50 protein-coding genes and 1 pseudogene (2 of these 51 only partly in view) are annotated in these 56,974 nt (G+C 66.0%); 31 read left to right on the top strand and 20 right to left on the bottom strand.

Translation table 11 applies throughout. The annotated features are described in order from the left end of the window. On the bottom strand, positions 1–1,755 hold the 5' portion of the coding sequence (locus H5V43_RS16620) for an elongation factor G (RefSeq protein ID WP_052816678.1). Its footprint begins 216 nt before the window's first position; the window shows 1,755 of its 1,971 coding nt (coding positions 1–1,755); the start codon lies at positions 1,753–1,755; its stop codon lies beyond the left edge, outside the window. 145 nt (positions 1,756–1,900) lie between these two features. Between H5V43_RS16620 and H5V43_RS16625 the strand changes: the two genes are divergently transcribed. The 3 genes from H5V43_RS16625 (at position 1,901) to H5V43_RS16635 (ending at position 5,631) form a co-directional block, all read left to right on the top strand. Further along, complete coding sequence (locus H5V43_RS16625) at positions 1,901–2,296, top strand: hypothetical protein (protein WP_025548474.1); 396 nt, start codon at positions 1,901–1,903, stop codon at positions 2,294–2,296. Positions 2,297–2,398: 102 nt separating this feature from the next. Further along, positions 2,399–4,549 (top strand): TonB-dependent receptor, encoded by a 2,151-nt coding sequence (locus tag H5V43_RS16630; protein ID WP_025548475.1) that lies wholly within the window; start codon positions 2,399–2,401, stop codon positions 4,547–4,549. Next, positions 4,549–5,631 (top strand): PepSY-associated TM helix domain-containing protein, encoded by a 1,083-nt coding sequence (locus tag H5V43_RS16635; RefSeq protein WP_193666843.1) that lies wholly within the window; start codon positions 4,549–4,551, stop codon positions 5,629–5,631. The genes H5V43_RS16630 and H5V43_RS16635 overlap by 1 nt, the downstream gene beginning before the upstream one ends. On the opposite strand, the gene H5V43_RS16640 is transcribed toward H5V43_RS16635, so the two are convergent. From H5V43_RS16640 to H5V43_RS16650, 3 genes are read right to left on the bottom strand one after another with little or no spacing between them, the layout of a single operon-like run. Continuing rightward, positions 5,610–6,353, bottom strand: coding sequence for a metallophosphoesterase family protein (locus H5V43_RS16640; protein ID WP_025548476.1), 744 nt, complete (start codon positions 6,351–6,353; stop codon positions 5,610–5,612). The genes H5V43_RS16635 and H5V43_RS16640 overlap by 22 nt on opposite strands. After that, a complete protein-coding gene (locus H5V43_RS16645) occupies positions 6,337–7,110 on the bottom strand; it encodes a nucleotidyltransferase family protein (RefSeq protein WP_025548477.1) in 774 nt (257 codons plus the stop codon). Before H5V43_RS16645 ends, H5V43_RS16640 begins: the two co-directional genes overlap by 17 nt. Before the next feature lie 52 nt (positions 7,111–7,162). Continuing rightward, on the bottom strand, positions 7,163–8,662 hold the full coding sequence (locus H5V43_RS16650) for a CoA-acylating methylmalonate-semialdehyde dehydrogenase (protein WP_025548478.1): 1,500 nt from the start codon (positions 8,660–8,662) through the stop codon (positions 7,163–7,165). A 100-nt stretch (positions 8,663–8,762) separates the two neighbouring features. Here H5V43_RS16650 and H5V43_RS16655 point away from each other — a divergent pair, with 100 nt between their 5' ends. Beyond that, positions 8,763–9,659 (top strand): LysR family transcriptional regulator, encoded by an 897-nt coding sequence (locus tag H5V43_RS16655; protein WP_193666844.1) that lies wholly within the window; start codon positions 8,763–8,765, stop codon positions 9,657–9,659. A gap of 48 nt (positions 9,660–9,707) precedes the next feature. Here H5V43_RS16655 and H5V43_RS16660 read toward each other — a convergent pair whose 3' ends face one another. Further along, positions 9,708–10,928 carry an NAD(P)/FAD-dependent oxidoreductase gene (locus tag H5V43_RS16660; RefSeq protein ID WP_025548480.1) on the bottom strand — a complete coding sequence of 407 codons (1,221 nt, stop codon included), beginning with the start codon at positions 10,926–10,928 and terminating at the stop codon, positions 9,708–9,710. A gap of 528 nt (positions 10,929–11,456) precedes the next feature. On the opposite strand from H5V43_RS16660, the gene H5V43_RS16665 reads away from it, so the two are divergent. After that, positions 11,457–12,485, top strand: coding sequence for an AraC family transcriptional regulator (locus tag H5V43_RS16665; RefSeq protein ID WP_037482097.1), 1,029 nt, complete (start codon positions 11,457–11,459; stop codon positions 12,483–12,485). Positions 12,486–12,654: 169 nt separating this feature from the next. Here H5V43_RS16665 and H5V43_RS16670 read toward each other — a convergent pair whose 3' ends face one another. The 4 genes from H5V43_RS16670 to H5V43_RS16685 are packed head-to-tail and all read right to left on the bottom strand — an operon-like array spanning position 12,655 to position 15,020. Beyond that, positions 12,655–12,957 carry a non-heme iron oxygenase ferredoxin subunit gene (locus H5V43_RS16670; RefSeq protein ID WP_044660979.1) on the bottom strand — a complete coding sequence of 101 codons (303 nt, stop codon included), beginning with the start codon at positions 12,955–12,957 and terminating at the stop codon, positions 12,655–12,657. Continuing rightward, complete coding sequence (locus tag H5V43_RS16675; protein WP_025548485.1) at positions 12,954–13,472, bottom strand: nuclear transport factor 2 family protein; 519 nt, start codon at positions 13,470–13,472, stop codon at positions 12,954–12,956. The genes H5V43_RS16670 and H5V43_RS16675 overlap by 4 nt, the downstream gene beginning before the upstream one ends. Beyond that, positions 13,442–13,810, bottom strand: a complete 369-nt coding sequence (locus H5V43_RS16680; RefSeq protein ID WP_025548487.1) for a hypothetical protein — start codon at positions 13,808–13,810, stop codon at positions 13,442–13,444. The genes H5V43_RS16675 and H5V43_RS16680 overlap by 31 nt, the downstream gene beginning before the upstream one ends. 13 nt (positions 13,811–13,823) lie before the next feature. Next, on the bottom strand, positions 13,824–15,020 hold the full coding sequence (locus tag H5V43_RS16685; protein ID WP_226870203.1) for an aromatic ring-hydroxylating oxygenase subunit alpha: 1,197 nt from the start codon (positions 15,018–15,020) through the stop codon (positions 13,824–13,826). A gap of 292 nt (positions 15,021–15,312) precedes the next feature. On the opposite strand from H5V43_RS16685, the gene H5V43_RS16690 reads away from it, so the two are divergent. The 13 genes from H5V43_RS16690 (at position 15,313) to pcaD (ending at position 27,396) form a co-directional block, all read left to right on the top strand. Next, positions 15,313–17,718 carry a TonB-dependent receptor gene (locus H5V43_RS16690; protein WP_193666845.1) on the top strand — a complete coding sequence of 802 codons (2,406 nt, stop codon included), beginning with the start codon at positions 15,313–15,315 and terminating at the stop codon, positions 17,716–17,718. Beyond that, the gene (locus tag H5V43_RS16695) at positions 17,688–18,251 is read left to right on the top strand and encodes a nuclear transport factor 2 family protein (protein WP_025548490.1); all 564 of its coding nucleotides are present in this window, start codon (positions 17,688–17,690) and stop codon (positions 18,249–18,251) included. The genes H5V43_RS16690 and H5V43_RS16695 overlap by 31 nt, the downstream gene beginning before the upstream one ends. Before the next feature lie 134 nt (positions 18,252–18,385). Further along, positions 18,386–19,621, top strand: coding sequence for an aromatic ring-hydroxylating oxygenase subunit alpha (locus H5V43_RS16700; protein ID WP_025548492.1), 1,236 nt, complete (start codon positions 18,386–18,388; stop codon positions 19,619–19,621). 10 nt (positions 19,622–19,631) lie between these two features. Next, positions 19,632–19,976: a hypothetical protein gene (locus H5V43_RS16705; protein ID WP_025548494.1), complete on the top strand. Its 345-nt coding sequence runs from the start codon at positions 19,632–19,634 to the stop codon at positions 19,974–19,976. Positions 19,977–20,006: 30 nt separating this feature from the next. Further along, positions 20,007–21,314 carry an acetamidase/formamidase family protein gene (locus H5V43_RS16710; protein WP_025548495.1) on the top strand — a complete coding sequence of 436 codons (1,308 nt, stop codon included), beginning with the start codon at positions 20,007–20,009 and terminating at the stop codon, positions 21,312–21,314. A gap of 5 nt (positions 21,315–21,319) precedes the next feature. Continuing rightward, positions 21,320–21,535: a hypothetical protein gene (locus H5V43_RS16715; protein WP_025548496.1), complete on the top strand. Its 216-nt coding sequence runs from the start codon at positions 21,320–21,322 to the stop codon at positions 21,533–21,535. Between the two features lie 87 nt (positions 21,536–21,622). After that, complete coding sequence (locus H5V43_RS16720) at positions 21,623–22,792, top strand: muconate/chloromuconate family cycloisomerase (RefSeq protein ID WP_025548498.1); 1,170 nt, start codon at positions 21,623–21,625, stop codon at positions 22,790–22,792. Positions 22,793–22,796: 4 nt separating this feature from the next. Then, positions 22,797–23,087, top strand: a complete 291-nt coding sequence (catC, locus tag H5V43_RS16725; protein WP_025548499.1) for a muconolactone Delta-isomerase — start codon at positions 22,797–22,799, stop codon at positions 23,085–23,087. 25 nt (positions 23,088–23,112) lie between these two features. Beyond that, complete coding sequence (locus H5V43_RS16730) at positions 23,113–24,003, top strand: dioxygenase family protein (protein WP_025548501.1); 891 nt, start codon at positions 23,113–23,115, stop codon at positions 24,001–24,003. A 15-nt stretch (positions 24,004–24,018) separates the two neighbouring features. Continuing rightward, on the top strand, positions 24,019–24,756 hold the full coding sequence (locus H5V43_RS16735) for a CoA transferase subunit A (protein WP_025548502.1): 738 nt from the start codon (positions 24,019–24,021) through the stop codon (positions 24,754–24,756). Further along, positions 24,756–25,412 carry a 3-oxoacid CoA-transferase subunit B gene (locus H5V43_RS16740; protein WP_025548504.1) on the top strand — a complete coding sequence of 219 codons (657 nt, stop codon included), beginning with the start codon at positions 24,756–24,758 and terminating at the stop codon, positions 25,410–25,412. Before H5V43_RS16735 ends, H5V43_RS16740 begins: the two co-directional genes overlap by 1 nt. Continuing rightward, positions 25,409–26,611, top strand: coding sequence for a 3-oxoadipyl-CoA thiolase (pcaF, locus tag H5V43_RS16745; RefSeq protein WP_044660975.1), 1,203 nt, complete (start codon positions 25,409–25,411; stop codon positions 26,609–26,611). The genes H5V43_RS16740 and pcaF overlap by 4 nt, the downstream gene beginning before the upstream one ends. Continuing rightward, complete coding sequence (gene pcaD, locus H5V43_RS16750) at positions 26,611–27,396, top strand: 3-oxoadipate enol-lactonase (RefSeq protein ID WP_193666846.1); 786 nt, start codon at positions 26,611–26,613, stop codon at positions 27,394–27,396. Before pcaF ends, pcaD begins: the two co-directional genes overlap by 1 nt. Before the next feature lie 51 nt (positions 27,397–27,447). Here pcaD and H5V43_RS16755 read toward each other — a convergent pair whose 3' ends face one another. Next, on the bottom strand, positions 27,448–27,747 hold the full coding sequence (locus H5V43_RS16755; protein WP_157009792.1) for a hypothetical protein: 300 nt from the start codon (positions 27,745–27,747) through the stop codon (positions 27,448–27,450). Positions 27,748–27,957: 210 nt separating this feature from the next. Between H5V43_RS16755 and H5V43_RS16760 the strand changes: the two genes are divergently transcribed. Next, positions 27,958–28,590 carry a class I SAM-dependent methyltransferase gene (locus H5V43_RS16760; RefSeq protein ID WP_025548508.1) on the top strand — a complete coding sequence of 211 codons (633 nt, stop codon included), beginning with the start codon at positions 27,958–27,960 and terminating at the stop codon, positions 28,588–28,590. 76 nt (positions 28,591–28,666) lie between these two features. Here H5V43_RS16760 and H5V43_RS16765 read toward each other — a convergent pair whose 3' ends face one another. The 3 genes from H5V43_RS16765 to cysD all read right to left on the bottom strand — a co-directional run bounded on the left by H5V43_RS16765 (position 28,667) and on the right by cysD (position 32,347). Beyond that, positions 28,667–29,416, bottom strand: coding sequence for a 3'(2'),5'-bisphosphate nucleotidase CysQ (locus H5V43_RS16765; protein ID WP_044660974.1), 750 nt, complete (start codon positions 29,414–29,416; stop codon positions 28,667–28,669). Between the two features lie 2 nt (positions 29,417–29,418). After that, positions 29,419–31,332 (bottom strand): sulfate adenylyltransferase subunit CysN, encoded by a 1,914-nt coding sequence (gene cysN, locus H5V43_RS16770; protein WP_193666847.1) that lies wholly within the window; start codon positions 31,330–31,332, stop codon positions 29,419–29,421. A 103-nt stretch (positions 31,333–31,435) separates the two neighbouring features. Next, positions 31,436–32,347 (bottom strand): sulfate adenylyltransferase subunit CysD, encoded by a 912-nt coding sequence (gene cysD, locus H5V43_RS16775; RefSeq protein ID WP_025548510.1) that lies wholly within the window; start codon positions 32,345–32,347, stop codon positions 31,436–31,438. Positions 32,348–32,431: 84 nt separating this feature from the next. Here cysD and H5V43_RS16780 point away from each other — a divergent pair, with 84 nt between their 5' ends. Then, positions 32,432–33,520: a helix-turn-helix transcriptional regulator gene (locus H5V43_RS16780; protein ID WP_025548512.1), complete on the top strand. Its 1,089-nt coding sequence runs from the start codon at positions 32,432–32,434 to the stop codon at positions 33,518–33,520. Between the two features lie 74 nt (positions 33,521–33,594). Here the strand turns inward: H5V43_RS16780 and H5V43_RS16785 are convergent, their stop codons facing one another. The 3 genes from H5V43_RS16785 to H5V43_RS16795 form a co-directional block, all read right to left on the bottom strand. Beyond that, on the bottom strand, positions 33,595–33,807 hold the full coding sequence (locus tag H5V43_RS16785; protein ID WP_025548513.1) for a hypothetical protein: 213 nt from the start codon (positions 33,805–33,807) through the stop codon (positions 33,595–33,597). Next, positions 33,797–35,104 (bottom strand): oxygen-independent coproporphyrinogen III oxidase, encoded by a 1,308-nt coding sequence (hemN, locus tag H5V43_RS16790; RefSeq protein WP_025548514.1) that lies wholly within the window; start codon positions 35,102–35,104, stop codon positions 33,797–33,799. The genes H5V43_RS16785 and hemN overlap by 11 nt, the downstream gene beginning before the upstream one ends. Before the next feature lie 476 nt (positions 35,105–35,580). Further along, a complete protein-coding gene (locus H5V43_RS16795) occupies positions 35,581–38,307 on the bottom strand; it encodes a TonB-dependent receptor (RefSeq protein WP_025548516.1) in 2,727 nt (908 codons plus the stop codon). 290 nt (positions 38,308–38,597) lie between these two features. On the opposite strand from H5V43_RS16795, the gene H5V43_RS16800 reads away from it, so the two are divergent. Genes H5V43_RS16800 through H5V43_RS16820 form a run of 5 tightly spaced genes read left to right on the top strand, consistent with a single transcriptional unit; the run spans position 38,598 to position 44,691 of the window. Continuing rightward, positions 38,598–40,328: an IlvD/Edd family dehydratase gene (locus H5V43_RS16800; protein ID WP_244309862.1), complete on the top strand. Its 1,731-nt coding sequence runs from the start codon at positions 38,598–38,600 to the stop codon at positions 40,326–40,328. After that, complete coding sequence (locus H5V43_RS16805; RefSeq protein WP_025550076.1) at positions 40,328–41,179, top strand: SMP-30/gluconolactonase/LRE family protein; 852 nt, start codon at positions 40,328–40,330, stop codon at positions 41,177–41,179. The genes H5V43_RS16800 and H5V43_RS16805 overlap by 1 nt, the downstream gene beginning before the upstream one ends. Before the next feature lie 19 nt (positions 41,180–41,198). Further along, entirely contained in the window at positions 41,199–42,335 is a 1,137-nt protein-coding gene (locus H5V43_RS16810) for an aldose epimerase family protein (protein WP_025550077.1), read from the top strand. Between the two features lie 13 nt (positions 42,336–42,348). Further along, positions 42,349–43,482, top strand: coding sequence for a cellulase family glycosylhydrolase (locus tag H5V43_RS16815; RefSeq protein WP_025550078.1), 1,134 nt, complete (start codon positions 42,349–42,351; stop codon positions 43,480–43,482). A 30-nt stretch (positions 43,483–43,512) separates the two neighbouring features. Next, on the top strand, positions 43,513–44,691 hold the full coding sequence (locus tag H5V43_RS16820) for an SGNH/GDSL hydrolase family protein (protein ID WP_025550079.1): 1,179 nt from the start codon (positions 43,513–43,515) through the stop codon (positions 44,689–44,691). 25 nt (positions 44,692–44,716) lie between these two features. Here the strand turns inward: H5V43_RS16820 and H5V43_RS16825 are convergent, their stop codons facing one another. From H5V43_RS16825 to H5V43_RS16840, 4 genes are read right to left on the bottom strand one after another with little or no spacing between them, the layout of a single operon-like run. Then, positions 44,717–45,754 carry a glycoside hydrolase family 43 protein gene (locus tag H5V43_RS16825; protein ID WP_025550080.1) on the bottom strand — a complete coding sequence of 346 codons (1,038 nt, stop codon included), beginning with the start codon at positions 45,752–45,754 and terminating at the stop codon, positions 44,717–44,719. Next, positions 45,751–46,386 carry a 2-dehydro-3-deoxy-6-phosphogalactonate aldolase gene (locus tag H5V43_RS16830; RefSeq protein WP_025550081.1) on the bottom strand — a complete coding sequence of 212 codons (636 nt, stop codon included), beginning with the start codon at positions 46,384–46,386 and terminating at the stop codon, positions 45,751–45,753. Before H5V43_RS16830 ends, H5V43_RS16825 begins: the two co-directional genes overlap by 4 nt. After that, positions 46,383–47,255, bottom strand: coding sequence for a 2-dehydro-3-deoxygalactonokinase (locus H5V43_RS16835; protein ID WP_025550082.1), 873 nt, complete (start codon positions 47,253–47,255; stop codon positions 46,383–46,385). Before H5V43_RS16835 ends, H5V43_RS16830 begins: the two co-directional genes overlap by 4 nt. Then, positions 47,252–48,832: a sodium:solute symporter family transporter gene (locus H5V43_RS16840; RefSeq protein WP_025550083.1), complete on the bottom strand. Its 1,581-nt coding sequence runs from the start codon at positions 48,830–48,832 to the stop codon at positions 47,252–47,254. The genes H5V43_RS16835 and H5V43_RS16840 overlap by 4 nt, the downstream gene beginning before the upstream one ends. 231 nt (positions 48,833–49,063) lie before the next feature. Between H5V43_RS16840 and H5V43_RS16845 the strand changes: the two genes are divergently transcribed. The 6 genes and pseudogenes from H5V43_RS16845 to H5V43_RS16870 all read left to right on the top strand — a co-directional run. Beyond that, complete coding sequence (locus tag H5V43_RS16845) at positions 49,064–50,071, top strand: family 43 glycosylhydrolase (RefSeq protein ID WP_052816733.1); 1,008 nt, start codon at positions 49,064–49,066, stop codon at positions 50,069–50,071. Between the two features lie 191 nt (positions 50,072–50,262). Continuing rightward, complete coding sequence (locus H5V43_RS16850) at positions 50,263–50,991, top strand: FadR/GntR family transcriptional regulator (protein WP_226870331.1); 729 nt, start codon at positions 50,263–50,265, stop codon at positions 50,989–50,991. 10 nt (positions 50,992–51,001) lie between these two features. Next, complete coding sequence (locus H5V43_RS16855) at positions 51,002–51,973, top strand: Gfo/Idh/MocA family protein (RefSeq protein WP_193666893.1); 972 nt, start codon at positions 51,002–51,004, stop codon at positions 51,971–51,973. Between the two features lie 255 nt (positions 51,974–52,228). Continuing rightward, a complete protein-coding gene (locus tag H5V43_RS16860; protein ID WP_025550086.1) occupies positions 52,229–53,299 on the top strand; it encodes a PLP-dependent cysteine synthase family protein in 1,071 nt (356 codons plus the stop codon). A gap of 101 nt (positions 53,300–53,400) precedes the next feature. Beyond that, positions 53,401–56,951: pseudogene (locus H5V43_RS16865) on the top strand (hydantoinase B/oxoprolinase family protein). Beyond that, positions 56,948–56,974: the start of a DUF2891 domain-containing protein gene (locus H5V43_RS16870; RefSeq protein WP_037483246.1), read on the top strand. Its footprint extends 972 nt past the window's final position; the window shows 27 of its 999 coding nt (coding positions 1–27); its start codon is at positions 56,948–56,950; its stop codon lies off the right edge, out of view. Before H5V43_RS16865 ends, H5V43_RS16870 begins: the two are co-directional and overlap by 4 nt.

Here is a 56,974-nt window from a genome sequence, read left to right on the forward strand (position 1 = left end):
CGTCACATGGGCGACCGGTTCCAGCAGATAGGGTGACGCCGCCGCCAGGGCGTCGGCCATGGCGATGCGCCCGGCGGTGCGGAAGGCGAGTTCGGAACTGTCGACGCTGTGGAACGATCCATCCACCAGCACCGCGCAGACATCCACGACGGGAAAGCCGAGCGGCCCCCTTGCGACGGCGTCGATCACGCCCTTCTCGACCGCCGGAATATATTGCCGGGGCACCGCGCCGCCAGTGATCCGTTCCTCGAAACGCACGCCTTCGCCCCGTTCGAGAGGACGGACTTCCAGCACGACGTCCCCGAACTGGCCATGGCCGCCGGATTGCTTCTTGTGGCGGCCACGCTGGGTCACGGCCTTGCGGATCGATTCGCGATAGGCAATCGTCGGCGCCTGAACGGACACGGCGACGCCGTAACGCCGCTTCAGCCGGTCGATTGCGACGGCGAGATGGTCCTCGCTCATGCCGTGCAGCAGGGTCTCCCGCGAACCTTCATCCTGGTCCCAGTGCAGCCCGGCATCCTCTTCGGCCAGCCGGTTGAGGGCGGTGGAAAGCCGCACCTCGTCCTTATGGTCCTTCGCCGCGATCGCCAGCGCGCAGTTCGCCGCCCTCTTCTCCACCGGCAGGCCGGGCTGCGGGGCCGTGCCGGCCATGCCGATCAGCTCGCCTGCCTGAACGGCCTCGACCTTGGCGATGCCGACGATGGAGCCGGCTTCGGCCGCCGGGATCTTCGCCGTCGCCATGCCCTGGATCGCGAACAATCCGCCGGGCCTTAATGGCCGCCCCTTGCCGTCGGCCATCTCCGCCCCGTCGGCAAGTGCGCCGCCGAAGATGCGGGCCAGCGCCAGCCGGCCGACCGTCGCCGCGTGGGAGATTTTGAAGATCTGCGCCGCTTCGCCCCTGATCGCCAGTCGCTCCGCCGTCCGGGCGGGCGCGGGCGTGTCATGGCGCAGCATCTTCAACAGCCGTCGGATGCCGAAACCGTTGGAGGCGGAACCGAACAGCACCGGGACGATCAGGCCGCTGGCGGTCTCCCGCGCCAGATCGGCAAAGACGGTTTCCAGGCTGGGCTGTTCGTCGGACAGCAATTGTTCGAGCAACAGGTCGTCATGGTCGGCCAATTGTTCCAGCATGTGGAAACGCGCCGCGCTTTCATCGTCCTTCACATGCGGGGCGAGCGCGACCTGCTGCGATTTCCTGCCCGTCTCATAATGATAGGCGCGCTCCAGCGCGAGGTCGACGAAGCCCGCGACTCGTTCCCCGGCGCGGATCGGGATCTGGCGCGCCACCAGGGCGGCGGCGCTCATCGGCGCGAGCGCCGTCAACAGGTCCTCTATGCTGCCCCGCGCCTGATCGATCTTGTTGACGAACAAGGCGTGCGGGATGCCCGCGCCCTCCAGCCTGCGCAGCACCGGCTGGGCCAGCGCGGCGCGCTCGGGATCGGGATCGATCACCACGACGGCAAGGTCGGCCATGTCGAGCGCAGATGCCCCATCCGCGGCGAAGCCCGGCGCGCCGGGCACGTCGATCAGCGCGAACCGGTCGCCCATCCATTCGAAATGCATCAGGTTGAGTTCGGTGGAACTGCCCCGTTCGCGCGCCTCCGGGCTGGCGTCGCCCGTGCTGTTTCCCGCCTGAACCGATCCCTGGCGCGGGATCGCGCCAGCTATGAACAGCATCGCTTCGGCAAGGCTGGTCTTGCCCGCCCCGGCGGGTCCGACGAGCGCGATGGCCCGGGTGTAACAGCCGCTCATCCTGGCTCTCCTCCAATCCATCCGTCTCTCTTGATGAAGCCGGTCGCTTGGAAGCAGGGATGTTCGTCCCATATCGGCCGGAACGCAAGGGCGAGATCGTCCATCCCATGCTATGGCCCCGCGCAACGATTCATTGGAGAGCGACATGCTGCCCGCCCGAACCTTCAGCATCACCATCGCCCGCGATTGGCGCGCACTTTACGAAATCATCTGGCGGCCGGAATATTTCCCGCGCTGGGCGTCGGGCCTTGCCGAATCCGGCTTGCGGCAGGAAGGCGCGCACTGGCTGGCCGATGGCCCCGAAGGTCCGATCCGCATCCGCTTCACGCCGCATAATGTCTATGGCGTGATGGATCATCATGTCGACCTGGGCAACGGCGAGGAGGTGTTTGTCCCGCTGCGCGTCGTGCAGAATGGCGAAGGGGCGGAAGTCATGCTGACGCTGTTCCGCCAACCCGACATGGACGATGACCGATTCGCCGCCGACATCCGCTGGATCAACCGCGACCTAAAGGCCCTGAAAGCATTGATCGAAAGCTAGGGTGCACGCAGGCCGACCCGCAAAACACCCTTCTTATACTGCTAATGACTTGCAACATCCTGCTCATTTGGCTAGCGGACGAGCAGCCTTATGGGGGAAAGAATGCATATCCGCTCGTCTGTCCTGTTCGCCACCAGCGCGCTTGCGCTGTTGAGCCAGCCTGCGCTGGCCCAGTCCGAACCTGCAGCCGAGGATGCCGGCCCGATCATCGTGACCGCGGCGCGCACGATCCTGCCCGCCAACGCCCTGCCGATGACCATCGACGTCATCGATCAGGAAACGCTCAACCAGCAGGTCGCAATCGGCGGGTCCATTGTCGATGCGGTGTCCGCGCTGACCCCCTCCTTCTCGCCCACGCGGCAGAAGCTGTCCGGCGCGGGGGAGACGCTGCGCGGCCGCTCGCCGCTCTATGCGATCAACGGCATTCCGCAGACCGCTCCGCTGCGCGACGGAGCGAGGGATGGCTTCACCATCGATCCTTTCTTCATCGACCGGGTGGAGCTGATCTACGGCTCCAATGCGCTGCAGGGGATCGGCGGCACGGGCGGCATCGTCAACCAGGTGACCGTTGCGCCTCCCCAGGCGGATGGACTGACCGGCCGGATGCTGGCGCAGGGCAATGCCGACACCGGCTTTCGCAGCGACGGCATCGGGGGCAAGGTGGCGGGGCTGATCGGCTGGCGTTCCGGGCGGTGGGATGCGACGGTGGGCGCAGCCTATGAGAAGCGCGGCGCCTTTTACGACGGCCATGGCAATCGCGTCGGCACCGACCTGACCCAGGGCGAGACGCAGGATAGCCGGAGTTGGTCGTTGTTCGGCCGCTTCGGCTATGCGCTCAGCGACAGCGCGCGGCTGGACCTGACCATGAGCCGCTTCCAGTTGAAGGGAGAGGGCGATTATGTCGCAGCGGACGGTGACTATCGCGTCGACCGGCCGACCACCTCTGTGCGCGGCACGCCGCCGGGCGTTCCCGCCACCAACCGTACCGAAAGCGCGGCGGTGACACTGACCGACAGCGATTTGTGGGGCGGCAATTTCATCGCCCAGCTCTTCTTCAACCGCTCGCGCGACACCTATGGCGGGGAGGTGGCGCCGATCGCCAGCTTCCAGGACCCGCGCATCGCGCCCAGGGATACGCTGTTCGACCAGTCGCAGAACCGCAGCCGCAAATATGGCGGCAAGATCAGCTATGAACGCGCGATGCCGGGGTTCGAGGCGCTGACCGCCACCATTGGCTTTGACGCGCTCTATGACCTGACCGAACAGCGGCTGATCGCGACCGGTCGGACCTGGGTGCCGCCGACCGACTATCGCAGCCTTGCGCCCTTCGCCCAGTTCAATCTGGCGTTGTTCGACAAGAAGCTGCGCGTGGCGGGCGGATTGCGTCATGAGGATGTGCGCATCAGCATCGACGACTATCACACCCTCTGGACCTATGGCGGCGGCGTCGACGTCGCGGGCGGCAGGCCGACTTTCAGCGATACGCTGCTCAATGGTGGCGTGATCCTGGAACCCTGGGCCGGCATCCGCGCCTATGCCAGCTATGCCGAGGGCTATACCGTGCCCGATGTCGGCCGGATCGCCCGCGCAGTCGCCACGCCCGGCGTCGACATTGACGATTATGTGAATATCAGCCCGATCGTCTCCAACAACCGGGAGATCGGATTCGAAGTGAAGCGAGGCCCGATCGACGCCAGCGCGGCCTATTTCTGGTCCACCAGCAAGAACGGATCGCTGCTGGTGCAGAGCGGCGGGGTGTTCGAGGTCCAGCGTCAGCGGGTGGAAATACAGGGGCTGGAACTGAACCTGTCAGCCAAGATGCCGCTGCCGGGGCTGACCCTCTCGACCGGCTATGCCCATCTGATCGGTCGCTCCGACGGATCGGACAATGGCATCGACAAGGTGGATCGCGATCTGGACGGCGCCAATATCTCGCCAGACCGTCTGAACCTGGCCGCCAGCTATGTGCACGGTCCGGTTTCAGCGCGCATCCAGACGCAATTCTTCCTGTCCCGGCAGTTCGAACGGACGCCGGGCGCCTATCCGCCGCTCTACCGGTTCGACGGTTATGACGTGACCGATCTGTCGCTGCGCTATCAGACCCGGTTCGGGGCATTGACGCTCGCGGCGCAGAATATCTTCGACACATTCTACATCGATTATTACAGCCAGACCGTCCGGCCCAATGACAACGCCCATTATTTCGCGGGACGCGGCCGCAATTTCACCCTCTCATGGGACTATAGGTTCTAGTGAAGCTGATCGACACCCTCCATCGCTGGACCGGCGGGCTGATCGGGCTGCTGCTCGCCCTTCTGGGCCTTAGCGGCGCGTTGCTGGTGCATAAAAATGCCTGGACCCTGGCGCCCCATGCCGGCGACCCGCGCGTGGAGGATGTCCGCCAACTGGCCGAGACGACGCAGCGCATCATGGCCGATCAGGCGGGACGGCCCCAGTCGATCAGCTATGCGTCCGATGATTTCGGGTTGCTGAAGCTGCTGTTCGAGAATGGCGGCGGCGCCTATGCAGACCAGCGGGGTGCCATGGTGACGCGGTGGAGCAGCCAGTGGGAGCGGCCCGAACTCTGGCTGTTCGACTTCCACCATCATCTCTTTTCCGGCGAGACGGGCGATTGGGTGATCGGCATCGCCGCCCTTTGCGGCCTGTTCTTCGTGTTCACCGGCCTCATCCTCTGGTGGCGCACGCGGCGGACTTTCGAATGGCGCCTATGGCCGGCGCGGATGAGCCGCCCTGCGATCGTGCGGCATCACCGCGATCTGGGCGTCGTCGTCGCGCCGCTGCTGCTGCTGTCGCTGGTCACAGGGGCCGTGCTGGTGTTCCGGCCGATGGCGGCGCTGCTGTTCGGGCCGGGGGCGCCAGCGCAGATCGACAGGGCGCTCGCTCCACCGCCGCCGCGCGACGCCAAACTCGGCGAAGGGCTCGATTGGGGGGCCATGGTCTTGACGGCCAAGGCGCGCTTTCCCGATGCGGAGTTGCGCAGCCTCAGCCTGCCGCGCAAGAATAATGGGTTGATCACACTCCGCATGCGGCGGCCGCAGGAATGGCTGCCCAATGGCCGCACCACCCTCTGGTTCGCGGCGGACAGCGGCGCGCTGGTCGCGGCGCGCGATGCCGCGACGCTGCCGATGGCGGCGAAGGGCTATAATCTGCTCTACCCGCTCCACGCGGCGAAGGTCGGCGGTCTGGCGTTCAGGCTGGTCATGACCCTGTCGGGCCTGGCGATGACGCTGCTCGGCACGCTGACGGTCTGGACCTTCTGGTTCAGGCGTCCTGTGAAGCCGGCGCGTGCTCGTCAAATGGCGATCAGCGCGTAGGGACGGTCGAACCGCTCCGACAGCACGAACTGCGCGCAATTATAGACCGGAACGCCGCCGGGCGTTTTCCCCTCAAAGGCGCCGCGATGAGCGTGGCCGTGGACGGCGAAGCGGACATTGTCGAACCTGTCGATCGCTTCGGCCAGCCGTGAGGAACCGAGAAAGGGGAAAATCTCCTGCGGCTCCCCCTGCACCGTGTCCACCACCGGCGCATAGTGCAGCACGGCCACGGTCCGTTCCGTCCGCAGGGATCGCAGCGCATTTTCCAGTTTGCGCGCCTCGTTGATCGATTCCTCGACGAAGCCCTTGATCGCGCTTTCCCCGAAAGCGCCAAGCTCCCCCCGGCCGAAACCGCCGACAAAGCCCTTTACCCCGGCAAAGCCGATGCCCTTTATCTCGACCGCCTGATCGTCCAGCACGGTCACACCCGCGCCGCGCAATATCTGCGCCACGACCTCAGGCTGGCCGCATTCATGGTCGTGATTGCCCAGTACCGCGACCGTCGGAATGGTGCAGCTTCGCAGGTCTTCGGCCAGTATCTCGGCCTCCCGCGTCTTGCCGAAATTGGTGAGGTCGCCGCATAGCGCCAATATGTCCGCCTGAGCCGAAATCTCCTCGAACATGGCGCGGTAGCGATGTTCGGACGCATCGGTGACATGCAGGTCCCCGACAGCGGCGAGGACAAGGCTGTCCTTAGGCCGCGGCTCACTGGTTGCGATCATGGCTCTCCTCCAGCCCCTTGCCGACCACGTCGGCAAAGCCCCATTCGGTGATGTCGACCAGATAGTCGCGCGGCGACAGCAGCCGTCCCCGGCACACGCGCAGATTGGGGACGGGCAGTTCGGCGCGGGTCTGCAAACGCCCCAGCAATTCCTCGAACAGCCAGAGCGGGATGCAATGGCGTTCCGTCGGATAGATGAAGCGGAAATTCAGCAGGTGGATGAGCAGCACTTCCCAGTGCAGTTCCATTGCGTCCAGCAGGCGTTGCCAGTCGATATGTTCATGCTGCCGCAGGATGATGTGCGCGACGTCCGCGCCGTCATAGCGGTAGCGGTCCTGAATGAAGACCTTCGAGAGGATGAATTCGGTCGGCGGCGTGATCCGCACCGTCGTGCCATAGACCTCCGCATGGGAGACGTCGCGGAACCATTCCTCCGTCACGGGCAGGCTGGCGGAGGAGATGTTGTAGATGACGTCGAAGAAATTGCCGCCGCGCCAGACCTTGCCGATCCAGCGTTCATCCTCGAATTCGACGCGATGTCCCAGCGCCTTGAAATAGGCGAGGATGCGGGGCGCATCGCCGGGCTTGCAGAAGACGTCCAGATCCTTGGTCGGCCGCATGATGCCGGTATGGCATCCCAGAGCATAGGTGCCCGACAGCATGAATGGGATGCCGGATTCCACCAGATGCGCAAGGCTTTCGGCGTAGAATTCGGCAGCCTCCGGCGGGGGATCGAAGGTGACGGGGTACTGGCTCATCACCCTGGGGAACGGACAAGCGGGCGCTTCCGTTCCCCTGCCGGGCAGAAGCCTATCGCATCGTCGGGATGACAAAGCTCTGGTCGATCACCGCGCCGCCGTCGGGCCAGCGCTGCGTGATCTTCTTGGTGCGGGTGTAGAAGCGCACGCCGTCCATGCCATACTGGTCGAGATCGCCGAAGCCCGAGCGCTTCCAGCCGCCGAAGCTGTGATAGGCGACCGGCACCGGGATCGGCACGTTGATGCCGACCATGCCCACTTCGACATCGGCGGCGAATTTGCGCGCATAGTCGCCGTTGCGGGTGAAGATGGCGACGCCGTTGCCATATTGATGCTTCGACGGATAGCTGAGCGCCTCCTCGAAGGTCTGGGCGCGCAGGATCTGGAGCACCGGGCCGAAAATCTCGTCCTGATAGCTTTTCATCTGCGGCGTCACCCGGTCGATCAGCGTCGGGGCGAGGTAGAAGCCCTCCTCATAGCCCTGAAGCGAGAAGCCGCGTCCGTCGACCACGATCTCCGCGCCTTCGTCGGCGGCCATCTGGATATAGCTTTCGACACGGGCCTTGTGCACGCCGGTGACGAGCGGGCCATATTGCGCGTCGGGATCGGTAGGGATGCCGGGGCGCAGCGTTTCGATGGCGTCCAGCAGCTTGGCGCGGAAGGCATCGGCCGTGGCTTCGCCCACCGGCACGACCACCGGCAGCGCCATGCAGCGTTCGCCCGCCGAACCATAGGCCGCGCCGACGATGTCGGCCACTGCCTGATCCATGTCGGCGTCGGGCAGGATGATGCCGTGATTCTTGGCCCCGCCCATCGCCTGGACGCGCTTGCCGTTCTGCGCGCCGCGGGCATAGACGTAATTGGCGATGTCGGACGATCCGACGAAGCTGACCGCCTTGATGGCCGGGTGGTCGAGAATGGCGTCGACCATCTCCTTGTCGCCATGGACGACGTTCAGGATGCCGGCGGGCATGCCTGCCTCTATGGCGAGTTCAGCGAGGCGCACCGGGACGGAGGGGTCGCGTTCGGAGGGCTTGAGGATGAAGGCGTTGCCGCAGGCGATGGCCATGGCGCTCATCCAGAGGGGGATCATCGCGGGGAAGTTGAAGGGGGTGATGCCAGCGGCGATGCCCAGCGGCTGGCGCATGGAATAGACGTCGATGCCCGGACCCGCGCCCTGGGTGTATTCGCCCTTCAGCAGATGGGGGATGCCGCAGGCGAATTCGACGACTTCCAGGCCGCGCTGGATGTCGCCCCTGGCATCAGCGACGACCTTGCCATGTTCGGAGGAGAGCAGGACGGCGAGTTCGTCCATATTCTGTTCGATCAGTTCCTTGAAGCGGAACATGACGCGGGCGCGGCGCTGGGGGTTGGTGGCGGCCCATTCGGGCTGGGCGGCGAGGGCGGAATCCACCGCCTTCTGGAGATGGGCGGCGGTGGCGAGTTCGACCTGCGCCTGGACAGCGCCGGTGGCGGGGTTCAGCACGTCGGACAGGCGGGCGCCGGCGAGCGGGGCGGATTGTCCATGAATGAAATGAGTAATTGAACGCATTTTTCCGGTTTCCTCTCCTGCCGGTGGATGGCTTTGGTATAGACGGGTCAGCTTTGCAGATATACGGGTATGTGGACACATTGGTTGTGCGGATTTGCCCATGCTGAATTCCGATGAGCTGCGCCTGTTCCTGGCCGTGATGCGGGAGGGCAACATGCTGGCCGCCGCGCGCCGGGTCGGGGTGGACCATAGCACGGTCGCCCGCCGCCTGACCAATATGGAGGCGACGCTGGGCGCGCGCCTGTTCGACCGCAGCCCGCGCGGGGTGACGCCCACGCCCGCCGCCTTCGCGCTGGTTTCCCATGCCGAGCGGATCGAGAGCGAGCTGCTCGCCGCGATGAGCAGCGTCGCGGGGCGCGACCGGGAGGTGGAGGGGACGGTGCGGCTCGCCACGCCGGAGGCCTTTGCCAGCCATCTGATCGCGCCGCGCGTGGCCGAGTTGCGGGAGCGGCATCCGCGCCTGACGCTGGAGCTTGCGTCCGAAAGCAAGGCGGCCAGCCTGTCGCGGCGGGAGGCGGAGATCGCCGTGATGCTGAAGCCGCCGCCCAAGGGACGGTTCGTGACCCGCAAGCTGGCCGATTACCGCCTGGGCCTCTATGCGTCGAAAGCCTATCTGGCGCGGGAGGGGGTGCCGACGGGGCGGGGCGACCTGAGCCGTCATGTCTTCGTTTCCTATATCGAGGAACTGGCCGGGTTCGCGGAGATGATCGCGCTGGACCAGCTGTTGCCCGGCGCGGCCATCGTCTTCCGCGCCAGTTCCAGCGCCGCGCAGCATGCGGCGGTGGCGGCGGGGATGGGGCTGGGCGTGCTGCATGTCTTCGCGGCGGCGGAGGACGAGCGGCTGGTGCAGTTGTTTCCGGAGTCGATGCCGGAGTCGATGGAGGTGTGGCGCAGCTATTGGCTGGTGATGCATGCCGATCTGCAGAGGCTGCCCAGGGTGCGGGCGGCGGCGGATTTTCTGGAGGAGGTGACGCGGGGGATGCGGGAGCGCTTATAGGGGCGCGGGCCGATCCCCCACCGCCGCCTTCGGCGGGAGATCGGGCGTTCAGGCCGCCATCTTCACGGGGATGGCGGGATCGGCCAGCTTTGTCCGGTCGACCGCGACGCCCTTCAGGATCAGGGTGCGGGCGCCCATGAAATCCCTGGGGCTGTTGATGGCGTCGACCGCGATCACCCGGCCCCCGCGCAGATAGAGGGCGGTGAACGGACCGTTTTCCGGATCGCCGCGCACGACCATGTCGTCGGCATCCCGGTTGAGGCCGGCGGATTGCAGCCTGATGTCATACTGGTCGGACCAGAAGGTCGGCAGCGCGCGATATTCGGCCGGCGCCCCCAATATGGTGTCGGCGGCGGTGGCGGCGGAATCCATCGCATGCTGCACGGATTCGAGCCGCCAGAGCCCGCCCGCATGGGGATTGGGGTGCCGCGCGCAGTCGCCTATCGCCAATATGCCTTCCGCCGAGGTCCGGCAATATCCGTCCACCAGCACGCCGCCGTCGCAGGCGATGCCCGCCTGTTCCGCGAGCGCCGTTTCCGCATCGATGCCGATGCCGACGATGGCGATGTCGACGGGGATTTCCCCGCCCGAGGCCAGGCGGATGGCAGAGACGCGATCCGCGCCGGAAAAGCCCGCAATCCGTTCGCCCAGGCGCAGGTCGACGCCCCGGCGGCGATGCTGCCGTTCGAAGAAATCGGAGAGCAGGGGGGAGGTGACGCGCTGGAGGACGCGGGGCTGCGCCTCCACGACGACGACTTCATGCCCCATTTCGCGCGCCGCCGCCGCGACCTCCAGCCCGACATAGCCCGCGCCGACGAGGCCGACCCGGCCGCCGCCGCGAAGCCCCGCCCGAATGGCGTCCACATCCGCGACGGTACGCAGATGATGGATGCCCGGCAGGCCGGAACCGGGGCAGCGCAGGGTGCGCGCCCTGCCGCCCGTCGCCAGCACGCACCATCCGAAGCGGATCGTCCGGCCATTGTCCAGTTCGGCGCGCCGCCCGGCGGGATCGAGCGAACGGACCCTGCATCCCAGTTCGAACCGGACCCGCTGTTCGTCCCAATAACCGCTGTCCCGCAGCAGCAGCCGGTCGATCTGCATGGCGCCGACCAGATAGGCCTTGGAGAGGGGAGGGCGGTCATAGGGCAGGCAGTCCTCTTCGCCCGCCACGGCGATGCTGCCGGCAAAGCCCTTCTGCCGCAGCGCAATGGCCAGATGCGCGCCCGCATGGCCGCCGCCGACGATGAGGACGTCCGTTTGCTCGTTCAATGCGATTCTCCTCCCCTGTGCGCGGTCGCCGGGCGACGATCCGGCGCGTTTCCGGGCCGTCGCGGGCGCGCCGCCGCCGCGCCGCGCGAACGGATTGCCGGGCGGCGAGGGGCAACGGCCTGTTTCCCATCGACATTGCGGATCGTTCGGGCCGGCGACAGCCCATGCCGATGCTTCGAAGCTGGGCCAAAATCGTCGCTGCCACTATCCCCTGAGCGCAGGCCTTGCCCTGATCGCGCGGTCTTTTCGGGCGGCAGGCTTGACCCGGCCCTGTAATAAGAGTGTCATCGCGAAAGGGACGAGGCTGTAACGACATCCAGCCATGACGGCCTGCAAAGGGCGGTTGTCCGCGCTTCCGGCACGCTGCGTTCCGGATCGCGGGACCGCCATGTCCGGCGCGTCATTTTCCGGATGTCGATGCAGCCGAGGGAGGGCCGTGTCGATGATCCGTCGCCGGGGTGGGCAGCGTCCACCGGAGCGAGGCAGGCGTTTCAAGCCGGGTCGGGGACCGGGCCAGGGAGGACGAGCATGTTGACGCAAATGGCTGCGCCGAGCCGCTTCTGGAATGGCGAGGCGCTTCCGCTGGTTCAGTGGAACAGGTTCAGCAGCACCGACGCGGGCGATGTCGAGGCGCATATGAGCCGGATGTTCTGCCCCCACAGGCTGGACGTGCAGGGCGGGCGGCCGCCGATCGATTTCCGCCACAATCAGGCGCAGCTCAAGGCGCTGACCTTCAACGCGCAGGATTATGGCAATCCCTTCGGGCGGATTTCCATCGACGTGCCGCAGATGGGGCAGATCTATCTGGTGCAATTCTCGCTGACGGGCACGTCCTTCATCACCCATGACAGGGACAGTTTCAGCCTGGCGCCCGGCGAGATGTGCGTGCTGGCCCCGGATTCGCATTTCCGCCAGACGTTCGAGGCGGGCTACAAGCATTTCACCATCAAGATACCCAAGGCCGATCTGGAGCAGGTGCTGGCGAGCGAACTGGGGTTCCGGCTGGACGATCTGGTCTTTTCGACCCGGCCGGTGCCGCTGGTGGGGGCGGCGCAGGCCTTTGCCCATCTGGTCCGGACGATCTGCGACGACATCGATTACGGGCTGACGGGCTATACCCATCCCCGCGCGAGCGGCGCGGTGGAGGATACGCTGAAGCGCCTGCTGCTGGCGGCGGTGCCGCACAATCATTCCGAACTGTTCGACAGCGCGCCATCCGGGCCAGCGCCCTATTATGTGCGGCGCGTCGAGGATTTCGTGCGGGGCCATGCGTGCGAGGCGATCTCCCTGATCGACATGATCGAGATTTCCGGGGTCAGCGCGCGGTCGCTGCATGCGGGGTTCCGGCGGTTTCGCGGGGTGACGCCGATGGTCTACCTCAAAAATGTGCGGCTGGACCTGGCGCGCAAGATGCTGCTGGGCGGCGTGGAGGAGGGGCATAGCGTGACCGATGTCGCGCTGGCCTGCGGGTTCAGCCATCTGAGCAAATTCGCGCGTGACTATGCGGAGCGGTTCGGGGAGCGGCCCTCGGCTACGTTGCGGCAGTTGAAGGGGTGAGGGGCGGGCGCGTGTCGGTTCTGTTCCGGTGGGATTGAGGTACGGCCTGCTCCTGCGAAGGCACTCGAACGAGACGAGTGGCTCGTGAGAGTCCAGTTCCAGCGGCGGGACTGGGTTCCTTCCTTCGCAGGAGCAGGGTGGAGGTTTGACTCAAGCGCTGCACCGACCATCAGGGCGCGATATGCACCGCGCCGTCGATGATCTCCACCGCGTAGGTCTTGAGCGCGATGGAGCAGGGGGCCGCGCAGGCCGCGCCGGTCCTGATGTCGAAGCTGCCGAGGTGGAAGGGGCAGACGATCCTGCCATCCTCTATCTCGCCTTCCGCCAGCGAGGCTTCGCCATGGGTGCAGAGGTCGTCGGTGGCGAACACCTCCCCGTCCAGCAGATAGACGGCGATGCCGTGGCCGCCGTCCAGTTCGACGCGATGCACTTCGTCTTCGCTGAGATCGTCGATTGCGCAGAGGCGGATCATGGGGCGAACGCCTTCTTGATCGCCCAGGGGGGCGTCGCCACGCCCTGCACGCGCAGGTCCAGCTTCACGGACGTGAATTTCCATTCTTCTTCCTCATATATCGTCAGGCTGTCGTACCAGCCGCCCAGCCAGCGGTCCTCCGGGCCGGAGTCCCCGGCCATGGTGGACAGTTCCCAAAGATACCAGCGGCAGCGCGCCGAGCGGGCGTCTTCCATAAATTCGACATGGGGGGCGACCATATAGTGGATCGACCACAGCACCTGTTCGGCGGCGATGCGGGCGAGGCCCCGGGCAATGGCGGCGGCGCCGTGGAAGGTGGCGAAGCCCTCCGCCGACCAGACCGCGTCCGCGTGGAACAGCGGTCGCATGATCGCCGGATCGTTCCTTCGGTCCGCGCCGTGGGCGTAGCGCGCCACGAGACCTTCCATCTCCTGGCGCGCTTCGATGCGGAACAGCCGTTCCTCCATGGGCAGGGAGGCCATATTCAGGCGGCCATCGGGCGCAGCCCGCGCCATGTCTCCTGCCCGCCATGGACGGCGACGAAGCGCGCCTCCTCGAACGCATAGGGGACGCCGGGGGAGCCGGAATATAGTTCGATATGCGGGGCGACCTCGGCCAGCGAGAGGGCGAGATTGTAGAGGGCGTGGTGGCTTTCCGGCAGCGCGCCCAGCGGGAAGCGGTCGACCTCCGCCAGCGCGTCCGGCAGGCGGGGCAGCATGCGGTCGTAGAAAGCGCGCAGTTCCGCCGCGCTCGATGCCTGCCGCTTGCGCTGGCGCTGGTCGGCGGTGGGCAGGTTCCAGTCGAGGCAAAGGGAGAGGTCTTCGAAGCCGGTGGGCAAAGTGGGTTGCGTCATGGTCTTTTCCCCCTCACGCATTGACATATCGGTCGACCACGGCGGCGCTGTGGCGGATGAGGATTTCGTCGTCCTGGAGATTCTGGACGAGCTTGGCGCGGGACTGCATCGCCCTTTGCGTGTCCTCCATGGTGGCGGTGTCCTCCAGCCAGGCGTTGCGCTGAAGCGTCATCGCATGTTCGATGGCCCAGCGTTCGGCGTTGGTCTTTGGCGGGCGGACATAATAGCGGCCCTCCCAGAGCGTGCGGTTATGGGCGATGGGCCAGAATTGGTGGGTGAACCAGATGCCCTCCGACACATGGATCAGCGTGTTGGGGAAGAGGACGCTGAGTTCGAAGGCGAAATCGTCGCGCTTGTCCGGGTTGATCGCGGGGGGCAGCATGGTTTCGGCGCGCTGGGTGACGAGCGAGGCGCCGGCGATGCTATTGGCGATGCCCGCGACCGGGGTGGGTTTTGCGCCCAGCGTCAGGCAGACGGCGCAGCTGCGGTGCGGGCCCATCAGCTTCACATTTTGCAGCCCGGTGGAGAAGGTGTTGGGGAAGGAGCCGGCATGGATGGTGTCGACATGATAGGCCTCCGCAAAGGCGTCGTGCGCGACCTTCCAATTGCATTCCAGTTCGGTGTGGTAGGTGAACTGGTAGCTGAGTTCGGCAAAGGGGAAGCCCGCGAAATGCGCGGCATAGTCGCCCAGAAAATCGGTCAGGCTGTTGTCCGGATTTTCGGCCAGGTTGACGAAGATGAAGCCTTCCCAGACATCGGTGTGGATCGGGGTCAGGCCGTTCCGCTGCCTGTCGAAACATGGGTAGAAGCGTTCTTCGCTCGGCACATGTTTCAGCGCGCCGTCCGCGCCATAGACCCAGCCGTGGAAACGGCAGGTGACGATGGCCGCCTTGCTGCGGCCGAAGGTTTCCGGGCCGGTTTCGGTGACGACGGTGTTGCCGCGATGCGCGCAGACATTGTGATGGGCGCGCACGACATCGTCCTTGCCGCGCATCAGGATGACCGACGTGTCGGCGGCGGCGAGGCGCTTGACCTTGTAATCGCCCCTGTCGGGGATTTCGTCGACGCGGCCGACGCAGAGCCAGACCTTCCTGAATATCTTCTCCCGTTCCCGTTCATACCAGTCCGGGTCGATATAGGGTTCGATGGAGATGGGCCCCGATCCCAGTTCGGGATGTTCGTGTAACCAGCGATGCGCGTCGTTCATCATCCTGTCCTTGCCGTTGCATCGGTTGTCGTTGCGGCTTCCGAATGCGTGAAATCGGCATGGATGATGTCGGCGCGCGCCATGCCCCGCTAGCCCGATCCGGTGCGCCTTAGCCTGGGGGCGCATCAAAGGCGCGGGGGGACGGAAGCGGTGCGGAAGGGCTTTTTCGCGGTTCCTCACTCCGTCGCGCTCAGATGATGAACTTCGCGGGATCAGGCTAGCGCGGCTGGCCGATCTGGGTTCGATTATGGCGGTACCAGAAAAACAAAATGCCAATCGAGACGGGGAGTCAAATATGGAAGATGAAAGCTGCAAACCCATATCGTCCGGCCGCGCGGCCCGGCGTCTGCAATCGGGTTCGGTGCGCGCGCTGGTCGCCGGGCTGGCGCTGGCGTCCGGAGCGCCCGTTCTGGCGCAGCAGGCGCCGGAAGACCCGGCTGCGAGCCAGAATAGCGGTATCGCGGAAATCACCGTCACCGCTCGTCGCCGCGCGGAGTCGCTCCAGGACACGCCGATCTCCATCTCGGCGGTGACTTCGGAAGGTCTGGCGCAGCGGGGGATCGATAACGTCACGCAGATCGGAGACTTCACCCCGAACGTGAAGTTCAACAGTTCGGTGCCGGTATCGGCCAGCAACGCCACGGCGGCGATTTTCATTCGCGGCATCGGGCAGAATGACTATCAGCTTTCCGCCGATCCGGGCGTGGGACTGTATCTGGACGGCGTCTATATTTCACGCGGCGTCGGTAATGTGCTCGACGTCCTCAATGTCGAGCGGATCGAAGTGCTGCGCGGGCCGCAGGGGACTTTGTTCGGCCGCAACACCATTGGCGGCGCGGTGAGCGTCGTCACGAAGAAGCCCGCCGACGATCTGGGGGCCAGCCTGGAGCTGACGACCGGCAGCTACAACCGGGTGCAGATCAAGGGTTCCATCGACGTGCCGCTGGCCGAGGGGGTCTATACCAGCCTTTCGGGCTTTTATCATATGCGCGACGGCTATGTGAAAGGCACGGTGCCGCTGACGCCGGATCTGGGCGACACCAATACGATGGCGGGGCGTTTCGCGCTGCGGCTGGAGCCGACGAGCAAGCTTTCCATCAACATCGCCGTCGACGGCACGCGGTCGCGGGAGGAAACCGCGCCCAACGTCATGCTGGCGGTCGATGAGAACGCGCCGGCGGCACAGGTGTGGAACGGCCTTTATTCGGGCGCGGCGGGCATCTGCACCGACCTGCCCAACCCGGCCCGGCTGTCCGACACGCGCTGTTACAACAGCCAGTGGGCGCAGGCGCCCTATCGCCATGGCGGGACGTTCCGGGCGGTGTCGAGCGTCTTCGACAATTTCGGGAAGCGGCGTTACCAGTCGGCGTCGGACCTCAATATCTGGGGCGTTTCCGGTACGGTGGAATGGCGGCTGGGCGATAATGTGACGGCCAAGTCCATCACCGCCTACCGCAAGGTGACGGGTTTCTGGACCCGCGATTCCGATCATAGCCCGGCCAGCATCGTCCAGACCAAGAGCGACTGGAAGCAGGATCAGTTTTCGGAAGAACTGCAACTGATCGGCGATGCGCTCGACAGCCGTTTGAACTGGGTTGTCGGCGGCTATTATTCGAAGGAAAGCGGCAATCACCAGGATCTGGTCAACATTGTCGACGCCGTCTTCATGAGCGGTGCGATCCTCGATGGACGGAGCCTTGCCGCCTTCGGTCAGGCGACGTTCGAGATCGTCCATAATCTCAGCCTGACCGGCGGCATACGCTGGACCGAGGACAAGAAGACATTCGACAATGGCAATCAATATGTCGTGGCGGCGGGATTCCTGACGGGGCAGCCCTTCAATCCCGACGGGTCGGGGTTGCAGGACGGCGATCCGCTGATGGGCCCGCCGGGACGGACGACGATCAAGGACCGCGCCTGGACGCCGATGGCCAGCCTTTCCTATCGCTGGTCGCCCGAATTCCTGACCTACGCATCCTATTCGCAGGGGTTCAAGGGCGGCGGCTTCACCCAGCGCGTCTTCCCGCCCTTCGCCAATATTCCGTCCTTCCGGCCGGAGACCAGCACCACCTATGAAGTCGGCTTCAAGTCCGACCTCTTCGACCGGCGGCTGCGGGTGAATGGCGCGGCCTTCGTCAACGATTATGACGATCTGCAGATCACGGTGAACGACCCGCGTCTGGGTTTCGCGCCGATCATCCAGAATGCGGCGAAGGCGCGCATCAAGGGGCTGGAGCTGGAAGTGCAGGCCCGGCCGACCGAGGCGCTGAAGCTGGAGGCGGGGCTGGGTTATCTGGACGCGAAATATCGGCAGGTGGACATCCGGGCGCTCAACAGCGGCGTGACCAGGGATTCCCATTTGCAGAATGCGCCCAAATGGACGCTGAGCGCGGGGGCTTCCTACGACATTCGGGTCGACGGCGTGGGCCGGTTCACGCCGCGGGTCGATTGGTCCTACCGGTCGACGGTCTATAATGACGCGGTGAACAGCCCGCTGCTGATCCAGAAGGGCTATCATCTGGTGAACGCCTCCATCGGCTATAGCGACGAACCGGAAAGCTGGCTGATCACGCTGGGCGTCAAGAATCTGACCAAGGAAGTCTATCTGGGTTCGGGCTTCGTGGATTCCTTCGGCGGGATCACGGAGGGGGCGTTCGGGAGGCCCCGCGAATGGTTCCTGAGCGCGCGCCGGACCTTCTGACAATCATGCGGGTGCCGGTTTTTCCGGCGCCCGCCCTGGCGGGCGAGGACGGCATGGCGGAAATATGGGAACGCAGGGTCGAGCGGCTGGAGGCGTTGCGCGACATCGATGCGCTGATCGTCGACCTTTCGCGGGCCTTCGATGCAGGGCCTTCGGCGGAGATGCTGCGGCCGCTTTTCACCGAGGATGCGGTCTTCCGGGTCGACCGATATGGGGTGTTGTCGGGCGGGGACGCCATCGCTGAGGGTGTGGCGGGCAATGCGGAGCAGGGGTTCAGATGGACCCTGCATTATCTGGTTTCGCCCAAGGTGACGCTCGATCCCGCTTATGAGCGGGCGGACGTGGAATTCATGCTGTGGGAGGTTGCGACCTCAGCCAGCGGGCGGGCCTATTGGATCGGCGGGCGCTATGTCGCGGACGTGCGGAAGATGGCGGGCGGCTGGCGGTTCGGTGCGCTGGAACTGCGGGCCGATCTGATCTCCCACTATCCCGATGGGTGGCGGGACAAGCCAGAGGCTTTGGGAGATGCGTGATGTTGGAGCATGTCCTGTCAGGAAAGAGGAGGGCTTCGACAGGCTCAGCCCGAACGGGGGCGGGTCGGCACGCTGTTGCCCAGGGTCCTGTGGCGAAGAAGCGACAGAGTTTACGGGAAATATCGGAGAGTAGGATGACCACGACATGCACGGCGGAAGACTTGCGCCATATCAACCGAAGCGTCGATGATATTCGCGAAGAACTGGGCGTCGATCCGGTATCGGTGCGGGCGATCAGCGATCCGGCCATTTACGAGCTGGAGCGGGAGAAGATCTTCCGCAAGACCTGGCTGAAGGTCGCGACAAGTTGGGAGCTGCCCCATGTCGGGGACTATAAGGTCAAGGAACTGCCGGTGGCGGACGCATCCGTGCTGATCGTGCGGGGCAAGGATGGGCGGATCAGGGCCTTCCACAATGTCTGCACCCATCGCGGGAACAAGGTCGTTCCGAGCAGCGGTTTCGAGACTTTCGGGCGGTCGCGCGCCAATGTCGTCACCTGCCGCTTCCATGGCTGGGTGTTTTCGACCGACGGGCCGCTGCGTTCCGTGCCGATGAAGGAGAAGTTCGGCAAGCTGGATACCGCCTGTCTTGGCCTGCGCGAAATCCATTGCGACAGTTGGGAAGGTTTCGTCTTCATCCATTTCGATGCGGAACCGGCGCAGACGCTGACCGACTATCTGGGTGACTTCGGCCGGTTGTTCGGCGGCTATCCCTATGCGGAATCGACCACCGCCTTCCGCTATTCGACCGTGCTGAACTGCAACTGGAAGGTCGCCCATTATGCCTTCAGCGAAGGCTATCATGTGCCGACCATCCATGCCGGATCGCTGCCGGGCTTCAAGGGGGTGGAACATGGCGATTTCAAGCTGATGGGGCCGCATGCCTCCTCCACCATCTATGGGGCGGGGATGGACACCGCGCCCTCGACGCTGGCCTTCGCGTCGATGCTGAGCACGACCGAGCGCCACCGCCCGCGGCCCGACCAGTTGCCGCCCGCGATCAACCCGGAGCGGCGGGCGGATTTCCAGTTCGAGCTGCCCAACCTCTTTCCCAATTTCATCATCCATCTGGCGTCGGGCTGCGGCTATCCGGGCATGTCCTTCTTCACGCATCAATTCTGGCCGCTCGACCATGGGCGGACGCTGTGGGAGGGGATCAACTATTTCCGGCCCGCCCAGAATGCGGCGGAACAGGTGGCGCAGCAGCATGTGAACGCGCTGCACCGGAACGCCTGGCTGGAGGATACCGCCACCATGGAGGACACTTTCGCCGGCATCATGTCCGGATCGATCGACGCGATGCAGTTGATGGATCAGGAATTTCTGATCCGCCACGCGGCGCGCACGCTCGACACCTATCTCGCGGCCTGAGGATTTTAGCATGACCGACCCGATACTCCCCGCGCCCTTTGCCGATCTGGCGCCGCTGGCCGCCCATTGGGCGCGGCCCAGCGAGAATGAGCGCAGCGAGATACGCTGGAGCGCCAGCGCCGCCGATTTCAGGGCGCTGTATGAGGCGATGATGCCGCGTCTGGACGCAATATTGCGGCTGTTGTCGGAGCATCCCGCCAGCGGCATGCCGGAGGATGTCCATAATCTCTTCCTGCTGGCCTGCGCCTTTGCCGAGGCGTCGCCGCATCATGAGCTTTACGGGGGCAGCAGCGCCGTTCCCTTCAGCTTCGATGCGCGGCGCTTCGTGCGCATGGATGGCGATGCCGCGCTCTGAGCGGTCCCACAGAAACAAGGGGTAGTTCCAATGTCTGAAGCGCGTTCGCATATCGAGGTTCATGACTATAGCGGCGGGATCGTCGGGCCGGGCATCGCGCCGGCCGGGACCGTTCGCGACGGCGGCACCATTCGCACCGGCACGCCGCCGGGCTGCTGGGGGCCGATGATCACGCCGAAATTCCAGGGCGGGCATGAAGTCACCCGTCCCGTGCTGGTCGAAGGGGCGGAAGTCGGGGACGCCATCGCCATCACGCTGAAGACGGTGCGGGTGACGTCGCTCGCCACCTCTTCGGGCGTGATGGAATTTGTCGAGGGGCGCTATGTGGGCGATCCCTTCGTCGCGAAGCTGTGCCCGAGCTGTGGCACGACCGCGCCGTCCAGCCATATCGAAGGCATTGGGGACGAGGCGGTGCGCTGCGACAATTGCGGGGCGGAGGTGAATGCGTTCCGCTTTTCCAACGGCTATGTCATCGTGCTTGACCGGGAAAACAACGTGTCGCTGACCGTGAGCAAGGATGTCGCGGAACGGATCGCCGGGGATGCGCGGAATATTGCGGCCATTCCGGACGGGGCGGACCAGCATTCGATCCTGGCGCTGGCGCGGGCGGATATTGCGGGCCTGGCGAGCCGCATGCGGCCTTTCCTGGGCAATATCGGCACGGCGCCGTCCCGCGACCTGCCGGATTCGCATAATGCGGGGGATTTCGGGTCGTTCCTGATCGATGCGCCCCATGGCTACAGCTTCACGCAGGAGGAGTTGGACCGGCACAAGACCGATGGGCATATGGACACCAATTCGGTGCGGGAGGGCGCGATCCTCATCTGCCCGGTCAAGGTGCCCGGCGGCGGCGTCTATATGGGCGACATGCATGCGCAGCAGGGCAATGGCGAGATTGCCGGCCATGCCACCGACGTGTCGGGCGTGGTCGAGCTGGAAGTGAAGGTGATCAAGGGGCTGAAGCTGGACGGCCCGATCCTGTTGCAGCATCGCGACGATCTGCCCTTCCTGGCGCAGCCGATGAGCCGGGAGGAGCGCGCGGCGGTCGGGCGGCTGGCCGAGCGCCATGGGCAGAAGGTGATAGAGGACAATGCGCCGATCACCTTCATCGGTTCGGGGCCGACGCTGAACGACGCGACCAGGAACGGGCTGACCCGCGCCGCCGAGGTGACGGGATTGCCCTATGACGAGATCCTCAACCGGGCGACCATCGCGGGATCGATCGAGATCAGCCGGTTGCCCGGCGTGGTGCGCGTCACCTTCCTCTGCCCCACGCCGATCCTGGAGCGCATGGGCGTGGCGGAGCTGGTCCGCCAGCAATATGGCGCGCAGGCGTGATCGCCATGAGCGGGGCGAAAATGCCGGGATCGGTCGTCATCGGCCGCGATGTCGTGGACCGCATGCTGCATCTGGAGACCGGCCGGACCGACGAGGCGCTGAACGCGCGGTTCGGCATCAGCTATAATAGCTGGCGCAAGATCATCGCGGGGCGGCCGGTCCGGTCGTCCATGGCCGCCCGGCTGGTGCGGCGCGTCGAGAGCATCGAGCCGGGTGTCTGATACCTTGCCGGTATGAAATCGAACCGAAACGGCATTTTCCCTTGCCGCTCGGCCTTTCTATCTGTTCCGGACTGCAACGGAGAATTCATGGCGTCCTCCATCACCATCGATAGCGTCGAGGCCTTCATACTCGACGTGCCGACCATCCGGCCGCATGTGCTGTCGGTCGCGACGATGCGGTCGCAGGCGATGGTCATCGTCCGGCTGGTCTGTTCCGACGGGGTGGAAGGGATAGGCGAGGGAACGACCATCGGCGGCCTCAGCTATGGCGCGGAAAGTCCGGAGGGCATCAAGCTGGCCGTCGACACCTATTTCGCGCCGGTCCTGACCGGGGCGGACGCGACGCGCCCGGCCGCGATCATGGCCCGGCTGCGCAGGGAGATCGCCGCCAATCATTTCGCCAGGAATGCGGTGGAGACGGCGCTGCTCGACGCGCAGGGCAAGCGGCTGGGCGTGCCGGTCAGCGAATTGCTGGGCGGGCGGGTGCGCGACCGCTTGCCGGTGCTCTGGACGCTGGCGAGCGGCGATACGGCGCGCGACATAGAGGAGGCGGAGGCGATGCTGGCGTCGCGCCGCCACGACGCCTTCAAGCTCAAGATCGGGAAGCGCCCGCTGGAGGCCGATGTCGCGCATGCGGCGGCGATCAAGAAGGCGCTGGGCGACCGGGCCAGCGTGCGGGTCGACGTGAACCAGGCGTGGAGCGAGGTGACGGCCAAGCGCGGGCTGGCGATGCTGGCCGATGCGGGCGTCGACCTGGTGGAGCAGCCGATCAGGGCGAGCAGCCTTTCGGGCATGGCGCGGCTGACCGCGATGGGCCGCCTGGCGGTGATGGCGGACGAGGCGCTGTACGGGCCGGAGACGGGCTTTGCCTATGCCGCCGCCGGGGCCGCCGACGTGTTCGCGATCAAGATCGCACAGGCCGGGGGGCTGACGGCCGCCAGGGGGCTGGCGGCCATTGCCGAAGCGGCGGGGGTGGCGCTCTATGGCGGCACCATGCTGGAGGGGGGCGTGGGGACGGTCGCGTCGGCGCAGTTGTTCGCGACCTTCGCCGATCTCGCCTTCGGGACGGAGTTGTTCGGGCCGCTGCTGCTGACCGAGGAGGTGCTGGCGCAGCCGCTGGACTATTCGGACTTCAGCCTTGCCGTGCCGGACGGGCCGGGCCTTGGCATCGCGCTGAACCCCGACGCGGTCGTCGCCTTCCGCCGCGACGCGCCCGCGCGCACCACCGTCCTTCTTTCCGGACAGGCGAAGGGATAGGCCGATGCTGTTTCACGTCACCATGGATGTCCATGTTCCGCACGGTTGCGACCCGGCGCGCTTCGAGCAGTTGAAGGCGGCGGAAAAGGCGCGTTTCCAGCAGTTGCAGCGCGACGGGACATGGCGGCACATCTGGCGGGTGGTGGGCCGGTACAGCAATGTCAGCATCTTCGATGTGGAGGACAATGCGCAGCTCCACGACCTGCTGACCAGCCTGCCGCTCTATCCCTTCATGGAGGTGAAGGTGACGGCGCTGTGCCGCCATCCTTCCTCGCTCCACGACGATGATCGCTGATATTCAAACTTCCGGAGAGGTGAACATGACCGAAGATTTCGTGAACGGCGCAGCGGTCCAGGCCCTGCTCGACCGGGCCAGCGGCCTCGATGCCGAAGGCGGCGACAGGCGGCTGAAGGCCATCGTCCGCGAGCTGGCCGAAGCGGTGATGAGGACCATCGTCCGCCATGATGTGAGCGAAAGCGAATTCTGGGCCGCGATCCAGTATTTCCAGGAAGGCGCCGCCGAATTCGGCCTGATCGTGCCGGGCGTGGGGCTGGAGCATTTCATGGACCTGCTGATGGACGCCCGGGATGCCGAGGCGGGCAGGACCGGGGGGACGCCGCGCACCATCGAAGGGCCGCTCTATGTCGCGGGCGCGCCGCTGGTGGAGGGGGACGTCAACCTGAGCGACGATCCCGACGATACCGGCACGCTGTACATGAGCGGCGTGATCAGGGGGCCCGGGGGGGAGCCTGTCGAGGGTGCGATCCTGCACGTCTGGCACGCCAATTCGCAGGGCTGGTATTCGCATTTCGACCCGACCGGCGAGCAGACGCCCTTCAACAACCGCCGCCGCATCCGGATCGGCGGCGACGGGCGCTACAGCTTCCATTCGAAGATGCCCAACGGCTATAGCGTGCCGCCCGGCGGGGCCACCGACCGGCTGATGCGGGCGCTGGGCCGCCATGGCAACCGCCCGGCCCATGTGCATTTCTTCGTCGAGGCGCCCGGCTATCGCACGCTGACGACGCAGATCAACTTCGGGGACGATCCGTTCGCGGCGGACGATTTCGCCTTCGCCACGCGGGAAGGCCTGCTGCCCGTGCCGAACCGGCAGGGCGATGCCGCCACCATCGTCTTCGATTTCGAGCTGCAGAAGGCCGGCGCTTCCACCGAGGAGGGTTTTTCGTTACGGGCCCGCGCAGCGGTTTGAGCAAGAGGCTTTTCCATGCAGAAGATTGTCGATAGTCCGAGGCGCGCGCTGGAAGGCCTGTTGTTCGACGGCATGACGATCATGTCGGGCGGATTCGGGCTTTCGGGCAATCCCGAAAGCCTGATCCCCGAGATCCGGGCATCGGGCGTGAAGGACCTCATCATCATCTCCAACAATGCGGGGGCCGACGGGTTCGGGCTGTGGATGCTGCTGGAGAGCCGCCAGGTGCGCAAGATGATCTCCTCCTATGTGGGGGAGAACAAGCTGTTCGAGAGCCAGTATCTTTCGGGAGAACTGGAGCTGGAGCTGAACCCCCAAGGCACGCTGGCCGAGCGCATCCGGGCGGGCGGCGCGGGCATCCCGGCCTTCTACACCAAGACGGGCGTGGGCACGATGGTGGCGGAGGGCAAGCCGGTCGAGACCTTCGAGGGGGAGGAATATGTGCGGGAGAGCTGGCTGCGCGCCGACCTTTCCATCATCAAGGCGTGGCGCGCGGACCCCGCGGGCAACCTGATGTTCCGCAAGACGGCGCGCAACTTCAACCCGAACATGGCGACGGCCGGCAGGGTCACGGTGGCGGAGGTGGAGGAGATCGTGCCCGAGGGCAGTTTCGACCCCGACTGCATCCATACGCCCGGCATCTATGTCGACCGCATCGTGCTGAGCACCATCAACGAGAAGCGGATCGAGAAGCTGACGACGCGTCCGCGTGAGACCGGGGGCGCGCGCGAGACCGTGGGAGGGGCGGCCTGATGCCCTGGACCCGCGACGAGATGGCGGCCCGCGCCGCGAAGGAACTGCGCGACGGTTATTATGTGAACCTGGGCATCGGCATTCCGACGCTGGTGGCGAACCATGTGCCCCGGGGGGTGAACGTCACGCTGCAGAGCGAGAACGGCATGCTGGGCATCGGCCCCTTTCCCCATGAGGGGGAGGCGGACCCGGACCTGATCAACGCCGGCAAGCAGACGATCACCGCGCTGCCGACCAGCAGCTTCTTCTCCTCCGCGGACAGTTTCGCGATGATCCGGGGCGGGCATATCGACATGGCCGTACTGGGCGCGATGGAGGTGGCGGCGAACGGCGACCTCGCCAACTGGACCATCCCCGGCAAGATGGTGAAGGGCATGGGCGGCGCGATGGACCTGGTCGCGGGCGTCAAGCGCGTGGTCGTGGTGATGGACCACAGGTCGAAGGACGGCAGCCCGAAGATATTGGAGCGCTGCACCCTGCCGCTGACCGGCAGGGGGGTGGTCGACCTGATCGTCACCGATCTGGGCGTGATCGCGGTGGACCGCAGGGCAGGCGGGCTGAGGCTGGTCGAAACGGCGCCGGGCGTCACCGTGCAGGAGATCGCGGCGGGCACCGGCGCGCCGATCGACATCGCCGGCGCGGCCGCCGCCGCATGAGCGAGGCCTTCCTCTGCGATGCGGCGCGCACCCCCATCGGCCGCTATGGCGGAAGCCTGGCGGGCGTCCGCGCCGACGATCTCGCCGCCATCCCGTTGCGCGCGCTGATCGGGCGGAGCGGCGTCGATCCCGCCGCCGTCGACGACGTGATCCTGGGCTGCGCCAACCAGGCGGGGGAGGACAACCGCAATGTCGCGCGCATGGCCGCGCTGCTCGCGGGGTTGCCCGACAGCGTCGGCGGATCGACCGTCAACCGGCTCTGCGCGTCCGGACTGGACGCCGTGGGCTCCGCCGCGCGGGCCATCAGCGCGGGCGACGCCGAACTGATGATCGCGGGCGGGGTGGAGAGCATGAGCCGCGCCCCCTTCGTCATGCCCAAGCCCGAGAGCGCCTATTCGCGCAGCAATGCGATCCATGACACCACCATCGGCTGGCGCTTCGTCAATCCCCGGATGAAGGCGCTCTACGGCGTCGATTCCATGCCTGAGACGGGCGAGAATGTGGCGGCCGACTTCGGCATATCGCGCGCCGATCAGGACGCCTTCGCCCTGCGCAGCCAGCAGGCGGCCGCCGCTGCGCAGGCATCGGGCTATTTCGCCGAGGAGATCGTGCCGGTCGTCGTCGCGGACCGCAAGGGTCGCGAAACCGTAGTCGACGCGGACGAACATCCCCGCCCGGACACGACGATGGGGATGCTGGCGGCGCTGAAGCCGGTGGTGCGGCCGGACGGCACGGTGACGGCGGGCAATGCATCGGGAGTCAATGACGGCGCGGCGGCGATGATCGTCGCCAGCGAGGCGGCGGCGAAGACCCATGGACTGACGCCCCGCGCCCGCATCCTGGGCATGGCGAGCGCCGGCGTGCCGCCGCGCGTCATGGGCATCGGGCCGGTGCCGGCCACGCAGAAGCTGATGGCGCGGCTGGGCCTGTCCATCGACCGGTTCGACGCCGTCGAACTGAACGAGGCATTCGCCAGCCAGAGCCTGGCGGTGTTGCGCGGGCTGGGCCTTGCCGACGACGACCCGCGCGTCAACGCCCATGGCGGGGCGATCGCCCTGGGCCATCCGCTGGGCATGTCGGGCGCGCGCATCGCGATGACGCTGGTGCATCGTCTGGAACGGACGGGCGGCAGGCTGGGCCTAGCGACGCTGTGCATCGGCGTCGGCCAGGGGCTGGCGCTGGCGGTGGAGCGGGTCTGATGGAGAAGCGGTTCGTCACGACCGGCGACGGATGCCGCATCGCATGGCGGATGGACGGACCGGAGGATGCGCCCGTCCTGCTGCTGTCCAATTCGCTGGGCACCGGGCTGGAGATGTGGACGCCGCAGATGGCGGCGTGGACGCGGGCCTTCCGCGTGCTGCGCTACGACCAGCGCGGCCATGGCGCGTCGGATGCGCCGGCGGGCGGCTATTCCATCGACCGGCTGGGGCGGGACGCGATCGAGCTGCTCGATGCTTTGCGGATCGACGCGGTGGATTTTTGCGGCCTGTCGCTGGGCGGGATGGTCGGGCAATGGCTGGGCATAAGGGAGCAGCGCAGGCTGCGGCGGCTGGTGCTGGCCAACACGTCGAGCTTCATGGGGCCGCCCGCCGCCTGGGACGCGCGGATCGCGCTGGTGCGCGAGCGGGGCATGGCGCCGTTGGCGGAGGCTTCGGTCGAGCGCTGGTTCACCGCGGCCTTCGCCGCGCGCGGCGGGGACGCCATCGCGCCCGTCGCCGCGATGCTGCAGGCGACCGATCCGCAGGGCTATGCCGGCTGCTGCGCGGCGATCCGCGACATGGACATGCGGCGGACGGTGGCGCTGATCGAGGCGCCGACGCTCGTGATCGGGGGCACGCAGGACCCGGCCACCCCGCCGCCGCACAGCGAGGCGCTGGGCCGGTCGATAGCGGGGGCGCGGCTGACGATGCTGGAGGCGGCGCATCTCGCCAATGTCGAGCAGCCCCAGGCCTTTGCAGAGGCGGTGACGGCGTTTCTTGGCTGAGCCGAAGTCCGTCCTGCCTGGACGGCGTCCTGCTTCACCGAGGGGTCGGTCCTAACGACGGGTCAGGCGGCGGCGGTTCTTGCCCACGGCCTTGCGATAATGGGCGGTGGAAGCGTGCATGACCGAAAGCGGCGTCGTGCCGAGCGCGCCGGTCATCGCCTTCCACTGCAGCAGGGCGGCGGCTTCGATCTTCTCCGCCACCATCTTCTGCGCCTCCAGCGCCGCCGCCGGATTGCCGGCCAGCAGCCGGGGCAGGCGAAGGCCGATCACCATCGCCGCCTCCAGGCCGAGGCTCCAATAGCCCAGCGCCACGCTCATCGGGTCCACCTGCCGCATGTCGATTGTCTCCATTGCCTTCCGGCGATGACGCCCGAGTCCTTAAAGTCGATCCCCGCGATAGCGCAATGGTGCGCGCTGTCACCCTTCTTCCGCCGGGCGGCGGCCGGTTCCTGATCCATGTAAGGCGGTTTTCGAGGAACCCGCCTCCGATCCCATGGGTTTTCCGGGCAAGCTTCGATGCGCGGGCATTGCGGCATCACAGGACGGGAGAGTGAAGAAATCGTGGCGACATCGTTCGAAGACAGGGTGGCGCGGGGCGCATGGGGCGCCGCCGAGGGCCGCGGTCCGGAATATCTGGCTCTCGCCTTTCGGGAGTTCTTCAGGAATCCGATGGCGGTCGGCTCCGCCTTTCCCGCTTCGCGCTATCTGGTCGAGCGCATGCTGTCCCCCATCGACTGGGGCCGGATGGATTGCGTGGTCGAATATGGGCCGGGCACGGGCATTTTCACCCGCGCGCTGCTGGACCGGCTGCCGGGCCATGCGCGGTTGCTGGCCATCGACACCAGCGCGGGCTTCATCGATCATCTGCGCGAGGCGACGCCCGACAGGCGGCTGATCGCCGTTACCGGTTCCGCCGATGCCGTGCGCGCCATCATGGCCGATCATGGGCTGGACGAGGCGGATTGCATCCTGTCGGGCCTGCCCTTCTCCACTCTGGCGCCGGACCGGGCGGAGCGGCTGATGGAGGCGAGCGCGCGGGCGCTGGCGCCGGATGGACGGTTCCTTGCCTATCAGATGCGGAAGGCCGTGCACCCCCTGCTGGAGCGGCGGTTCGAGACGGTCGGGACGGGTTTCGAATGGCGCAATGTGCCGCCATGCCATCTTTACTGGGCGGCGCGTCCGTTCAGGGGATAACGGGCGGGACACCCGCCTGCGGGAGAGGGGGAATTCCGGCCCCCTCCCGCCATTTCGTCCTTTTGCGGCGGGGACTTCAGTTGCCGGTGGGGGCCAGACCGGCGATCAGGTCCAGCACCTGGCGCGCATGGTCCTTCCGGCAGATGAGCAGGTCCGGCAGATAGACGTCCTCCCGGTTGTAGATGAGCGGCGATCCGTCGAGGCGGCTGCAATGGAGGCCATGGGCGAGGGCGACGGCGACCGGGGCGCAGCTGTCCCATTCATATTGGCCGCCCGAATGGAGATAGATGTCGGCCTGTCCCAGGATCACCGCCATCGCCTTTGCGCCCGCGCTGCCCATGGGGACGAGTTCGGCGTCCAGCCTTTCCGCGACGGCGACCGCTTCGGCGGCGGGGCGGGTGCGGCTGATCACCATGCGCAGCTTTTCCGGTGCGGGCGGAATGGGGCGCGGCTGGTCGGTGCGCAGCACGATGCCGCCGTCGAGGCCGGGCAGCGCCACCGCGCCCACCGTCGCCGCGCCGTCCACCGACAGGCCGACATGCACCGCCCAGTCGGCGCGTTCCTCCCCATATTCGCGCGTGCCGTCGACCGGATCGACGATCCAGACGCGCGACTTGCCGAGGCGGGAGCCGTCGCACTTCATCTCCTCCGACAGCAGGCCGTCCTCCGGGCGCTGTTCGCGCAGGGCATGGACCAGGAACTGGTTGGCGGTCTGGTCGCCCGCCTTGCCCAGCGCCCCGGCGCTGAACAGGCCGCTGTCGCGCACCGTGAGCAGCAGGCGCCCCGCAATGTCGGCCAGATGGGCGGCGAGATCGGCGTCGGTCATGCTCATGGGATCAGCCTCGCGATGATGGCTTCGGCCGCTTCTTCGGCGGTCATGGCGGTGGTGTCGATCCGGATTTCCGGATCTTCGGGCGCTTCATAGGGGCTGTCGATGCCGGTGAAATTCTTGAGCTCGCCGGACCGCGCCTTGCGGTAGAGGCCCTTGACGTCGCGCGCCTCCGCATCGGCGAGGGGGGTGTCGATATGCACTTCGATGAACTCGCCCGGCTTCATCATCTGGCGCACCATCTCTCGTTCCGCCCGGAAGGGCGAGATGAAGGCGGTGATGACGATCAGGCCGGCGTCGGTCATGAGCTTCGCCACCTCGCCCACGCGGCGGATATTCTCCACCCGGTCGGCGTCGGTGAAGCCCAGATCCTTGTTCAGCCCATGGCGCACATTGTCGCCGTCGAGCAGGAAGGTGTGGCGGTTCATCCGCGCCAGCTTCTTTTCGACAAGGTTGGCGATGGTCGACTTGCCCGCGCCGGAAAGCCCGGTGAACCACAGCACGGCGGGCTTCTGGTTTTTGAGGCCCGCATGGAATTCGCGGGTGACGTCGGTCGCCTGCCAATGGACGTTCTGCGCGCGGCGAAGCGAGAAGTGCAGCATGCCTGCCGCCACGGTGGCGTTGGTGATCTTGTCGATCAGGATGAAGCCGCCCAAGGTCCGGTTCGTCTCATAGGGTTCGAACACGATCTGGCGGTCGGTGGACAGGTTGGCGACGCCGATGGCGTTCAGCTCCAGCGTCTTGGCCGCCAGATGCTCCATCGTGTTGACGTTGACCTGATATTTGGGCTGCTGGATCGTGGCGGTGACGGTCTGCGTGCCGATCTTCAGCCAATAGGGGCGGCCGGGCAGCATTTCCTCATCCGCCATCCAGACGATGGTCGCCTCGAACTGGTCGGCGGCCTGGGGCGGATTGTCGGACGCGGCGATCACGTCGCCGCGCGAGCAGTCGACCTCATCTGTGAAGCAGAGCGTGACGGACTGGCCGGCGACGGCTTCGTCCAGGTCGCTATCCAGCGTCACGATGCGGCTGACGGTGCTGGTCTTGCCCGACGGCAGGACGCGGATGGCGTCGCCCTTGCGCACCGTGCCGGTGGCGATCTGGCCGGAAAAGCCGCGGAAATCGAGATTGGGGCGGTTGACCCACTGCACCGCCATGCGGAAGGGCTTGAGCTGGTCGGAGACCTGATCGACCTCGACCGTTTCCAGATGCTCGATCAGCGCAGGCCCCTTGTACCAGGGGGTGTTTGCCGACGGGCCGGTGATATTGTCGCCCTTGAAGCCGGAAATGGGCATGGCCGTGAAGGCCTTGATGCCGATGCTATGGGCGAAATCGGTATAATCCTTGACGATGCCGTCATAGACCGCCTGGTCATAGTCGACCAGGTCCATCTTGTTGATGGCGAGGACGATGTTCCTGATGCCAATGAGGTGCGCCAGATAGCTGTGGCGGCGGGTCTGCGTCAGCACGCCCTTGCGCGCGTCGATCAGGATGACGGCAAGGTCGGCGGTGGACGCGCCGGTCACCATGTTGCGGGTGTACTGCTCATGGCCGGGCGTGTCGGCGACGATGAACTTGCGCTTTTCCGTGGCGAAGAAGCGGTAGGCGACGTCGATGGTGATGCCCTGTTCCCGCTCTGCGGCGAGGCCGTCGACGAGGAGGGCGAAGTCGATTTCCTGTCCCTGGGTGCCGACGCGCTTGCTGTCCGCTTCCAGCGCGGCGAGCTGATCCTCGAAGATCATCTTGCTGTCATAGAGCAGGCGGCCGATCAGCGTCGACTTGCCGTCGTCCACCGACCCGCAGGTGATGAAGCGCAGCATCGTCTTGTGCTGGTGCACCTCCAGATACTGGTCGATGTCCTCCGCGATGAGGGCGTCGGTCTTGTAGATGGGTTCGTCGAGCGTGTCGGTCATCTCGTTCCAGTCCCGTTCGCCCTGAGCTTGTCGAAGGGCATTTCTTCTTGAAGATAAAAGTGGAGGGCTTCGACAAGCTCAGCCCGAACGGAGGAGAGGTGGGCTAGAAATACCCCTCCTGCTTCTTCTTCTCCATGCCCGCGCCGCCCGCATCCTTGTCGATGGCGCGGCCCTGCCGTTCCGATGTGGTGGTCAGCAGCGTTTCCTGGATGACCTCCGGCAAGGTCTTCGCCTCGCTCTCGACCGCGCCGGTCAGCGGGTAGCAGCCCAGGGTGCGGAAGCGGATCGAGCGCATCACCGGCTCCTCGCCCGGCTTCAGCGGGAAGCGCTCATCGTCGACCATCAGCAGCATGCCGTCGCGCTCCACCGTCGGGCGTTCCTCCGCGAAATAAAGCGGCACGATGGGGACGTCGTTCAGGTGGATATATTGCCAGATGTCCAGCTCGGTCCAGTTGCTGATCGGGAAGACGCGGATGCTCTCGCCCTTGTTCTTGCGGGCGTTGTAGAGGTTCCACAGTTCCGGGCGCTGGTTCTTGGGGTCCCAGCCGTGCGACGCCGTGCGGAAGGAGAAGATGCGTTCCTTCGCCCGGCTCTTTTCCTCGTCGCGGCGGGCGCCGCCGAAGGCCGCGTCGAAGCCGTAGAGGTTGAGCGCCTGCTTCAGCCCCTCCGTCTTCCACATGTCGGTGTGCAGCGGGCCGTGGTCGAACGGGTTGATGCCGCGTTCCTGCGCTTCGGGATTTTGATAGACGAGCAGTTCCATGCCCGATTCCCGCGCCATGCGGTCGCGCAGCTCGTACATCGCCCTGAATTTCCAGGTGGTGTCGACGTGCAGCAGCGGGAAGGGCGGCGGCGAGGGGTAGAAGGCCTTGCGCGCCAGATGCAGCATCACGGCCGAGTCCTTGCCCACGCTGTACAGCATCACCGGCTTTTCGGCCTCCGCCACCACTTCGCGCAGTATGTGGATGCTTTCCGCCTCCAGACGCTCCAAATGCGTCAGCCTTTTCGAATCGATCATGTTCACCGCCTTGTTTCGTGACTGCCTGATGGCAGAAGTGGCGAAGCTCTGGACCTCCCATATGGGAGGATATACATATTAGCCATGCGACTGGACGACGGCGGATTATTGGCGGCTCTCCATGAGGGTATGTTCGAGCAACCCCTTTGGCACGGGTTCCTCGACAGGCTGCGCGCGCGGTCGGGGGCCGCCTATGCCAGCCTGGCCTTCCGCCCGGTGGATGAGGAGCGGATCGTCGAACTCTATGCCGGGCCGCCGACGCCGCTGCATCTCGACCGGCTGTTCAACCAGAAATATGGGCGCGATCCATTGCCCTACCGGCGGATGCGGGAGGCGCGGGTCTATACGCTGGACGAACTGCTCGACCCCGGCGACAGGGTGCAGCAAGGCTATCGCGCCGAGTTTCTGGAGCCGCTGGGCATCACCAACATGCGTTCGGTCCGCGTCACCGAGCCGAGCGGCATGGACGCCTGGCTGAGCTGCGCGGGGGGGCGGGAAGTGGGGTCGGGCGTCGGCGCGCTGCTGACCGCGCTGGTGCCGCATCTGCGCATCGCATTGCGCAGCTTCGTCGCGTTCGAGCGGGAGAAGTTCCGTTCCTCGGTCAATTCGGAGGCGTTCGGGCGGCTCAATTTCGGCTGGCTGACGCTGGACGCCCAGTGCCGCATCGTCGACATGACGCCGCATCTGGAGCAGCTTTTCCAGCGGTCGCGGCTGTTGCGCCGGGGGCGTTATGACCGGCTGACGCCGGCTTCCCCGGCGGTCGACCGGGAACTGACCGCCTTGGTCAAGAGCTTCGCGGCGGATCGGGATGCGCGGCCGAGGGCGATCAACCTGAGCCGCGATCCGTTGATGGACATGCTGGTGCGGCCGATCCAGGACCGGTCGCTGTCCGCCCAGTCGGCGCCCGTCGCCATCGCCTATATCAGCGGGGACCGCTGGTCGCAGGCGGACCGGTGCGACCAGCTGGTCGACCTGTTCGGCCTGTCGCCCAGCGAGGCGCGGCTGGCCTGGGCCATCGCGCAGGGCATGTCGATCAGCGAGGCGGCCGCCGATCTGGGGCTGACGGTGGAGACGGCGCGGAATTATTCGAAGAAGATCTACGCCAAGACGGGGGCGCGGGGGCAGGCGGAACTGGTGCGCTATATTCTGACGAGCGTGCTGGCCCTGGCCTGAATTTGTTCGGCTTTGGCTGGCGGTTGCCATTGAGCGGTCCGTGCTCCTGCCTTCGCGGGAGCATGGAATCCGCTTTATTGGCGGGTTTCGCGAATCTTCTTCCGGTCGCAGGGGATAAAATGACAGGGGGCGTTCTTGTCGTCCGGATTGGCGGGCTTGCGCTGCCAGGGGGGCGTCCAGCCCGGCGGCGCGGAGCCGCAATACCAGGGGTTCGGCATGGCGGCGGCGGGCGCATGGACTGTCGTCAGCGGGATGACGGCCAGCAGGGCCAGCGCGCTAGACCGCATGGCTGAAGCGCTTTTCCGCCGGTTCCAGCCAGGCGTCGAAGCAGGCGGCGATGCTGCGCGCATAGGGCAGCGCGTCCCGTGTCAGCGCCACCCGGCCCTCGCTGACGCGGACAAGGCCCAGTTCCTCGAAGCGGCTGAAATCGGGCATGGGATGGGCGGTGCCGACATGCGCCTCGCCCTGGCAGAGCAGGGCCTCGATGATGCGGCCGCGGCGGCGGTCCTCCGGCGTGCGGAGCGTGCCGCGCGTGGCGGATAATCGGCCCGCATCGGCCAGCGCGCGCCAGGGACCGGCCTGTTTCTCATTCTGGACGATGAGGTCGGGGAACTGGCTGATCGCGCTGGCGCCCAGACCCAGCAATATCTCCGCCGGGTCGTCGGTGAAGCCCTGGAAATTGCGGCGCAGTCGGCCTTCGCGGGCGGCGCGGGCCATGCCGTCTTCGGGCAGGGCGAAATGGTCGAAGCCGATGGCGGCATAACCAGCGCCGGTCAGCGTCCCATGGCCCTGCGCCGCCATGGCGAAGCGGGCGGCGAGATCGGGCAGGTCGCTGGCGTCGATGCGGCGCTGGCGGGGCAGCAGCCGGGGCATATGGGCATAGCCGAACAGGGCGATGCGGGCGGGCCGCATGGCGATGGCGGCCTCCAGCGTGGCAGCCAAATCATCCGGCGTCTGGTCGGGCAGGCCGTACATCAGGTCGAAACCCGTCGCGATGCCGGCGGCGCGAAGCTGGTCGACGGCGCGCTCCACCATGTCGAGCGGCTGGATGCGGCCGATCCGCGCCTGGACATGCGGGGTGAAGGTCTGGACGCCGAGATTCGCCCGGTCGACGCCCATGGCGGCCATGGTCGCGATCCATGGCCCATCGAGGCGGCGGGGATCGAGTTCGACCGACAGTTCGGCATGATGCGCATCGAAGCAGAGCAGCAATTGCTGGAGCAGCCGGACGAAATCGACCAGCGGCAGGCTGTTGGGGCTGCCGCCGCCGAAGGCGATGCGCTGCACCCGGCCCTTGCCGTTCAGCCGGGCGGCGACGGTCGCAATCTCCCGCTCCAGCGATTCGACATAGGCGGTGAGGCGCTGGACGCGGTTCGCCGCGCCCGTGTTGCAACCGCAATACCAGCATATGTCGTGGCAATAGGGGATGTGGACGTAGAGCGAGAGCGGGTCGTTCCTTTCCACCCCGTCTAGCCGGGCGGCAAGCTCCGCCGCGCCGACATCGCCGCTGAACTGCGCGGCGGTGGGATAGCTGGTGTAGCGCGGCACGGGCCGGGCGAGCAGGTCGGGATGGTAGGTCCACATCATTTCCACTCAGGAACGCGCCGAATATCCTGCCGAAAGCCACGGATTTCCGCAGCATTCGGCTTGTCGCCGCGCTCTGTTCGCCAGCGCAGGGGATTTCGCGGCACGATGCGCGATGAACATGGCGATAGCTCCGTCGAAGAGATCTCTGACGCTTCAGCTGGTGTCGGCCACAAGCGTTGAAAGCCATGTAGCCCAATGATCGCCAGCGCGTCTTGATGTGTCTCAAAATCAACGGCGATACTTTGGGAAGCCTTCGTTTATGGACGGTGCGCGGCGGTCGGCATCACGCAGGGCAGGGACGGAGGTCCTACCTGACTATCGATCGGCGAATTCCACGGCAAAGGTGGACGGTGAAGTTGCGGCGCATGATCTGAAAAAAAGGGCGGAACGGCCATCGCCGTCCCGCCCGATCCGCCGGGGGCATTGGAGGGGTAGGGCGGCGTGCAGTCCGCCCCGCCCCCGGAAGGGTGGCGTCAATATTTCACGCGGACGCTCGCACCGTAGAACTTGTCATCGATGCGGATGTCGTGCGGGAAGGCCGGCGAGTCGAAATAGCTGTAATATTTGCCGCCGTTCACGTTCACGCCGTCCACCGTCACGGTGATGTTCGGCGTCACGTCATAGCCGACCGAAAAGTCGAGGCGGCCATTGGATTTGACCTTGTTGAACTGGCTGTCATAATCCGGGCTGGTAAGGGTGCCGGCGCCGAACAGCGACTCGTTGTAACCCGAGCGCCATGTATAGACGACGCGCGCGGTGATGCCGTACTTCTCGTAGAGCGCACCGGCGGTGTAGCTATATTTGGAGACGCCGAGCAGTTCCTTGCCTTCCAGCGGATCGCCGGGGGTCGTCACCTCGCTGTCAGCGAGGGTGAAGGTGCCCATCACGCCCAGGCCATCGAAACCTTCCGGCAGGAAGTCGAAGAAGGCCTGGCCCGCGACTTCGATGCCCTTGAGCTTGGAGGACCCGAGGTTGCGCGGCTGGGTGATCAGGTAGGTCTGGCCGTTGATGACCTGCACCGAGTTGGAGGGCGCGACGCGATCCTTCAGCTTGCGGTAATAGCCGGCGACCGAGACATAGCTGGACCGGCCGAAATAATATTCGGCGGTGACGTCGAAATTGTCGGACATCTGCGCCTTGAGGTCCGGGTTGCCGCCCGAGCCGGCCAGCCTGACGTTCGGGTTGCCACCGGGAGCCGCCAGCGACAGGCCGGGGTTGAGGTCGCCAAAGGTCGGCCGCGCGACGGTCTTGGCGTAGCTCGCGCGGAACTGCAGGTTCGGCGTGGCGCGGAAGCGGATGCTGGCGTTCGGAAGGGCGTAGAAGTCACGGGTGCCCCGGCTGATCGGATTGAACAGGTCGGTATTGTTCGGACCCGCGCCGATCACGCGCGAGGTGCCGTCCAGCGTGCGCTTGGTGTCGACCAGGCGAACGCCGACCAGGCCGTCGATCAACGAGGACCCGCCGAGGTCGATCTGATACTTGCCCTGAATGTAGGCCGCCCAGGTCTTCTCGGCCGCTTCATAGTTGCGCGTGGGGTCCCAGGCGGGATCGCCGGCGGGGGCGCCATAGAGTGCGCGCAGGTCATCCGTGTTGCTGAGCAGATAGTCCGGGTTCGGCGTGTACCAGTGGGCCCCGTTGTTGATGTACGGGATCGAGTCCGGCGAAAGCACCATGAAGTCCGACGGCAGGCCCACCGAGGAGACCAGCGTGGCGCGGTTCGCCCCAGGGAAGTTCGGACCGCCCGCAACCGCGCGGAACGTTCCGGTGCGGTCGGAATAGCGCAGGCCGACCTGGAACTGGCGCAGGAAATTGCTTTCGATGTCGAAGGCCGAGTCGAGCTTGAACGCATATTGGCGGCTGTTCGACTTGCTCAGATCCTGGAACAGCGAGTTCGCGAAGACGAAGCCGTCGGGATTGCCAAGCGGATCGCCCTGCATGACGGTGGTGCCGTGGCCGCCGTCATTGACGATGATGTCCACCGACGCGCCATGCTTGGCGGTGTCGACGATGATCGTGCGGTTCGCGTTCTTCGACTGGATGTAGCTGCCGTCGAAGACCAGATGCACCGTGTCGCTGTCCCATTTGAGACCGCCGCCGAACACATATTGGTCGGTGCGCTGCTTCTTCGCCTGGGTGCTGGTGAGCACGTCCACGCCGTTGAAGGTGGCCGACTTGCCAATGCAAAGATTTTCGATCCGGTTATTGGGGTTTTCTGCATCGGTCGTTGGAAAGCCCCCGGAATCGACCAGCCCGGAAAAGCAATCATTGCCTGCGACCGCATTGGTGATCGAACTGCCCGCAAACAGGTCCGAGAAGATGAAGTTCGTCGCGAAGGTCGAGCGATAGCCGGTGTAGAGGCCATCGAGATAGAATTGCAGTTCCGGCGTGATCTGCCACTGGAAGGCGGCGTTGACCTGCGGGCGGGTGTTGTGGCCGGTATCGGTCAGGCCGCCGACGCAGGTGGGCAGGACGATGTTCGCGGCGCCCGCCGGGCCATGGTTGCTCGACCGCGGATCGCAGTTGAAGGAGATCGGGCGGCTGAAATTGTTGCGCCCATAGGAAACATCGACCAGCAGGCCCATTTCGCCGTCGCCCGCATCCCAGCGGTTCGAGACGAGAAGACCGCCGGTATAGCTGGTCTCGCCGGAAATGTCGCCGCGATAGACGCGGCCGTTGGCGGCGACCGTGAAGCCCTTGCTGAAATTGAAGGGCTTCTGCAGCTTCATGTCGATGACGCCCGCGACGCCGCCTTCGATCAGATTGGCGGAGTTCGACTTGTAGACGTCGATGCCGCCGATCGCTTCGGCGGGCAGGTCCTGGAACGAAAAGCCACGGCCGACGCCGGTGAAGATCTCCCGCCCGTCCAGCGTGGTCAATATGTCCCCGATGCCGCGAATGATCGGATTCTGGATTTCGTTGTTGAAGCCGTTCTGCACCTGCACGCCCGCGATGCGCTGAAGCGCGGAGGCGACCGAGGTGTCGGGCAGCTTGCCGATGTCCTCCGCCACGATCGAGTCGACGACGAGGTCGGAATTCCTCTTCACATTGCGCGCGGCTTCAAGGCTGGCGCGTTGGCCGGTGACGATGATGTCGGCGCTATCGTCGGCCGGCGCGGCCGCGTCCTGCGCATGGGCCGGTATGCCGGCGAAGATCGCCAGTGCGGAAGACGTCCAGATAAGTGAGCGGGCGATACGGTTCATGGTCCTCCCCTTCGAACAGCAGCTCGGCCCTGTGTTGGGCCTTGGTGGGGCTCATAACCCTCGCGGTCTGATCGGACAAGACATATTTGTAGGATAAATAGGTTGCCTGTATGAAAAGCCGATGGTAGCGGCATCCTTAACATTCCCGAGAGATGCTGCTTTGCGTGGCGAGCGGCCGAATCGGGTAAAATGGATGGGAGGCGAACATTTCTTCTGCTGATGAGGGCAAGATCGAACCGGCCCTGAAGCTGCGCTCACGCGCATGGTTCGATGATCCCAGCCATCCTGACATGACGGCGCTCTATCTGGAGCGCTATCTGAACTACGGCCTTTCGATCGAGGAGATGCAGTCGGGCCGACCAATCATCGGCATCGCCCAGTCGGGCAGCGATCTGGTGCCGTGCAACCGCCATCATCTGGTCCTTGCGGAACGGATCAAGGCGGGCATCCGGGACGCGGGCGGCATTCCGATCGAATTTCCCAGCCATCCGTTGCAGGAAACCGGCAAGCGGCCGACGGCGGGCCTTGACCGCAACCTGGCCTATATCAGCCTGGTCGAGCTGCTCTACGGCTATCCGCTGGACGGCGTGGTGCTGACCATTGGCTGCGACAAGACCACGCCCTCCGCGCTGATGGCGGCGGCGACGGTGAACATTCCCGCGATCGCGCTGTCGGTCGGTCCGATGCTCAACGGCTGGCATGAGGGGAAGCGCACCGGCGCGGGCACCATCATCTGGAAAGCGCGCGAGATGCTGGCGAAGGGGGAGCTGGACTATCAGGGCTTCCTGAAGCTGGTCGCATCGGGTTCGCCATCGACCGGTTATTGCAACACGATGGGCACGGCGACGACGATGAACTCGCTGGCCGAAGCGCTGGGCATGTCGCTGCCCGGATCGGCGGCGATCCCCGCGCCCTATCGCGACCGGCAGGAATGCGCCTGGGAGACGGGACGCGCCATCGTCGAGATGGTGAAGGCCGACCGCAAGCCCTCCGACATCCTCACCCGCCCGGCTTTCCTCAATGCGATCCGGGTGAATTCGGCCATTGGCGGGTCGACCAACGCGCCGATCCACCTCAACGCCATCGCCCGCCATGTCGGCGTCGAACTGACGCTGGAGGATTGGGAGGCGCAGGGGGCGGACGTGCCGCTGCTGGTCAATCTCCAGCCCGCCGGCGAATATCTGGGCGAGGATTATTACCGCGCGGGCGGCGTGCCCGCCGTGATGGGCGAATTGTTCAAGGCGGGCCTGATCGACGGCGATGCTCTGACCGCCAATGGCCGCACCGTCGCGGAGAATCTGGCGGGCGCGAAAATCCATGACGAGGATGTGATCCGGCCGTTCGGGCGTCCGCTGAAGCAGGCGGCCGGGCTCACCGTACTCAGCGGCAATCTGTTCGAGGGCGCCGTGATGAAGCTGTCGGTGATCTCCGAGGAGTTCCGTAGCCGCTATCTCTCCGATCCCGAGCATCCCGACAGGTTCGAGGGTCGGGTGGTCGTGTTCGACGGGCCGGAGGATTATCACCGGCGCATCGACGATCCGGACCTTGGCATTGACGAAAATTGCATCCTCGTCATTCGCGGGGCTGGGCCGGTCGGCTATCCGGGCGGCGCCGAAGTGGTGAACATGCGTCCGCCCACAGCGTTGATCCGCGCCGGAATCCACGCCTTGCCCTGCATCGGCGACGGGCGGCAGTCCGGCACGTCGGGCAGCCCCTCCATCCTCAACGCCTCGCCGGAGGCGGCGGTGGGCGGGGGCCTCGCGCTGCTGCGCACGGGGGACCGGGTGCGCATCGACCTCAAGAACCGCAGCGCGGACATGCTGGTCGATGATGCGGAGATCGCCCGCCGGCGGGAGGAGCTTGCGGAGATCGAACGCGCCGTCACGCCCGAATCGCAGACGCCCTGGCAGGAAATCCAGCGCAGCCTGGTGGGCCAGTTCGCGACCGGCGCGATCCTGGAAGGTTCCGAAAAATATCAGCGCATCGCCCAGACGCGCGGATTGCCGAGAGACAGCCACTGATGGATCACGTGCGCGTCATCGCCCGCGACCGCGTGGATATTCTGGGCGAGGGGCTGTTCTGGTCGGTCCGCGACGGCGCGCTGCTGTGGACCGATATATTGGGCAAGCGGATCAACCGCCTGACGCCCGCCACCGGGCAGGTCGAGAGCTGGGAAGCGCCGGACGTCGTCGGCTGGATCATCGGGCGGGCCAGCGGCGGCTTCGTGGCCGGGATCGGCCGTTCGGTCGCCAGCGTGTCGCTCGATCCCTTTTCCTGCGAGACGCTGGCGACGATCCCCGGCGCGCCGGAGGCCAACCGCGTCAACGACGCCGCCGCCGATGCGCAGGGCCGCCTCTGGCTGGGCACCATGCCTTTTTCCTGCGACGTGCCGACAGGGGCGTTCCATCGTTTCGCGAAGGATTCGTTCACTCCCGCTGACGCCGCGCCCTATACGATTCCCAACGGTCCTGCGATCGATCCCGAGGGGCGCTTCCTGCTGCACACCGACAGCGCGATGGGCGTGATCTTCCGCTATCCGCTGGAGGATGGCCTGCTTGGCAGGCGCGAACCGTTCATCAGCTTCGAGGCGGGCTGGGGCGCGCCGGACGGGATGACCTTCGATGCCGAGGGGTATCTCTGGGTCGCGTGCTGGGGCGCTTCCTGTGTCACCCGTTTCGCGCCGGACGGCACGCCGGTCCGCCGCATCGCGCTGCCCGCGAGCCAGATCAGCAATTGCGTGTTCGGCGGCCCGGACCTCGACCGGATCTATGTCACGAGCGCCGCCGATGGCGTCGAGGAAGCGCAGGGCGGCGCGCTGTTCGAGATCGATCCGGGTTGCCGCGGGCTGGCCCCATTCCTGTATCAAGACTGAAGTTTCGAGAGGAGAGACGATGCTGAGGACCATGACCGCCGTCGCCCTGCTGGGCGCGGTGTCGACTTCCGCTTTGGCGGCCGAGGCCCGGCGCGAGACCTTCGGCCGAATGCCGGACGGCACGGCGGTAGAGGCGGTGACGCTCACCAACGCCAAGGGCATGTCGGTGCGCGTGATGACGCTGGGCGCGTCGATCCAGTCGGTGATGATGCCGGGCCGCGACGGCAAGGCCGTGGACATCGCGGTCGGCTATGACAGCCTGGAAGGCTATGCGAAGGACGGCCAGTTCTTCGGCGCGACGGTGGGCCGGGTCGCCAACCGCATCGCCAAGGGCCGATTCAGCCTCGACGGCAAGGCCTATGCGGTGCCGGTCAACAACGGTCCCAATTCGCTGCATGGCGGCACCAAGGGTTTCGACAAGGTCGTCTGGACCATCCGCGAGGTGAAGCAGGGCCGGAAATCCGGTGGAGTGGCCAGCGTCACCATGCGCTATGTCAGCCCCGACGGCGATCAGGGCTATCCCGGCACGCTGACCACCGACGCGACCTACACGCTGGATGAGCAGGGCAATCTGACGATCAGCTATACCGCGACGACCGACAGGCCGACCGTGGTCAACATTTCCAACCATGCCTATTGGAACCTCGCAGGGCCGGGCCGCACGGCGATGGATCATGTGCTGACCATCCCGGCGGATCGCTTCACGCCCACCGACGCGGCCTCCATTCCGCTTGGCCAGCACCGCAGCGTCGCGGGCACCGTGTTCGATTTCCGCCAGCCTACCCCGGTCGGCGCGCGTGTGCGCGAAGGCGCGGACGAACAGATCCGCTACGGGCGCGGTTATGACCATAATTGGGTGGTCGGTAACGCCGTCACCAAAGACCAGCATCTGATGGCCCGCGTCACCGAACCGGCGTCCGGCCGCGGCTTCGAACTCTGGTCGAACCAGCCGGGCCTGCAATTTTATTCGGGCAATTTCATGGACGGCACGATCGTCGGCAAGGGCGGGCAGATCTACCGCGAGGGCGACTCGCTGGTGTTCGAGCCGCAGCTTTTCCCGGATAGCCCGAACCAGCCGCAATTCCCGTCGGTCCGCCTCGATCCGGGCAAGACCTACCGGAATGTCATGACCTACAAATTCTTCGTCGCACAATAAGAGGGGACTGTTCGTGAAAGCTCTCACCACCTGCCTGCTGGCCTCCGTCGCCGCGCTGACCGCCATGCCCGCCGATGCGCGCCCGCAATGGACGCCTGTGGAAGCCAAGGCGTGGTATGCCAAGCAGCCCTGGCTGGTCGGTTCCAACTATGCGCCCGCCAACGCCATCAACCAACTTGAGATGTGGCAGGCGGAGACATGGGACCCGGTGCGCATCGATCACGAACTGGGCCTTGCGGAGGGCATCGGCATGAACACGATGCGCGTGTTCCTGCACGATCAGCTCTGGCAGCAGGATGCCGAGGGTTTCAGGAAGCGCATCGACCAGTTTCTGACGATCGCGGCGAAGCACAGGATCAAGCCGCTGTTCGTGCTGTTCGACAGTTGCTGGGACCCCAATCCGGTGCTGGGGCCGCAGCGCCCGCCCATCCCCGGCGTCCACAATTCCGGCTGGGTCCAGAGCCCCGGCCTGCCCGCGCTGCGCGACCCCGCGCAGGAACCGCGCCTGAAGGCCTATGTGCAGGGCGTCGTCGGCGCCTTCGCCAAGGACGACCGCGTGCTTGGCTGGGATCTGTGGAACGAGCCCGACAATGGCGCCGACCAGTATAAGGGCCAGGAAGGCAAGCAGCCCCTGGTCCTGGCGCTGCTCACCAAAGTCTATGGCTGGGCGCGCGACGTGGACCCGACGCAGCCGCTCACCTCGGGCGTGTGGCAGCATGACGACTGGAAGACCGAAAGCGCGTTGACGCCGATGGAGAAGCTGCAACTCGGTCAGTCGGACGTGATCTCCTTCCACGACTATAACTGGCCGGAGAAATTCCAGGACCGCGTGAACCAGCTCAAGGTCTATGGCCGCCCGATCCTGTGCACCGAATATATGGCGCGGGGCAATGGCTCGACCTTCGACGGATCGCTGCCGATCGGCAAGCGCGAGAATGTGGCGATGATGAACTGGGGCTTCGTCGACGGCAGGACGCAGACCCGCCTGCCCTGGGACAGCTGGAAAAAACCCTATACGCAGGATGAGCCGACCATCTGGTTCCATGAGGTCTTCCGGAACGACGGCACGCCCTATCGCCAGGCCGAAACCGACCTGATACGTTCGCTGGCCAAGGCGCCCAAGGGCGTGGTGCCCGCGAAGAAATAAGCCGGTCAGCCGGTTCGAGGAGAGAGCTGCATGCGCACTGTCCCGCTATTGGCCGCTCTCTGCGGCCTTGCGCTGTCCGTTCCCGCCCATGCCGCGTCGGTGTGGGCAGGGGCATGGGGCTATGCTCCGGCCGACAGCGATGCGCGGGAGCCCGAACAGCCGCCCGGCACCTATCGGTACCGGGTAAGGCTGACGCAGGCGGGCGACGCCTTGCAGCTCAGTTTCAGCAATGCGGAGGGGGACAGGCCGCTGGCGATCGCGGCGGTCGGCATTGCCGAACCTTCGGCCGCCACCGGCACGGAGATCGGCGCCCATCCGCTCCGTCCGCTCACTTTCTCAGGCCAGTCGGGGATCGCGCTGCCCGAAGGACATACGGTCGTCAGCGATCCGCTGGCCGCGCCGTTCCGTGTCGGGCAGGACGTGATCGTCAGCGTCACCTTCACGACGCCGACGCGGCCGGCGCGCACCAATCTGGGGCTGGAGATGGCGTTCGCGCCCGCCGGGGCCGAGCCGCTATTCACGCCGATCAAGGTGCGATCCTATCTCTCGCTCGCGGCGGTGCGGGCAAAGCGGGCGCCCTGCACCGTGGTCGCCTTCGGGGATTCGATCACCGACGGCTTCCTTGGCCTTTCGCCGCAGACCCGCGGCTGGCCGGGCCGTCTGGCCGAGCGTCTGGCGGCGCTGCCCTCTGCCCGGCGCTGCGGCGTCGTCAACATGGGCATCAGCGGCAACCGCGTGCTGCGCCGGGGCCGGGCGACATCCGCGCTCGACCGCTTCTGGCGCGACGTGGCGAGCGTGCCCAACGTCACCCATGTAATCTTCCTGGAGGGCATAAACGACATCGGCGCGGGCAAGGACAGCGGTCCGGAGGCGACGGCGCCCGACCAGCTCGTCCAGGGCTATCGCCAGTTCGTGGCGCGGGCCCATGCGCTGGGCATCAGGGTGATCGGCGGGACCATGACGCCCGCGCTCCATGCGGGCTATATGTCGCCCGCCAAGGAGCGGACGCGGCAGGCGGTGAACGCCGCGATCCGGACCGGGGCGATTTTCGACGATGTCGTCGATTTCGACGCGGCGGTGCGCGATCCGGCCTCGCCCGCCGACCTGCGACCCGACTATGATCCGGGCGACCACCTCCACCCCAATGACGCGGGTCTGCGCGCCATGGGGGATGCGGTGAATCTTTCGGCGCTCCGCCCGGCAAACTGATCCGGGCGGAGAATCCACAGCTTCTTCACGGCTTTGGGGCTGCCACAGCTTCGCCCGCGCGCGAGGGCACAGGGAAGATCGGCATCCCGTCGCTGCTCCATTCCATGCGCTGCACGCGGGGGGAGCGGGCGGCGGTGCATTTCCGGTCCGCCCCGTCATTGGCGTGATAGACGATCCATGTCTGCCTGCCGCCATCGGTCGTGAAGAAGCCGTTATGGCCGGTCGCATAGACATTGTTCTGCGGCGCCTTGGCCAGCACCGGGCGCGGCGCCTTGGTCCAGCTTGCCGGGTTCATGGGATCGCTGCCGGGCCTGGCGTGAAGCAGGCCGAGCGCATAATCGTCCGACCAGCAGGCGCTGGCCGAATAGGTGAGGAACAGGTCGCCCTTGGGGCCGGGCAGAAATTCCGGGCCCTCCAATATCTGCCGCCCGCCCTGACGCTCGAACGGCTGGTCGGGGCGCGCGATCACCGTTTCGCCGGGGCCGAGCGTCCATGCATTGGTCATCGGTGCGATGGCGAGCACGCTGTCCGGCCCGTCATAGGCCGAATAGACGAAATAGCGCTGGCCGCCATGCTCGAACACGGTGCCGTCCAGCCCGGTCATGCGCGTGTTGACGCGCCCGCGATCGATCCATTCGCCTTTCAGCGGATCGGCGTTGGCATTTTCCAGCACGAAGACGCCGCGATGGGCGTCGTCATCATGCCCGGCCTCCGCGGCGGTGTAATAGACATACCATTTGCCGTCGAGCCGGTGCAGTTCCGGCGCCCAGATCGAGATCGCATTGGGGCCGCTGGCGGGCGGGGTCCAGATCACATGTTCGGGCGCGCCGGCCAGTTTCGCGAGATCGCCGGTCTGGCGGATGGCGATGCGGTCGCCCTTGGTCCCGAGGAAATAGAAGGTCGCGCCATGATGGACGATCCACGGATCAGGCCCGCTCGACAGCAGCGGATTGGCGAGCGTCGGGGCGGCCTGCTGCGTGCTGGCGGTGGCGCAGCCGCCAAGCGCCAGCAGGGCGGCCAGAGCCAGGGGAGCCAGCGTAAGGGGAGCGAAGGCGCGGATCATGAGCGGTCCTCCAGTCCGGCCCAGCCTTGCGCGAAGGCGCGGGCGCTGGCGGCGATCTCTTCCGTGGTGGCGCCTATGCGGTACAGCGCCGATCCCAGCCCGAAACCGTCCGCGCCTGCCTGACGCCAGGGTTCCATATTGGCCGGCGTGATGCCGCCAACGACCAAGAGCGGCACCTCTTTGGGCAGCACCGCCCGCTGCGCCTTGACCACGGCGGGGGTCGCCGCCTCCGCCGGGAACAGCTTGAGCCCGCTCGCGCCCGCCGCCAGCGCCGCAAAGGCTTCGCTGGGCGTGAAATAGCCGGGCAGCGAGACCATGCCGCGCTTGGCGGTCTCGGCAATGACGGCGATGTCGGTGTTGGGCGAAACCACCATCGCCCCGCCCGCATCCTGCACCTGCGCCACCTGATCGACGGTCAGCACGGTGCCCGCGCCGACGATGGCGGCATCCCCGACGCGGCGCGCCAGCCTTTCGATGCTGAGCAGCGGATCGGGCGAATTGAGCGGAACCTCTATCAGGCGGAAGCCCGCCTCGACCAGCGCGTCGGCGGCGGCCTCCACCTCATCGGGGCGGATGCCGCGCAGGATGGCGACCAGTGGGAGTTGGGAGAAGGCGTCGGAAAAATCGATCATGCTTTGATGTCCCAGATGCGGGTGATGCCGGCGACGAAGGAGGCATGGCTGTCGACGACGACAGCCTGTCCCCCGGCGATGGCGATGGCGGCGGAATAAAGTCGCGCAAGCAGGCCGTCGGCAAGCAGATGGACCTGCTGCCCCGGCTGCGTGATCCGTGCCCGGCAGTCGCTGCCGATCAGCAGGCCGCTGACATAGGCGGCCGCCGCGCCGGGCGCGCGTCTGCCCAGCACCGCCGCGGCGCGCACGCCGAACAGGGCGGAAAGCAGGTCCCGGTCGGCGCTGGCTTCGGCGCCCTTGCGGAAATCCGCATCCGCGTCGACCTCGCCGGTCATTTCGCTGCCGATCAGCGCATGGCCCTTGAGCAGCGCGAACATCTCGCCGGTCATGGCGGTGGTGAAGTCGGCAAGCGCGCTGTCCTTCATGAGCGCCCATTTGGCATGGGTGCCCGGCTGGCACAGCAGCGCGTCGCCGGGGGCCAGCCCCGCCGCGACAGCGCCCAGAAGCTGCACTTCCTCGCCGCGCATGACGTCCTGCCGCTCGTCGCCGTCGCGGCAGACGCCCGGCACTATGGCGACGCCTTCTGCGGGCGAGACGAGGCGCGCCGCAAGGTCCGCGAGCGAGGCCGGAACGGGTACATAGCCCGCATCATGCCATCCCCGGTTGGAGCCGACCATGCCCGCGAGCAGCATCGGCAGCCCGCCATGGCGCTCGCGCAGCCCCGCCACGGCGGCGGGAAAGCCGCCCGGCGGAACGGAGAGGATGCCCATATCGTCGCGCTCGGTGGCGACGACCTCGCCACCCTCGATCAGATAGGCGCGGCGGTTGGTCGTGCCCCAATCGACCGCGATGAACGCCGCGCCGCTCACCAGAACACCGCGTAGAGGACGCAAAGCACCAGAATCACCGCGATCGCTCCTGCATTGAACCCGGTCGAGGTGGCGTAGCGCACGTCGCCGGTCGCTATGCTGTCCTTGTCGCGCCGCGCCGGGGTCGCGAGGGAGACGGCGACCGCCAGCGCCAGCGCCGCGAGGAAGACCAGGCCCATGCGGTCGAGGAAGGGGACGCCCGGCGCCCAGAGCTTGAAGCCCCAGGACAGCGCCACCGATGCCACCGCCGCCGTGATCGCGCCCGGCTCATTGGCGCGCCGCCAGAACAGGCCGAGCAGGAAGATCACGGTGATGCCCGGCGTGAAGAAGCCGGTGAATTCCTGGATGAACTGGAACGCCTGCTCGCTGGAGCCGACCAGTGGCCGGGCGGTGAGGATGGCGATGAGGATCGCGATCGCGGCGGCGATGCGGCCCACCAGCACCAGATGGCGTTCCCGCCTTTCGCCGGGTTCCTCCATCCTGCGGAACTTCGCCCAGACGTCGAGCGTGAAGATGGTGGCGATCGAATTGATCTTCGAGGCGGTGGACGCGATGATCGCCGCCACCAGCGCCGCGAAGACGAGGCCCAGCAGGCCCGGCGGCAGCAGCCGCATCATCGTCGGATAGGCTTCGTCCGGCTTGGCGAGGTCGGGCGCCAGGACGACGGCGGCGATGCCCGGCAGCACGATGATGATCGGCATGATGAGCTTCAGGAAGGCCGCGAACAGCATGCCGCGCTGCGCCTCGTCCACCGACTTCGCCGCCAGCGCGCGCTGGATGATATATTGGTTGAAGCCCCAATAGCTGAGGTTCGCGATCCACATGCCGCCGATCAGCACCGAAAGGCCGGGCAGGTCCATATAATGCGGGTCGCCTTTCTGGAGGATCATGTGGAAATGGTCGGGCGCGCGTTCGACCAGGCGCGAGAAACCGGCGATGACGCCTGCGCCCCCGCCGATCTCGCCCAGCGTCAGCACGGCGATGACGAGGCCGCCCAGGACCAGCAGCGTCACCTGCACGATGTCGGTCAGCGCCACCGCCTTCAGCCCGCCGCGAAGCTGGTAGAGCAAGGCGAAGACGCCGAGCGCGACCAGCGCCACGTCCTGGTTCACGCCCGCCACCTTCATCACCGCGACCGATCCGAGCCAGATGATGCTGGTCAGGTTCACGAAGATGTAGAGGACCAGCCAGAATATCGCCATCAGCGTCCGGATGCCGTTGCCGTAGCGCCGCTCCAGGAATTGCGGCATGGTGTAGATCTCGTTGCGCAGGAAGATCGGCAGGAAGAATTTGCCGACGATCAGCAGCGTCGCCGCCGCCATCCATTCATAGGAAGCGATGGCGAGGCCGATGGCATAGCCCGAACCGGACATGCCGACGATCTGCTCCGCCGAGATGTTCGCCGCGATCAGCGAGGCGCCGATGGCCCACCAGGGCAGGTTCTTCGACGCCAGGAAATAGTCGGTCGAATTTTTCGGCCCGGCCCCCGCCTTGTCGCGGCTGACCCATTGCGCGAGGCCGAATATGCCGATCGCGTAGATCACGACCACGGTGATGTCGATCGTCGCCAGTCCCATCTCGTCTCCCCAATCTTCCAGCAACGGACGTGCCGGTCGCATGGCCGCGAATCGCGCGATCGGGCCTGCCGATCTGCTTCTTCATAAAACACATATTTATAATATCAATCTTGACAATATTTCGATGGAGAGGTCTATCTTCCGCCGGACAATCAAGGGAGACGGAAATTGGCTCGGGGCAAATCGCTTTTCGCGCTTGCTGCGGCATCGGCCGCCATCACGCTTTCATTCATGCAAATTCCCGCCGCAGCCCAGTCGAAACCGGTGCGCGCCGAGGTCGTGCCCGGCGCGCCTGAGACGCCATATGTCGATCCCGACAAGGCCTATCTCTTCGCCCACATGACCAAGGAGCGCTATGGCGTGCTCTATTATTCGGTCAGCCGGGACGGGCTGCACTGGGAGCAGATCAACGGTGGCAGGCCGGTGTCGGAGGATTATCACGGCCACGCCTCGATCGCGCGCGGGGGCGACGGGCGCTATTATCTGGTCGGCAACAAGAGCGACGAAGACCCCTATATCCGCTTCTGGGTCTCCGACGATCTGGTCGGTTGGAAACCCTATGGCACCTATCGTCCCGACCTGTCGAACATCCCCGGCCTGCCGCACGCCATGCAGCGGATCGGCGCGCCCAAGCTGTTCTTCGACAAGCCGTCGGGCCAGTTCCTGCTGACGTGGCACACCGCCACCGTCCCCGGCGTTCCCGAAGACCCGGAGCGTTATTGGGCGAGCCAGCGCACGCTCTACGTCCTCTCGCCCGATCTCAAGCGCTTCGCGAAGCCGCCGCGCCGCCTGTTCGACTGGGACATGGCGACGATCGACACCTTTATCCGGCCGGAGGCCGGTGGCAGCGCCTATTGCGCGATCGTGAAGGATGAGCGCTATCCCAGCTACAACTGGACCACCGGCAAGACGGTGCGCATCTCCTGCGCCAAGGACCTGCTTGGTCCCTATCCGCCGCCGGGACCGCCGGTCAGCCCCAATTTCCGCGAAGCGCCGACCGTGATCCGCGCACCGAACGGCGAGGATTGGCTGATGTACTATGAGCAATATGCGGGAACGAGCTATGGCCTGTCCAAGGCGCCGCGCCTGACGGGCCCCTGGTTCCAGGTCTCGGGCAATTCGGGCGTGCCGGAATGGAACCGTTATGAGATGCCGGCCGGACTGCGTCACGGCTCCATGGTCGAGATCAGCAAGGAGCAATATGATAGGCTGGTGAGGGCGTTTCCGAACCGCAGGTGAGAGGCGGCCGTGCTCGTGCCGCGCTCGCCTGCGGCACGATCCGGCCCATAGAGGTGCGCAAAGGGGCGTCCAATACCTGTCGGAATTATCATATGAATTGACTTATCATATGAAAGGACCTTGCCTGGGCTGGAGCGGGCATTAACATGGATTGCCATGACATCGGAGCGGGTAAGGACAAGGACAGCGTCTTGGCAGAGGCATCTCATCTCATCGTGGACGAACCGGCAGCGCAGCTTGGCCGCAATCTGACCTATGGCCTGCTGGACAGCATCGGCCGCGCCATCGTTACCGGCCGGTTCGACGATGTCGTCTTCCCCACCGAGGGGGAACTTGCCAAGCAGCATGGCGTCAGCCGCTCCGTCACGCGGGAAGCGGTCAAGATGCTCACCGCCAAGGGCCTGCTGAGCGCCCGCCCGCGCCAGGGCACGACCGTGCAGCCGACCTCCTCATGGAATCTGTTCGACACCGACGTGCTGCGCTGGATGCTGGAACGCCAGCTTTCGGTGAACCTGCTGCGCCAGTTCAACGAGCTGCGCGTGGCGGTGGAGCCGGAGGCGGCCGCCCTGGCCGCGCGAGTCGCGGGGGAGGACGATGTCAAGCGCATCGACGATGGCCTGCAGCGTATGCAGGCGGCGGAAAACGGGCTGGATGACCCGCTGGAAGCGGATATCGCTTTTCACGTCGCCGTGCTCCGCGCGTCGAAAAACCCCTTCTACATCCAGTTGCGGGATGTGGTGAGTACCGCGTTGCGCACCTCGATCCGCTTCACCAATCGTATCAAGGGCCGCACCGCCGACGTCGTCGAGCATGCCAAGGTGCGCGATGCCATCGTCCTGCACGATCCCGACGGGGCGCGGATCGCCATGCGGCGGATCATTGGCGATGTGCTCCTCCTTATCGAGGATCGGTTGCCCTAGACCAGCGCCAATGGCCGGCCAGGCGTTCAGCCTGCATCCTGTCCAGACAAGAGGATTTACCGTGGAGCCTGTCCGATTGGGTCTCGTGGGCATCGGCAAGATCGCCAGGGACCAGCATCTGCCCGCCATCGCCGCCGACCGCCGCTTCCGCCTTGCCGCCACTGCCAGTCGTCAGGGCCGCGTGGAGGGGATCGACGGCTATCATGACATTGAGGATATGATCGGAGCCTGCCGACTGGACGCGGTTTCACTCTGCACGCCGCCGGATGGGCGCTATGCACAGGCGCTGACCGCCCTGGAAGCCGGGCTGCATGTCATGCTGGAAAAGCCGCCGACAGTGACGCTTTCGCATATCGCGGCACTGACGCAGGCCGCGCGGGCGGCAGGCGTGACGCTCTTTGCAACCTGGCACTCGCGCGAGGCGGCGGGTGTGGCTCCAGCGCGCGCGTGGCTTGCCGATAAACGCATTCTCGCCGTCCGGATCGACTGGCGCGAAGACATCCGCCGCTGGCATCCGGATCAGGAATGGATACTCGGTTCGGGGGGCTTTGGCGTATTCGACCCCGGCATCAACGCCCTGTCGATTGCGACCGAGATCCTGCCGCACGAACTGCTGCTTGAGCAGGCCAGCCTGGATGTGCCGGCAGGACGCATGTCTCCCATCGCCGCCGAGCTCAGGATGCGCTGCGGCGATGCCGCAGTGCACGCAATATTCGACTTTCTCGAAACCGGCCTGCAGATTTGGTCCATAGAAGTCGATACCGACGCCGGCACCCTGCGCCTCGCCATGGGCGGCAGCATATTGCAACTTCCCGGCGAACCGGAGAGCATTGCGGCGGACCGGGAATATGCACGCCTCTACGCCCGGTTCGCGGAGTTGATCGCAGCGGGGCAAAGCGATGTGGATATAAGGCCGCTACGGCTTGTCTCCGACGCCTTCCTGATTGCGGAGCGGCGGATCACCGAAGCCTTCGCATTCTAATGGCTCCCTATATCGGGATTATCGTAAAGCGGTCTTTCGCATTTGGGGGGTGTGGTCTGGATAGCCGAAGTTGACCTGTTCGAACGCAAACACTTTCAATATTACCTGAATCGTGTAATGAAAATTTCGCCGGCGTTTCGCTGGCGGAGCTGGAAGTGGAGGGAACGGGCTGATGAGCGGCATATCGCCAATCACCGCTGGTGGCACGATCGATAAGTTGCACGGCAAGTTTCGAGCCGGCGGGAACGTCGCGGCATGTTGAGGCAGGACGTTCGTGAATGGCGCGCGGAGGCGGTACGTCGGATCGAGGCGGACTATAATCGCTCAGCCGACACGCATTTGATCCGCCTGGATCTGCCCCGCTATCCCGGTATCACCCTCTACCTCAAGGATGAGAGCTCACATCCCACCGGCAGCCTGAAGCATCGGCTGGCGCGTTCGCTGTTCCTTTATGCGCTTTGCAGCGGCTGGATCGGGCCCGATACATGCGTGATCGAAGCTTCCTCCGGCTCGACCGCGGTGAGCGAGGCCTATTTTTCGCGCATGCTCGGGCTTCGCTTCATCGCCGTCGTGCCGGCCAGCACGGCCGCGCCCAAGCTGGAGGCGATCCGCTTCTATGGTGGCGAGATCCATCCGGTTGAAGATCCGCGCAAGGTCTATGAGGTGGCGCATGAGCTGGCGGCCCAGACCGGCGGCCACTATCTCGACCAGTTCACCTATGCGGAACGGGCGACCGACTGGCGCGGCAACAACAATATCGCCGAATCGATTTTCGCGCAGATGGCGCATGAGGAACACCCCGTTCCATCCTGGATCGTTTGCGGCGCGGGAACGGGTGGAACCTCCGCGACGATCGGCCGCTTCATCCGTTACCAGCGTCACACCACCCGGCTGTGCGTCGCCGATCCGCTCCATTCGGTCTTCCATCGCCATTTCGATGCCGCCGATGTGGTCGCCTTGCCCGAAGGTTGCGCGTCCTACATCGAGGGGATCGGGCGGCCGCGGGTGGAGCCCAGTTTCCTGCCCTCGGTCATCGACCGGATGCTCGCAGTCGATGATGCCGACAGCCTTGGGGCGATGCGCGCCTTGTCCGACCGGCTCGGCCGACGGGTCGGCGGTTCGACGGGAACCAATCTGGTGGCGTGCGAGGCGCTGATCCGGGAAATGGCGTCTGCTGGCGAAACAGGAAGCGTCGTGACGCTGCTGTGCGACAGCGGAGACCGCTATGGCTGCACCTATTATGACGATGACTGGATGGCCGAACGTGACATTTGCTGGGCGCCATCTGCCGCCCGGCTGGCGTCGTTTCTGGCGCTCGACCGCTGATGGCGCACTGACATGAGCGTCGCTGGCCACAACGGGCGCACCGAACGGGCGCGACGCGATCGCCTGTGGCCGATCGTGCGCCGACATGGCAAGGATGCGGCATGACTGGCTGGCGGTTCTGGATCGATCGGGGCGGCACGTTCACCGATGTCGTGGCGCGGAAGCCGGGCGGTGAAATCGTCACGGCCAAGCTCCTGTCGGAAGACCCGGAACGCTACGAGGATGCCGCGGTTGAAGCGATTCGGCGGCTGACGGAAGGCGCGCCTGTCGATTTCGAGCTGCGGATCGGCACGACGGTCGCGACCAATGCTCTGCTGGAGCGCAAGGGCGAGCCGACCGTGCTGGCCATCACGCGCGGATTTGGTGACGCGTTGCTGATCGGCCATCAGGAAAGGCCCGACATCTTCGCGCGCGATCCGCACCGGCCGCCGCCCCTTTTTTCCCGGACGATAGAGGTCGAGGAACGGGTCGCCGAAGACGGCCGGGTCTTGCAGCCGCTGGACAGGGTGAAAGCGGCAGAGCATCTCGGGCACGCGTTCGAGGCGGGATACAGGGCCATCGCCATCGTGCTGATGCACGGGTGGCGTTTCCCGATGCACGAGGCGGCGCTGATGGCGCTGGCGGAACGGCAGGGATTCACGCAGATTTCCGTCAGTCATCGCGTCGCGCCCGTGGTGAAGCTCATCGGCCGCGGCGACACGACCGTCGCCGACGCCTATCTGTCGCCGGTCGTCCGGAACTATGTCGAATGGTTGACCGCCGCCCTTGAAAGGGAGGCGCTGTTCATGCAGTCTTCCGGGGGTCTGGTTGCCGGCAAGGCTTTCCGGGGAAAGGATGCGATCCTTTCCGGCCCGGCGGGCGGCATCGTCGGCATGACGGTCACTGCGGCCCAGGCCGGCTTCGACCGCGTGATCGGCTTCGACATGGGCGGGACCTCGACCGATGTCTCCCACTATGCCGGCGAGTTCGAGCGGGATTCGGAGACGATCGTCGCGGGCGTGCGCGTTCGGGTCCCGATGCTCCGCATCCACACCGTCGCGGCGGGCGGCGGATCGATCTGCCGCCTCGACAACGGGCGCGTTGTGGTGGGGCCTGAAAGCGCCGGGGCGGTGCCCGGTCCTGCCTGCTACAGGCGCGGCGGCCCCTTGACGGTCACCGACTGCAACCTTCTGCTGGGGAAACTCCGCCCGGAATATTTTCCGGCGCTGTTCGGACCCGACGGGAACCTTCCGCTCGACCGCGAAGCGGTGGAAGCGCGATTTGCCGAGCTTCCGCTCGATCCGGCAAGCGCGGCGGAGGGGTTCGTCGCCGTGGCGGTCGCGAACATGGCCAATGCGATCCGCACCATTTCCGTCGCGCGGGGCCATGACGTGACCCGGTATGTCCTGGCGTGCTTCGGCGGTGCGGGCGGGCAGCATGCCTGCCTTGTCGCTGATGCGCTGGCGATGGATCGGGTGATGATCCATCCTCTCGCGGGGGTGTTGTCCGCCTACGGCATGGGACTTGCGGACCGGCGCGAGGTTCGGGAGGCGAGCCTCGGCACGCCGGCGTCCGATCGGGCAGCATTGGTCAGCGCGCTGGACGCGCTGGCCGAGCAGGCGCGCGAAGCGCTGCGGCGGCAGGGCGTCGATCCGGCGTCGATCAAGGTCGATCAGCGCGTTCATCTGCGTCGCGGCGATACGGAGCATACGATCGAGATTCCCTTCGGCGAGACGGACGCGATGGCCGCCGCGTTCGATGCGGCGCACCGTGCGCAGTTCGGCTTCGACGCCCGCGCGGCCCTGATTGTCGACCGTATGGTTGCGGAGGCGATCTCGGCATCGGATGTTTCCCAGGACGCTGTGGTTTCCCTGCCGCGCGCGCCGTCGCCGCCGCTGGATTCAGCGCCTGTCCGAATGGCCGGCGCCTGGCGGGAAGCGGCGGTGCACGCGCGCGAGCGGCTGCCGGCCGGCGCGATCGTGAAAGGACCCGCCCTGATCATCGACGCCGTGTCCACGACAGTCGTGGAGCCGGGATGGCGCGCCAGTGTCGATCCGCAGGGCAGCCTGATCCTGGACCGCGTCGAACCCCGCACGAACGAGGTCGTGGCCGACGCCACGCAAGCGGATCCTGTCCGTCTTACGATCTTCGCCGGGCTGTTCATGAACATAGCCGAGGAAATGGGGGCGGCGCTCCAGCGCACGGCAACCTCCGTCAACATCCGCGAACGGCTGGATTTCAGCTGCGCGCTATTCGATGCCAGCGGCAATCTCGTCGCCAATGCGCCGCACATCCCGGTGCATCTCGGCTCGATGGGGGACAGCATCCGCACGATCATCGCTGACCGTGGCGACTGCCGCGACGGACGGGGTATGCGCCGGGGTGACGCCTATGCGCTCAACGCACCCTATCGTGGCGGCACGCATCTGCCCGACATCACCGTCATCATGCCCGTGTTCGCAGACGAAGCGGCCGACAAGCCGACCTGGTTCGTCGCCGCGCGCGGTCACCATGCCGATGTGGGCGGCGTGACGCCGGGATCGATGCCGCCCAACAGTCGCACCCTTCAGGAGGAGGGCGTGCTGCTCGACAATGTCCTGGTGGTCGATGAGGGACGGTTCCTTGAAACCGAACTGCGTCTGATGTTTGCCGCTGGCCCGTATCCGGCGCGGAATATCGACCAGAACATCGCCGATCTCACCGCTCAACTCGCCGCCTGTGCAAGGGGGGCGGAGGGTCTGGCTCACATGGCCGAAAGTCATGGAGCCGATGTCGTCACCGCCTATATGGAGCATGTCCAGGCACATTCGGACGCAGCGGTTCGCCGGCTCTTGCCGACGCTGGCGAATGGGGCGTTCGCCTATGAGATGGACGATGGCGCGGTCGTGCGGGTCCAGATAAGGATCGACCGCGAGCGGGAGCGGTTGTCGGTCGATTTCACAGGCACCAGTGCGCAGCGCCAAAATAACTTCAATGCGCCTGCTGCCATCGTGCGGGCAGCCGTGCTGTACGTCGTGCGCACGATGCTGGATGATGCGATCCCGCTCAACGACGGCTGTCTGCGTCACGTGGACATTCATATTCCCGAAGGTTCGATGCTGAAGCCGTGCCATCCCGCGGCGGTGGTCGCCGGCAATGTCGAAACCAGCCAGGTGGTCACCGACGCGCTGTTCGGGGGCTGGGCGCGGTTGCCGCTTCGCAGGGCACGATGAACAATCTTACCCTGGGCGACGACGCGTACCAATATTATGAAACCATCGCGGGCGGTGCGGGGGCCGGACCGGGGTTTGACGGTGCATCCGTGATCCAGACCCACATGACCAACAGCCGCATGACCGACCCCGAGATATTCGAGGGGCGGACATCCTGTCTCGTCGAGGCCTTCGCGATACGCCGCGGTTCTGGCGGCGAAGGCCTGAACCGCGGCGGCGACGGCGCCGTGCGGCGAATTCGTTTCCTTCGCCCGATGACCGCCTGCCTGCTCGCCAATCGGCATCGGGTGCCTCCGTTCGGTCTTGACGGCGGCAAAAACGGCGCAGCCGGCGCCGTGCGGATCGAGCGCGCCAGCGGACATATCGAGCCGCTTGGCTCGACGGCAGAAGTCGATATGCAGACAGGCGACGTGCTGGTCGTCGAGACGCCGGGCGGCGGCGGTTTTGGTCGATTGCCATGATGCTGGACGAGGCGATGGCGGGC

The organism is Sphingobium fuliginis, assembly GCF_015074805.1.
GTDB lineage: Bacteria > Pseudomonadota > Alphaproteobacteria > Sphingomonadales > Sphingomonadaceae > Sphingobium > Sphingobium fuliginis.

Excerpts from the sequence above, each read along its gene's own strand:
- H5V43_RS16625 (WP_025548474.1), top strand. The coding sequence starts at position 1,901 with ATGCTGCCCGCCCGAACCTTCAGCATCACCATCGCCCGCGATTGGCGC.
- H5V43_RS16630 (WP_025548475.1), top strand. The coding sequence starts at position 2,399 with ATGCATATCCGCTCGTCTGTCCTGTTCGCCACCAGCGCGCTTGCGCTG.
- H5V43_RS16640 (WP_025548476.1), bottom strand. The coding sequence starts at position 6,353 with ATGATCGCAACCAGTGAGCCGCGGCCTAAGGACAGCCTTGTCCTCGCC.
- H5V43_RS16645 (WP_025548477.1), bottom strand. The coding sequence starts at position 7,110 with ATGAGCCAGTACCCCGTCACCTTCGATCCCCCGCCGGAGGCTGCCGAA.
- H5V43_RS16650 (WP_025548478.1), bottom strand. The coding sequence starts at position 8,662 with ATGCGTTCAATTACTCATTTCATTCATGGACAATCCGCCCCGCTCGCC.
- H5V43_RS16655 (WP_193666844.1), top strand. The coding sequence starts at position 8,763 with ATGCTGAATTCCGATGAGCTGCGCCTGTTCCTGGCCGTGATGCGGGAG.
- H5V43_RS16665 (WP_037482097.1), top strand. The coding sequence starts at position 11,457 with ATGTTGACGCAAATGGCTGCGCCGAGCCGCTTCTGGAATGGCGAGGCG.
- H5V43_RS16670 (WP_044660979.1), bottom strand. The coding sequence starts at position 12,957 with ATGATCCGCCTCTGCGCAATCGACGATCTCAGCGAAGACGAAGTGCAT.
- H5V43_RS16675 (WP_025548485.1), bottom strand. The coding sequence starts at position 13,472 with ATGGCGCGGGCTGCGCCCGATGGCCGCCTGAATATGGCCTCCCTGCCC.
- H5V43_RS16680 (WP_025548487.1), bottom strand. The coding sequence starts at position 13,810 with ATGACGCAACCCACTTTGCCCACCGGCTTCGAAGACCTCTCCCTTTGC.
- H5V43_RS16685 (WP_226870203.1), bottom strand. The coding sequence starts at position 15,020 with ATGATGAACGACGCGCATCGCTGGTTACACGAACATCCCGAACTGGGA.
- H5V43_RS16690 (WP_193666845.1), top strand. The coding sequence starts at position 15,313 with ATGGAAGATGAAAGCTGCAAACCCATATCGTCCGGCCGCGCGGCCCGG.
- H5V43_RS16695 (WP_025548490.1), top strand. The coding sequence starts at position 17,688 with ATGGTTCCTGAGCGCGCGCCGGACCTTCTGACAATCATGCGGGTGCCG.
- H5V43_RS16700 (WP_025548492.1), top strand. The coding sequence starts at position 18,386 with ATGACCACGACATGCACGGCGGAAGACTTGCGCCATATCAACCGAAGC.
- H5V43_RS16705 (WP_025548494.1), top strand. The coding sequence starts at position 19,632 with ATGACCGACCCGATACTCCCCGCGCCCTTTGCCGATCTGGCGCCGCTG.
- H5V43_RS16710 (WP_025548495.1), top strand. The coding sequence starts at position 20,007 with ATGTCTGAAGCGCGTTCGCATATCGAGGTTCATGACTATAGCGGCGGG.
- H5V43_RS16715 (WP_025548496.1), top strand. The coding sequence starts at position 21,320 with ATGAGCGGGGCGAAAATGCCGGGATCGGTCGTCATCGGCCGCGATGTC.
- H5V43_RS16720 (WP_025548498.1), top strand. The coding sequence starts at position 21,623 with ATGGCGTCCTCCATCACCATCGATAGCGTCGAGGCCTTCATACTCGAC.
- catC (WP_025548499.1), top strand. The coding sequence starts at position 22,797 with ATGCTGTTTCACGTCACCATGGATGTCCATGTTCCGCACGGTTGCGAC.
- H5V43_RS16730 (WP_025548501.1), top strand. The coding sequence starts at position 23,113 with ATGACCGAAGATTTCGTGAACGGCGCAGCGGTCCAGGCCCTGCTCGAC.
- H5V43_RS16735 (WP_025548502.1), top strand. The coding sequence starts at position 24,019 with ATGCAGAAGATTGTCGATAGTCCGAGGCGCGCGCTGGAAGGCCTGTTG.
- H5V43_RS16740 (WP_025548504.1), top strand. The coding sequence starts at position 24,756 with ATGCCCTGGACCCGCGACGAGATGGCGGCCCGCGCCGCGAAGGAACTG.
- pcaF (WP_044660975.1), top strand. The coding sequence starts at position 25,409 with ATGAGCGAGGCCTTCCTCTGCGATGCGGCGCGCACCCCCATCGGCCGC.
- pcaD (WP_193666846.1), top strand. The coding sequence starts at position 26,611 with ATGGAGAAGCGGTTCGTCACGACCGGCGACGGATGCCGCATCGCATGG.
- H5V43_RS16755 (WP_157009792.1), bottom strand. The coding sequence starts at position 27,747 with ATGGAGACAATCGACATGCGGCAGGTGGACCCGATGAGCGTGGCGCTG.
- H5V43_RS16765 (WP_044660974.1), bottom strand. The coding sequence starts at position 29,416 with ATGACCGACGCCGATCTCGCCGCCCATCTGGCCGACATTGCGGGGCGC.
- cysN (WP_193666847.1), bottom strand. The coding sequence starts at position 31,332 with ATGACCGACACGCTCGACGAACCCATCTACAAGACCGACGCCCTCATC.
- cysD (WP_025548510.1), bottom strand. The coding sequence starts at position 32,347 with ATGATCGATTCGAAAAGGCTGACGCATTTGGAGCGTCTGGAGGCGGAA.
- H5V43_RS16780 (WP_025548512.1), top strand. The coding sequence starts at position 32,432 with ATGCGACTGGACGACGGCGGATTATTGGCGGCTCTCCATGAGGGTATG.
- H5V43_RS16785 (WP_025548513.1), bottom strand. The coding sequence starts at position 33,807 with ATGCGGTCTAGCGCGCTGGCCCTGCTGGCCGTCATCCCGCTGACGACA.
- hemN (WP_025548514.1), bottom strand. The coding sequence starts at position 35,104 with ATGTGGACCTACCATCCCGACCTGCTCGCCCGGCCCGTGCCGCGCTAC.
- H5V43_RS16795 (WP_025548516.1), bottom strand. The coding sequence starts at position 38,307 with ATGAACCGTATCGCCCGCTCACTTATCTGGACGTCTTCCGCACTGGCG.
- H5V43_RS16800 (WP_244309862.1), top strand. The coding sequence starts at position 38,598 with ATGACGGCGCTCTATCTGGAGCGCTATCTGAACTACGGCCTTTCGATC.
- H5V43_RS16805 (WP_025550076.1), top strand. The coding sequence starts at position 40,328 with ATGGATCACGTGCGCGTCATCGCCCGCGACCGCGTGGATATTCTGGGC.
- H5V43_RS16810 (WP_025550077.1), top strand. The coding sequence starts at position 41,199 with ATGCTGAGGACCATGACCGCCGTCGCCCTGCTGGGCGCGGTGTCGACT.
- H5V43_RS16820 (WP_025550079.1), top strand. The coding sequence starts at position 43,513 with ATGCGCACTGTCCCGCTATTGGCCGCTCTCTGCGGCCTTGCGCTGTCC.
- H5V43_RS16825 (WP_025550080.1), bottom strand. The coding sequence starts at position 45,754 with ATGATCCGCGCCTTCGCTCCCCTTACGCTGGCTCCCCTGGCTCTGGCC.
- H5V43_RS16830 (WP_025550081.1), bottom strand. The coding sequence starts at position 46,386 with ATGATCGATTTTTCCGACGCCTTCTCCCAACTCCCACTGGTCGCCATC.
- H5V43_RS16840 (WP_025550083.1), bottom strand. The coding sequence starts at position 48,832 with ATGGGACTGGCGACGATCGACATCACCGTGGTCGTGATCTACGCGATC.
- H5V43_RS16845 (WP_052816733.1), top strand. The coding sequence starts at position 49,064 with ATGCAAATTCCCGCCGCAGCCCAGTCGAAACCGGTGCGCGCCGAGGTC.
- H5V43_RS16855 (WP_193666893.1), top strand. The coding sequence starts at position 51,002 with ATGGCCGGCCAGGCGTTCAGCCTGCATCCTGTCCAGACAAGAGGATTT.
- H5V43_RS16860 (WP_025550086.1), top strand. The coding sequence starts at position 52,229 with ATGTTGAGGCAGGACGTTCGTGAATGGCGCGCGGAGGCGGTACGTCGG.